We start from the raw sequence: 57671 nt of genomic DNA, 5'->3' as shown, positions 1-57671 counted from the left end.
AAAGACAACGGCGAGGTCCCCTGCCTCGAGGTTTGCAAAGATCTTCTCCTTGGCGGCTGCGTACGCCTCCATGCTGCCATGCCATTCCACATGGTCCGGGGTCACGTTCATGAGGCAGGCAACGCGCGGGTGCAGAAGGCGCGTGGTTGCCAGCTGGAAGCTCGAGAGCTCGGCCACGAACCAGGAGCCGGGCTTGCGGGCGGCAAGGCGGCTCGTGATGAGGGTGCCGATGTTGCCCACGGCCTCGGCGGAGCGGCCACCCTCGCGGAGAAGCGCGGTGGTAAGCGAGGTCGTGGTGGTCTTGCCGTTGGTTCCGGTAATGCCCACCCAGTTATCCGGGCTCTCGCGCCAGGCAAACTCGGGCTCGCCGATGATTTCCTTGGAGCACCTGGCCGCCGCCTGGAAGAAGGCGGAGCTCACCGGGATGCCCGGGGAGGCAATGGCCAGGTCGAAGGTGCCCGCAACCTCCTCGGTACCCAGGACGCAACGCACGCCCAGGGCCTCAAGTGCGTGCGTGACCTCTCCCTCGTGCGAGGAGGCGCCGCCGAAGAGCGTGACGGAGGAGACCCTCTCGCCAAGCCCCGCCAGATAGCGGCAGACGGCCTCTCCCGTGTGCCCTATGCCAAGAACGGCGACGTCGCCAAGATGCGCCGAGGAACTGCTGACCTGCATGAGATGCCCCCTAGCCAAGCTGGAAGTACAGCGCGAAACCAAGGACCGCGAAGGCGGCCGAGACGATCCAGAAGCGAATGACGACCTTCGTCTCGCTCCAGCCCTTCTTCTCGAAGTGGTGGTGAAGCGGGGCCATGAGGAAGACGCGCTTGCCCGTGCTCTTGAAGCTCACGACCTGGATGATCACCGACAGCGCCTCGACGATGAAGAGCCCACCCATGACGAGCGAGCAGACCTCGGTCTTGGTGAGGACGGCAAGCGCCGCGAAGGCGCCACCCAGGGCAAGCGAGCCCGTGTCGCCCATGAAGATCGAGGCGGGGTAGCAGTTGTACCACAGGAAGCCCACGCAGGCACCCACGATGGTGGCAGCCAGCACCGAGAGGCCAAGCTGGTCCTCGTTGAAGGCGACCATGGCCATCACGACCATGACCACGAGCACCGTGCCGCCGGCGAGGCCGTCAAGGCCGTCGGTGAGGTTGACGGCATTGGAGAGACCGGCCAGAAGCAGGAAGACAAAGACCATGTAGAGCCACGGCACCCGCACGCCTCCAAAAGTGGAGGTAAGAACGCCCAGATCGAACGTCGCGCCGCCGGGGAACTCGATGGTAGGCGCGATTCCGCAGTAGTTCACCGCGACCAGGCAGAAGACCACGCAGACGAGGGTGAGGCCCACCATCTTCTGCGAGGGCGTGAGGCCAAGCGAGCGCTTGTGCGCCACGGACTCGATGTCGTCGAGAAGGCCCAGTGCGCCGGTCGCGAGCATCGCGAAGAGCGCGAGGAAGAGCATGGGCGACCAGGGGGCCATGAGGAGCGTGGTCACCACCACGCCGAGAAGAATCACGATGCCGCCCATGGTGGGGGTACCCTGCTTCACGAGGTGGCGCTTGGGGCCGTCGGCCCTCACCTGCTGGCCCAGCCCCTCGTGGCGCATGAGCTTGATGAAGAAGGGCATCACGATTGCCGTGATGACGGCAGCGACACCTGCCGCAAGAAGCACCTGGTAGCTCGGGTACGCCGGATTTCCCACAATGAACATCAGCGAAGCACTCCCCTCGCGAACGCATCCAGACCGCAGGAACGAGACGCCTTGACCAGCACGAGGTCGCCCTGCGAGAAGACGGGGGCGAGCGTCTCCACGGCAGCGTCGACCGTGGGGAAGAGCTGCAGGCGGTCCTCAGAGGCGCCCATCGTGCGCGCCGCCTCGGCCATCTCGGCGGCAAGCTCCCCGCCAATGAAGACAAGCATATCAAGACCCTTGGCTGCGGCATAGGCGCCCACGTAGCCGTGGAGGCGCCGCTCCTCGCTGCCAAGCTCGCCCATCTCGCCCAGGACGGCAACGCGCATGCCCGTGGCATCCATCTCGGAGAGGACATCGAGGGCAGCAGCCATGGATGCGGGGCTTGCGTTGTAGGAGTCGTCGATCACGCGCACGCCGCGCGGCGACTCCGAGACGGCCAGGCGCATGCTCGCGGCCGGCATCGCGGCCATGGCATCCGCCGCGGCATCGCGGTCGAGGCCCAGGGCATCTACCACGGCCATGGCGAGAAGGAAGTCGGGCACCACCTGGCGACCGGGGACCGAGGGCGTGACCCGCCTTGACCAGCCGTCCTTGCACGAGACGGTGAACGAGGCCACCCCCGTGCCGGTGAGCTCGACGTTGGTGGCGCGAACATAGTCGCCCTCGCGCTCGCCCACGTACGCCACGTCGATGCCCGCGGGGCGCGCGAAGTTCTCGGCAATGAAGGGCGAGTAGTCGTTTGCACTCGTGAGCACCAGCAGCGGCTCGACGCCACCCGACGCCACCATGCCCGAGACGACCTCGGCCTTGGCACGGGCGATGTTCTCGCGCGAGCCAAGAAGCCCAATGTGGCTCGTGCCCACGTTGGTGATCACAGCGAGTGTTGGCGCGCAGCAGGCGGCCATGCGACGGATCTCGTTGGGATGGTTCATGCCCATCTCGCAGACGAGAACCTCGGCATCGTCGGGCGCCGAGAGCACGGTGAGCGGCAGGCCGATGAGGTTATTGAGGTTGCCCTGGGTAGCGTGGACGCGGCGCGCGCTCGCGATGCCCGCGCGCAGAAGGTCCTTGGTCGTGGTCTTGCCCACCGAGCCGGTGACGCCCACCACGAGCCAGTTGGGGTGTCGGGCCCGCCACTCGTGGGCCAGGCGGAGCAGGAACTCCTCGGCGTCGTCGTCCTGGGGGCGCACCACGGCACAGCCGCGCTCATGGGCAAGGGCGAGCAGCGCCGCGTCTGGCTCGCGCGTCACCACGACGCAGGATGCCCCCGCCTGGACGGCGGCGGGCGCAAAGTCGTTGCCATCGACCTTCTCGCCGAGAAACGCCACAAAGACGGAACCGGCGCCCACCTTGCGCGAGTCAATCTCGACAGTGCCCTCGACACGCGCGGAAGGCGTCCCCTCGAGCAGCTGCGACCCCGTGGCGAGCACGAGGTCTGCGATGTCCATGGAAAGCATTGTTCCCCCCTGACCTAGTTGGTTGTCGAAGAGGCGCTTGTTGAGGCATCCGGAGAGATGCCGAGGTCTGTGACAGCCGCTTCCATTATCTCCTTGAAGGTGGGTGCCGCCGAGGAGAGTGCAAGGTGCGGCGTGCCGTTGAGGCCAACGTACACCAGGACGTCGGGGTCATCGGCGTTGGCAAAGCCGCACAGCGACGCCACGTACTTGCCCTGCTGGTAGCCGCCGGACTCACTGGCCTGCTCGCCCGTGCCCGTCTTGCCTGCAATGGTATAGCCATCGACCTGGCCGAGCTTACCGGTGCCGTCGGTCATGACCGAAATCATCATGTCGGTGACCTCGTCCGCCGTCTCCTTGGAGATGACCTGGTCGCCCGTTGGCCACTCGACCTCCTCGCCGCCCTCGGAGATGAGGAAGTGGGGCGTGGTGGGAATGCCGTCGTTGGCGACGATGCCAAACGCGCGCACGATCTGCACCATGGGCACGGCGAGGGCCTGGCCAAAGGCCATGGCGCCAAGCGTCGCTCCCGTGTAGTCCTCGTAGCTCGTCACGATGCCCGCGGACTCGCCGGGGTAGTCGATGCCCGTGGTGTGGCCAATGCCAAAGCTGTCCACACCCTCGGCAAAACGCTGGGCTCCAATGACCTCCTGGGCGAGAAGCGACACGCCAACGTTCGAGGAGCGCACGAGCATGGTGCGCACCGTCATGTCCTCGGATCCGCTGCGCGGCTCGTCGTCGGTCACCCAGTCGTCACCGGCGAGAATCTGCACGGGAACGTTGTAGACGCTGTTGGCGTTGAAGAGGCCATCCTCGACGCCAATGGCAACGGTCAGGATCTTGAACATCGAACCCGGCTCGTACGACGCGGTCACAGGTTTGAGCGTTAGGCCGTCGGAGCTGGTGTTGGCCAGGTCGGAGAGCTTGGCCAAGGGGGTCGAGCATGCCGCGTATATCTCGCCAGTCTTTGGGTTGGTCACCATGACCGAGCCGGAGTCGGAGTCGTAGTCCTCGACTGCCTGGGAGATGACCTCCTCGGCCTTCTCCTGGATGTCGATGTCGATGGACAGGACGAGGTCCTGGCCGTTCTTCGCCTCGGTGATCTGGGAGGTGCCGCCTGCGATGGGCGTGCCCGTGAGGCCGGTCTCGACGATCATCTGGCCGTCGGTGCCCGAGAGGACGTCGTTGTAGTAGTACTCGAGGCCGGTGAGGCCGTCGCCGTCGGAGCCCACGACGCCCAGCACCTGGCTGGCCACGTCGCCGTAGGGGTAGACGCGCTTGGTGTCGTCGAGGTAGTAGACGCCCTTGAGCTTGGCATCGGAGAGCTGCTGCCTGATGGTGTCGGCAACGTCGGTGTCCACCTGGCGCTGCACGTAGGCGAAGGTCGAGTCGGTGGTGAGCGCCGAGGTGTAGTCGCTTGCAGAGCCACCCAGGTTGGCGGCAAGGATCTTAGCCACGCCGGAGGGGTCCGTGATCTCCTTGGGGTTGCAGTAGATGGTCTTGCAGTCGACGCTCATGGCAAGCACGTTGCCGTTGCGGTCGTAGATGGTGCCGCGCTTGGCGTGCAGCGTGATCACGTTGGTGCGATGCTGTGCGGCCTCTTCGGAGAGGCTCGAGGCGTCAATCACCTGGAGCCACACCAGGCGCCCCGCAACAACGACGAAGACAATCATGAGGATGAGGAAGATCATGCGTGTGCCGCTGTCGAAGCCACCAGGGCCCGACCCGCCCGGCCTTGACGCGCGGGCGCGGTAACGGGCACGAGAGGCCTCGTCGTACGAGGCCTCCGGCATTCCACGCCGCCTTTGGCGGCTCTGTCTCATGCTCTCTCTCACGAGGGAGTAGTCTACGCCTCAGGGGCGGCCGTATCGGCGTTCGTCACGGACTGCGCAGCATCCCCATTCGCCGAAGCAGCGTCGGCTGACGCAGCGTCGGCGGAGACGCTGCCGGACGAGAGGTCGATCACCTCTCGGTTGGTCGAGAGGGTCATGCCGTAGTTCTGCGTGGCGATGCGGCTGATGCGGCTGGACGAGGAGAGCACGGACTTCTCAACCTGAAGGTCCTCGTTGAGCGTCTGCGCCTCCTTGATCTGGGAGCGCAGCGCCGAGTTGGCCTGGAGCGTCGAGACGGTTGCCGTGGAGAGCGCCACGCGGCAGGCGCCGAGCGCGATGAACACAAGAGCGCACACGACGATGGTGCGGACGCGGCTCAGGAACTGGGGGCTCACGCCGGCGCGGGCACGCGCGTCGAGTCCGCCACCGGTGACGACCGAGAACGACGGGCGCTCGTCGACGCGTTCGTCGCGGCGCTCGCGGCTCCTCTCGGCTGCGTCCATCCTGACGGCCTCTGACCCTTGATACCTCATTGCTGTCCCTTGTCTCCCGGCGATGCCGGACGTTGTGCGTGCTGGTGCGTTGGTGCTTCGTTGGTGGTGCGTTTGAGCTGCGTTTTTGGTGCGTACTGCTACGTTTGTGGTGCTATGCAGACGACCTTGCGGTCGGGTGCGACTAGTGCGTGCCTTCGTGCGTGACGTCGAGCTTGACCGCCACGCGCATGAGCGCGCTTCTCGCCCGGGGGTTGGAGGAGACCTCCTCCTCGCCTGCGACGAGCGGCTTTCTCGTCTTGACGTCGACTATCGGCACGTGTCCGCACACGCACACCGGAAGGTCCGGTGGGCAGATGCAACCCTGCGAGAGCTCGGAGAAGACGTGCTTCACGATGCGGTCCTCGAGCGAGTGGTAGGAGATGACGCAGATCCTGCCACCGGTGTTCGCCCAGCGGATTGCGGCACGAAGGCCGCGGTCGAGGGCGTCAAGCTCGTGGTTCACCTCGATGCGCAGGGCCTGGAAGGTCTTGCGCGCAGGGTGACCACCGTGGCGACGGGCCGCAGCGGGTATCGCTCGCTTGATCACGTCGACGAGCTGGAAGGTCGTCTCGATGGGCGCCTTCTCGCGCGTCTCCACAATGGCGCGGGCAATGCGTGCCGCGTACTTCTCGTCACCATACACGCGGAGGATTCGGGTGAGGTCGGCTTCGTTGTAGGTGTTTATGACCTCTTGTGCGGTTGGGGTGTCTTTCCCCGAATCCATGCGCATGTCTAGGGGGGCGTCCTCGTTGTACGAGAAGCCCCGTTCCGGAATGTCGAGCTGAGGAGAAGAGACCCCCAGATCGAAGAGGAAGCAATCCACACCGGGGACCCTGGCGCCAACGAGCAGCTGGTCAAGGTCTCCGAAGTTGCCCTTGAGCGGAAGGAACTCCGCTTGGGGCGCCTCTCGCGAGAAGCGCTCGGTCGCCGCCGTGAGAGCCATGTCGTCTTGGTCGATGCCAATCGAGAGGCCGTCGGGGGCGATTCTCTGCGCAAGCGCGATGGAGTGTCCGGCCCCGCCGAGGGTGCAGTCGCAGACCACCTCTCCCGGCTTGGGGTCGAGCTCGGCGAGGACCTCGTCGAGCATCACAGGTACATGCCGATATTCGGATGTCAAGGCGCTCCCCCTCCCCTTTGCCTACTCGCTAAAGAGAAGAGACTCGAGACGGTCGACCGCGTCGTCGGAAGCGAACTTCTCGTTCCAACGATCGGCGTTCCAGATCTCAAAGTGGTCGCCCGCGCCGACGATCATGAGATCGCCGGAGAGGCCCAGGCGCTGGCGCTGACCGCGAGTCGTCTCGTCGATCTTGCCAAGGGCAACACGGCCGGCGGAGTCAATCTCCACCGTGGTGGCCATGGCGTTGAGACGAAGCAGGGTCTCTGCGTCGTTGCGGCTCCTGGGGTCGAGGTTCAGGCTGTTGACCCATGCCTCGAACGCCTCGGGGGTGTAGCCGTAGAGCGCGTCCTTGCGCGGGATGAGCTGCACGAGCTCGCCGAACTGCTTGCGCAGGATGGCGGGAAGGGTGACACGGGACTTGGAGTCGAGGCTGCGCTGGTACTGGCCAGTCAGCATGTCGCCCTCCTCTCGTTGCCGCTCGCGCCCACGTTTGAACGTGAACAAACTATAGCCCAAAACCGACACCTAGCCACACCTAAAAACACTTTACGACACACAAGGAGGAATTTCGGCCCCAGGCGGTTGGAGGGAGCTTTCAACGGAGCGAGGGAGGATGCCGCCGTGGCCCCACATGTTGTGGTTGCCGGCAGCGGGGATACAACGCCGGCGGCGAGAAAGGCGAACGCCGGGAAACGAATTGTGTCGGTGGGATGAAGGCGACGGTGGGGCAAAGTGTGGGGCGGTGGCGGCCGGGGTGCGGAAACCCGCGCTGCGGCGCCACCCGGGCGCCCGAGGGTGCGTTCCCGCAGCAACCCCCGCACGAAACCCCCGCTGCGGCGCCAATCCGGCGCCATAGGGCCGGTTCTAGTAGCGACCCCTACGAAACCCGCTCTGTTGTATCGCGTGACCTACGCTCGCGCGTGAGCGCGGGGGTGCGCCGCCAGGTACACGCCGCGCACGTGCGTGCGGTCAACGTGCGTGTAGAGCTGTGTGGTCGAGATGTCGGCGTGGCCGAGAAGCTCCTGCACAACGCGCAGGTCGGCACCGCCCTCCAAAAGGTGCGTCGCAAAGCTGTGCCTCAGCGTGTGCGGGTGCAGCCCGCGCACCCCCACCACGCGCCCCGCACGCTCCACAATCGCATGCACGGACTGCCGAGAAATGCGACCGCCCCGCTGGTTGAGAAAGACTGCCTGCGTGGGGGTGCGCCCCACCAGCCCCGGGCGCCACTCCTCGAGGTACTCCCCCATCACGCGCGCAGCCGAGCCCATGATGGGCACCACGCGCTCCTTTGACCCCTTGCCAAAGACGCGCACAACCTCCTCGTCCAGCCGCACGTCACGCAGGTCGAGCCCGCAGAGCTCGGAGACGCGCAGGCCACATCCGTAGAGCGTCTCCAGAATGGTGCGGTCGCGCTGGCCTGCGGCGGTCTTGGGGAACGGCTGGTCGAGAAGAGCCTCGGCCTGCTCCACGCTCAGCACGTCGGGCAGGCGCGCGGGCTTGGCGGGCAGCGGCAGGTCGGCCGTGGGGAAGTTCTCGCATATCTCGTCCGCAACCATGAAGCGGTGGAAGCCCTTGATGGCCGAGACCGCACGCTCGACTGAGGCCGGCGCAAGCCCCACGTCCACCAAGGCGGCGACGTGGGCCTCTATCGCCTGGCGCGTGACGTCGTCGGGGCTGGTGACGCCCTTCTCCGCAAGCGCCGACAGGTAACGAGAAAGGTCGCGGCCATAGGCCGCGACCGTATTGGGCGATGCGTTCCTCTCGATAGAGAGGTAGTTGAGGTACTCGCGCCGCGCGCGAGAGAGGTCCATCGTGGCCATGGTCGGCCGCTGCGACCCGCCGCTACCTGGGGTTCACGTCGTGACGGTCGACGCCCTCGTGGTGGGCGATGGCCGCGCGGACGAACTCGCGGAACAGCGGCGCCGGCTTGGTGGGACGGCTCTTGAACTCGGGGTGAGCCTGGGACGCCACGAACCATGGGTGCATGGACTCGGGAAGCTCGACCATCTCGACCAGGCGGTTGTCAGGCGAGAGGCCCGAGATGACCATGCCGGCGTCGGTGAGCTGCTTGCGGTAGGCGTTGTTGACCTCGTAGCGGTGACGGTGACGCTCGTAGATGAGCTCCTCGCCGTACGCCTCGGAGGCAAGCGTGCCGGGGACAACCTTGCAGGGGTAGGCGCCAAGGCGCATGGTGCCGCCCTTCTCGGTGACGTCCTCCTGATCGGGCATGAGGTCGATCACGGGGTAGGTGCACTCGGGCTCGAACTCGCTGGACATGGCACCGGGCAGGCCCGCAACGTTACGGGCAAACTCGCACACCGCCATCTGAAGGCCGAGACAAACTCCCAGATACGGCACCTTGTTCACGCGAGCGCGATTTGCCGAGAGGATCTTGCCCTCGGTGCCGCGCAGGCCAAAGCCGCCGGGAACCAGAATGCCGTCGTAGCCAGCGAGCTCCTCGTCCACGTTCTCCTCGGTGAGCTCCTCGCCGTCAACGAGCTTGATCTCGACGTGGCGGTCGTAGTAGACGCCGGAGTGGTGCAGCGCCTCGATGACCGAGAGGTAGGCGTCGGGCAGCTGGGTGTACTTGCCCACCACGGCGATACGGGTCTTCTCGGGCAGGGAGTTGGCCACGTGCATGGCATCGGTGAAGTCGTTCCAGTCGCTCATGTCGCGCTCGCGCGGCTCAAGGCCAAGCTTCTTGCAGACCTTCTCGTCGAAGCCCTGCTTGGCGAGGTGCATGGGCACGTCGTAGATGGAGGGGCAGTCGGAGTTCTCGAATACGCAATCCTCATCCACGTCGCAGAAGTGCGCGATCTTTGCACGGATTGAGGCGTCGACCTCGTGATCGGAGCGGCACACGATGAAGTCGGGCTGGATGCCCATGGAGCGCAGCTCCTTGACGGAGTGCTGCGTGGGCTTCGTCTTGACCTCGTGGGCGGCCGCGATGTACGGGACAAGGCTCACGTGGATCACGAGGGTGTTGCCGGGGCCCTTCTCCTTGCGGAACTGGCGCATGGCCTCGACGAAGGGCTGGCCCTCGATGTCGCCGATGGTGCCGCCCAGCTCGGTGATAACGACGTCGGCCTGGGTCTGCTCCTCGATGCGCAGGAAGCGGGACTTAATCTCGTTGGTGACATGGGGAATGACCTGCACGGTGCCGCCGAGGAAGTCTCCGGCGCGCTCGCGCTGGATGAGCGACTGGTAGATGAGGCCCGTGGTGAAGTTGGACTCGCGGGTGAGGTTCTCGTCGATGAAGCGCTCGTAGTGACCGAGGTCGAGGTCGGTCTCCTTGCCGTCCTCGGTCACGAAGACCTCGCCGTGCTGGAAGGGGCTCATGGTGCCCGGGTCAACGTTGAGGTACGGGTCGGCCTTCTGCATCATGACCTTGTAGCCGCGGGCCTTGAGCAGGCGTCCGAGAGATGCCGCCGTGATGCCCTTGCCGAGGGAGGATACGACGCCGCCGGTCACGAAGATGTGCTTTGTCATGTGGGTTTGCCTTCCCGTAGTGAAGCTGCTGTTTCTACGGGTCTTTATTCTAGCGCGAGAAAGTCGTGGACGTGACGCCGCTCACCGACTGCACACGGTTGTTCAAGTGGTTTTCGGAATTGCGGGCCACATGGGCGACAGACACCAGGTCGCCGCTACGGCGCGCATGACTACTGACGCCTCCCCGTGGGGTTGCGGGGTTCCTCGGGTGATCCGCGGGAGTCCCGTGCTCAAAATTTGCGGTTGACGGCCCATTTTGGGCGAATCGTTGAGTACGAAGACGCTAACTTTTTGCGAAGCCGCAGGTAGGCAAATGGCACCCACGAGGTGATACTAAGCGAAACCCCGGATTTGGGCAGTCAACCGCGAATTTTGGGCAGAGGGGTCGCCTTTCAAGAGCAAACAGCGCCCAAATACGTCCTAAACCACCGTCGGGCTCGAGATGGTCACATCCCGAGCCCGACGAAAGCCATCTATCCCGCTAGAAACCGGACGTGCTAAAGGTACTTGCGCCAGTCGTCCTCGTCCTCGGCGTCCTCCTCGGCGGCAGGCTGGGACGCGCGCTTGGCGGCAAGTTCAGCACGGCTCTGGTACGGGGCGTCGTTCTTCTCTGGGAAGGTAGCAAACACGTGCTGGAAAACCTCGAGGTTCTCGTCGGCGCGCCCGCGCGGCACAGGGAAGGTTACCCTGGAGGCCACATGCGTTCCGCCGGCAAGCTCGACACGGAAGAGCTCCGCGACCGTAGCCGCATCCCAGCCAAAGGCGCCGCAGCCAAAAGCACCCAGCACCAGCTTGTCGTAGCCAAGCTGGTCGGCAATGGCCATCACAAAAGCAATGCGCTCGCGCATGGCCGTGACCAGCACGTCATCGGAGACGCGGTAGTTCGCACGGGCAAGCACGGCATTTGGCGCGGCGCACACGATAACGTCGGAGTACGAGTGATACTTGTCGCGCTCGAAGCGCACGGCGGGCACGACAAGAGCGCGGTTGCGATAGAGCTCGCAATTGATATTGCGGCGACGGTTCTCACCGTACCAGTCACGCTTCTGCGAGAGCACGTTATACAGAAACGACTCTGAGCAGAGCGCCTCCTCCTGCGCCCAGGCGCCGCGATCGTAGCCGCCACCGGGGTTCACGAACGAGGCAAAGTCGAGCATCGCCAGGTCGCAGCGGCTCGCAATGCCACGGCCCAGACGCAGAACCGCCGAGGTGCTATCTTCCTCGACAACCTCGACCTGGGGCACCACACCCTCGCAGGTTGGTGCGGCGGGCATGCCCGTCACCTCGCGCGTGCCGGCGAGCGACGATGCGATCTCTGACGAGAAGAGCTGGTCCATCCGGGCGATGTGCCTCGCAGCCAGCTGGGCGCGGCTTGGCCCGCGCCGCGCGCCACCCTCGTTCCTGCCCTTGGGCTGACGATCTCTATCTTGTGCCATCGGAATCCCCTCCGTTGCTGTTGCCTGCGTGTTCGAGCATCTCCCGGGCATGGGCGAGCGACGCGTCGCCCGTGTCTCCCGAGAGCATGCGCGCAATCTCGGCGATGCGGTCGTCGCCGGCGACCTCGTCGATCTTCGTCTCGGGGGGCGCGCCAGCCGCACCTGACACCTTGTGAACCAGGTAGTGACGGTCGGCCATGACGGCGACCTGTGCCAGGTGCGTGACCACAATGACCTGATGCGTGCGCGCGAGGTCGCGCAGCACCTGTGCGAGCGCCACGGCCGTGGCTCCGCCCACGCCGGCGTCGACCTCGTCGAAGACGAGCGTATCGCAGCCATCGGCATCGCCCAAGGCAACCTTGCAGGCGAGCATCACGCGGCTCACCTCGCCGCCCGAGGCAATGCGTCGCAGCGGGCGCGCAGTGAGGCCGGCGGCAGGCCGGTAGAGGAACTCCACGCGGCTTGGCCCCATGCTCCCCCACTGGTCGGGCGGCAGACGCGTCTGCGAGACCGCAAGCGATGCCGAGCCCATCTCGAGACGCGACATCTGCGCGCTGACCTCGGCCGAGAGGCGCGGCGCGCCCTTTTCGCGCACGGCATCGAGCGCATCCGCCGCCTTGGCAAGCGCAACCTCCGCGGCGTCGAGCGCCTGCTGGGCGCGTTTCTCGGCCTCGTCGCCACCCTCGCTTGCGGCGACCACGGCAGCGGCCTTCTCGCGGCGCGCAAAGACATCCTCCATGCGCGGGCCAAAGCTGCGGCGCAGGCCTTCGAGGCGAGAGAGGCGCTGCTGCATCTGCTCGAGAGACTCCGGATCCCACTCGACGCCATCCGCGTAGTCGCGCAGGCTCGATGCCACGTCCTCGATGTCGATGAGCGAAGACTCGAGCGCGTCGGCCCAGCTACCGAGCTTGGTGTCATAGGAAGAGGCATCGCGAAGCGCACGCACCGCAGCCGAGAGCGAGTCCGAGGCCCCATCGTCACCCGCAACGAGGCTGTGCGCGCCGGATGCGGCGGCCACGAGCGCCTCGGCGTGCTCGGCGCGTGGCAGGGCCTCCTCGAGCTCCTCGTACTCGCCCTCGCGCGGGGCAACCTCGTCGATCTTCCTCAGCGTGAACTCGGCTTCCTCGAGCTTCTCGGCCCCCGAGCGCGAAAGCTCGCGAACGCGCTCGAGCTCGTCTGCGGCCGCGCGTGCCGCGGCAAGCGCGGACTGGTAGGCATCGAGCGCCTCGGTGGCCGGGGCGCCCAGCCACGCATCAAGTATCTCCACGTGCGAGGCAACCGAGAGGAGCCGCTGGTGCTCGTGCTGCCCGCAGAGGTCGACCGTCCGGCCTACGCCTGCCGCAAGCTCGCGCACCGAACCCATATGGCCGTCTATCTCGACACGGCCACGGCCGTCTGCCGAGACGCGCCTGCGTACCACGCACCCATCGGGGTCTCCCCCACGCTCGAAGAATCGGCCCTCGACCTCGAGGGAGTCTGCCCTCTCACGCACCGAGCCGGCATCGGCACGCTCTCCCACCAGAAGCTTAATGGCCGAGAGGAGCGCCGTCTTGCCGGCACCCGTCTCGCCGGTGAGCACCGTAAGACCGGCGGAGGGCTGGATAGTTGCGTCCCTGATAAGCGCGACGTCGCGCGCATGCAGCTCGTCGAGCATCAGCGACCAGCCCTGCCGTAGAACACGCGCGAGACCGAGTTGTAGAAGCTTTGGGCGCTGTGGTCGAGCAGGAGAATGTCACCGGGCCCGCGACGTACCGTGGCGTGAACGGGCACGCCGTCCTGGCGCTGGCGAACGTTCTGGCCGTCAGCAAAGAAGTGGCGCGCGACCGGGCGCTCGGGGCTCATCTCAATCTCGACAACGTCCGACGGTGCCGTGAGGAAAGCGCGGGCCATGATGGTATGCGGCGCGATGGGCACGCAGACCATGCCCGAGAACTCGGGCGTCACGATAGGTCCGCCGGCGGCGAGAGCATACCCCGTGGATCCGGTTGCCGTCGAGACAACAAAGCCGTCGCCGCGCAGCGTGTCGATGTGGTTGTCCGAGACCGAGACCTCAAACTGAACCATGTCGCCCTGACCGCCGCGCGAGACGGCAAAGTCGTTAAGGGCAAAGCTCTCCACCTGGTAGGAACTGCCGTCCTCGCACGCGAAGGTGCTCTCTATGGCAAGCGTTGCCCTGTGCGAGACGTGCAGCTTCCCCGCAAGGGCGCTCTCGACGGTCTGGATGAGCCGGTCCGGACCTGCCGTGGTGAGAAAGCCCAGGTGACCATAGGAGATGCCCAGCATGGGAATCTGCGAGTAGCCCACAATGCGAGCGGCGCGTAGCAGGGTACCATCGCCCCCCAGGGAAACCACGAGCTGGCAGCCGGAAGGGTCCTCGGCGTAATCGGGGAAGCGCTTCTTGTCATGCGCCCACACCGCCTCGACGCCCTGGCCGGCAAGCCAATGCTCAAGGGCATGCGCGCCTTCGACCGCATCCGGACGCGCGTAGTTTGGGACGATAAAGACCTTCACGCAAACCTCCAGCCAAACAGGTGTACGAAGCACAACCTAGAGTGTACCCCCACTTGCTAGGCCAGGGACACCGCTCCCCCGTTAACGACCGCCTTGAGGTCGAGGGTGGCAGGCACTGCACCACGGTGCCCGTAGAGGAGGTACTCGACGTTACCCTTGTGGCCGCGCACGGGACTCTCGCAGCAGCCAACGGGGCCAAGGTCCGCAGCCAAAAACGCAGCGGCAATGCACTCAAGCGCGCGCAGGCGAACGCTGGGGTCTCGCACCACGCCACCCTCGCCCACCTCATTGCGGGCTGCCTCAAACTGGGGCTTCACCAGCGTGAGGAATGCCCCGTCTGACGAGAGGAGCGAAAGCACCGCAGGGAGCACCGTTGTCACAGAGGTGAAGGAGACGTCGCAGACGGCGAGCCGGATGGTGCCCGCGCGCTCCGGGGTGGGGACGTCGACGATGTTCGTGCGCTCGAGGAGGGTCACGCGGGGATCGCTTCTGAGCGACCAGTCGAACTGCGCGTAGCCCACGTCCACCGAGAGCACCGAGGCGGCACCGTGCTTGAGAAGGCAGTCGGTGAATCCGCCGGTGGAGCATCCCACGTCCAGACAGGCTAGACCCGTTGGATCGATGTCGAAGGCCTCGAGGCCGCGCTCGAGCTTAAGGCCCCCACGACTCACAAAGGGAATGTGTCCGCGCACATGGAGGAGGATGCCCGGCTCGACCTGCTCACCCGCGCGCTCGAGGCGGCGGTCCTGCGTCGAGACCTCGCCAGCCATCACGGCGCGCATAGCGTCCTCGCGGTTGGAGAAGAAGCCCTGCTCGACCAGCTCGTCATCGAGCCTCCGGCGGCGTGTCACGAGGCGCTGCCGCCCTCGGCGGCATCCGGCACAGCGTCATTGGAAGGCGCGGCGGCGTCCGCGGACTTATCGGCGGCCTTCTCGCTGGGGGCGCCTTCGTCGGCGAGCATTGCCTTCTCCTCAGGCGAGAAGTCCGTGGCATCGACGAGCTCGACGGCCTTCGAGCCCAAGGCAATGGCCTCGTCGAAGAGGTCGAGCGAGCGCTCGAGCGAGACGTCACGGTCGCGCACGGCGCCCACGATGTCATCGAGGCGCCGCGTGATCTGGTCGAAGCTCTGGTACTGTGAGACGTCCGGCTTGGCCATGGCTACTCCATGGCGTCTTCGGTGGTAGAGGCCTCGTCGTCGGCACCGCCCGCGGGGGCCGCCTCGTCGTACGGAGCCTCGAGCGTCTCGTCTTCCTCGCCCGTCTCGTCCAGCGCAGCGTCTGTCCTTGCCTTTGCAGCCGAGTGAAGCGCCTGGCGAGCCTTCTCGTACACGTCGACACCGGCGTTAACGTCGGCAGCGACGCTGCCCAGCACGCCGTTGATGAAGCGCGGCGACTCGTCGGTGCCGAAGGCCTTTGCGAGCTCGACCGCCTCGTCGATGGCCACGGCAACCGTGATGTCGTCCTCCTCGATCATCTCGTAGAGGGCAAGCCGCAGGATGTTGCGGTCGACGATGGGCATGCGAGAGAGGCTCCAGCTCGCGGAGCTGGCGCGAATGACGGCGTCGATGGCGTAGCGGCGCGAATCCACGCCGAGCGCGAGCTGCTCGCCGTACGGATCGAGCGGGCCGTCGCTAATGGCGTAGTCTCTCGAGAGCACCTCCTCCACCGTGCGGTTGTTGACATCGGCCTGGAAGAGGAGCTGTAGGGCTTGGGCGCGAGCAAGGGTGCGCCCTCCAAAGCGACCGGACACGTTACTCCTTGGGGAAGACGAGGCTGTCAATGCACACATCCACGGCGGTCACGCCGACGCCCACCTGCTCGGTGATGGCGTTGGCAACCTCGCTGCGGACGTCAGCCGCAAGCTTGGTGAATGGATAGCCGTAGAAGACGGCGAGGTGAACGCAGACACGTAGGCCGCCGTCCTCGACGGAGGACTCGACGGCGGACTCGGGGGCAACCGAGTTGCTGGTAAAGACGCTGATGAGGCTCGAGGTGATGTCGTTGCCACCCACAGAGGCAACGCCCTCGACGCGCTTGGCGGCGAGAGACACGACGGTCGAGATGACTCGCTTGGAAATGCCGATGCCAGAAACGTAAAGCTCGCTTTCGGCCATAGGTGGCCCTCCTTGTGCTCGGTTCGTTGCCGCCACGCGACGGGCGTGCTTGTCCGCCGCAGACCCCAAACACTGCCAGTATAGACGTTGCCGGCACTTGGGAAGCAGACGCCCGCGCGGCAGTGGCCACGCGGGCGCGTGTGCGGGTTGAAGTTGGCGCCGTCAGTGCCTGCGCTCGATGCTAGACGCGAGCGACGAACTTGCCGTCGCGGGTGTCGACCTTGATCTTCTCACCCTGGTTGAGGTACATGGGGACCTGGATGGTAGCACCGGTCTCGATGACGGCAGGCTTGGTGCCGCCCTGGACGGTGTCGCCCTTGAAGCCAGGGTCGGTCTGGGTGATCTCGACCTCGATGAAGGTGGGAGGCTGAACGGCGTAGAGGACGTCGTTTGCGTACTGGAGAAGGCAGATGTCGTTCTCCTTGAGGAACTTGTCGTTGTCGCCGATGAGCGCCCTGTCGACAGGAATCTGCTCGTAGGTCTCGGTGTCCATGAACCAGAAGGAGGTGCCGTCGTCGTAGAGGTACTGCATCTCGCGGGTGCGCATGTCGACGCTCTCGAACTTGGCGGACTGCTGGAAGTTCTCCTCGTTCACGCGGCCGGTGCGGATGTCACGGTACTTGGTGCGAACGTAGGTGTTGCCCTTGCCAGGCTTAACGTGCTGGGCCTCGAGAATGACGCAGTCCTTGCCCTTGATGTTGACGCCAAGGCCAGCCTTGAGGTCGGTGATGGAAAGTGTAGCCACGAAAAGGTCTCCTTCTCCCTTGCCCGGGCACACCGGGCAGTTTCGTACGGCGGTACAGTATAGACGCCTTGGCACGATGGCGCGACCGGCTCCGGGCGTCTTCCAAAAACGTGCAAAAAGGGGCATTGGTGCGAACGTTTGGGCAAGCGGCTGACATACACCCGTTGCCTCGAAGATAATGCCGCGGATTCTCGCCGGTTAGGACTTCTCCGAACGTTTAGCGGCCCTTAACTGGCGAAATCCCGCGGCATCGCGAGAGCGCCGCCGGAACGCCGGATCTGGGCCGGCGGGGCTACCTCCCGGCGTTCACATCGACGAGACGGTCACGCCCCACATGGGCCGCAATCGCACGCAGGGCACCGAGGGAATCTGCCGCAATCATCACCAGGCGCTCCCCCGTATTGGTCTCGACCGTGAGGCTGCGCACGTGCTCGCGCACGATGTCGCAACGCACTTCGTCGACGTCCGCCCACTCCACCTGAACCCTGCCGCGCGCGGGATCCTCGGGAACAAAGTCGATGCCCTTCTCGCCCAGCTCCCAGACGCCGGGCCGAGGAAGCGGTCCCTGCAGCAAGTTGCCTCGGGTCGAAAGCTCAATCTGCGCGTTGAGCGCCCGAGAGGCGCGAGCCCCAGCCATGCTAGTGCCCCAGGCGGCCGACGGTGTTGTTCCACAGGCCCTTGGCCCCAGCACCGACGACCTGGAAGAACGAAGGAGAGCGAAGGAGACGCTCGGCGGGCACATGCTCGCGAATGGCACGCAGGCACGCCTTGTTGTCGCCTGTCGAGAAGGTGAAGTGGCGACCGTCTTTCACAAAGATGGCAAAGCGGGGAATCGTCTTCTTCGCTATGACCGACGCCGAGACGTAATCGACCTCGTCCCAGGGAATCTGGATGAAGTCCTCGACGTTCTTCTCGTTGTAATACTCGAACGCCACGTCGCCCAGCATCACGTTTCCGCCGGACGTAAGCCCGTCGAGATTCGTCGCGCGGTCCGTATAGTCGACCCTCGTGTTCTGAGACTGCGCCATGTGGTAGCACCCTTCTCGATACCATACTACTGGCTGCGGCGAGAAGAACCGCCGCGCCTTCACCCCAATCAAACGGGGCCGCACCCCATCAGCGTAGCAGGGTGCGGCCCACAGTGCGCGCCATTCTCGTTGGCGCAACGCCCGGAAATCCGGGGAGAGAAGCCTAGAGCAGCCCGATGAGGCGGCCGAGGATACCCACGCCAAAGAGGGCGAGGATGATGACAATCGGCGAGACGTTCTTCTTCAGCAGCTTGCACACGAACAGCGTGAGGGCCACGGCGGCGAGGCCGGGGATCAGCGAGTCGAGGTTCTGCTGGAGGGTGGTGACCTTCATCTGGTCAAGGCCGTTGGCACCGAGCGCAGAGTACTGCGTGAGGGCGTTCTTGATGCCCTCGGCGTCGCCGGTGATGGTCGACCAATCGATGTAGGCACCGGCCTGCTGCTGGATCGTGGAGACAACCGGCTTGAAGCTGATGGTCACCCAGCGCTCGACCAGGGCGCCGATGACGAACATACCGAGGATGGAAGCGCCCTCAGTGATCTTGCCAAGCTTGCCGCCCGAGAGGTCCTTGGAGATGTCGGCACCAGCGCGGTAGCCAGCCTCCTGGGTGTACCAGAGGAAGGCAAGGCGGATGACGTTCCAGAGCACGAAGAACAGGATGGGGCCGAGCGGGGAGCCACCCAGTGCCAGAGACGCACCGAGGGCGCCGAGCAGCGGGCGCACCGTGTACCAGAAGACGGGGTCACCGACGCCGGCGAGAGGACCCATCATACCTACCTTGACGCCCTGGATGGTGACGTCGTCGATGGGCTCGCCGTTGGCGCGGCCCTCCTCGAGGGCGAGGGTGACGCCGATGACGGGTGCGAAGACGTACGGGTGCGTGTTGTAGAACTCGAGGTGACGCTTCAGGGCCGCAATCTGGTCATCCCTGTTGGGATAGAGCTTCTTGATCGCGGGAATCATGGCGTAGCACCAGCCGCCGTTCTGCATACGCTCGTAGTTCCACGAGCCCTGCAGGTACTGGTGACGGTTGAAGACCGCGAGGCGATCCTGCTTGGTAAGGTGGACGCCCTTTTCCTGAATCTCTTCTGCCATTGCTAATCACACTCCCTTGCAAGCCTAGTAGTTGTCGATGATGTCGCCCAGCGGGTCGCCGGAGCCCACGGCACCGGAGCCGCCATTCTGCTTGGCGTACTCCTTGAGGCCGAGGTAGATGAAGGCGAGCGAGAGGCCGATGACGCCCAGGGCGATAAGGGTGAGCTGGGAGATGGCAGCGAGAACGAAGCCGAGCGCGAAGAACGGCCAGACCTCCTTGGTGGCCATCATGTTGATGACCATGGCGTAGCCCACGCAGCAGACCATGCCGCCGCCAACGGCCATGCCGCCGGAGAGCCAAGCGGGCATCGCGTTGAGCGCCGCGGTCACGGCGTCACCGGGGATGAAGCAGAGGGCCGCAGCCGGGATGGCAATACGGGCGCCCTGCATGCAGATGGCAATGACCTGCCAGCGCTCGATACCGGCCATGTCATCGTTCTCGGCGCACTTGTCCATGCCGTGGACCATAGCCGTTGCGATGGTACGGCAGACCATGGTGAGGAACAGGCCGGCGACGGACAGAGGCACGGCGACGGCGATGGAGGTGGTCATGGCCTCGTTGGGGTCGGAGCCGCCGTTGATGGCGATGACCATGAGGATGGCGGAGGCGACGGACGCGAGAGCCGCATCAGGAGCAACGGCGGCACCGATGTTGGCCCAGCCAAGGGCAATCATCTGGAGCGAGCCGCCCAGGAGGATTCCCTCCGCAGGGTGACCCGTCACAAGGCCGATAAGCGTGCATGCGACCAGAGGCTGGTGGAACTCCCACTCGTCGAGGATGCCCTCCATGCCTGCCAGGAAGGCGACGATGATAACGAGCAGAATCGAAATTGGTGACATAACCCCTCCTTAACCCTACTTGTTGGCCGACTGCGCGGCGAGCTCGCTCTCGGCCTTCTTGATGATGGCGTCGTAGGACTCTGCCTTGTCAGCTGGGACCTTGCGGATGTCAAAGTCGACGCCCTTGGCCTTGATCTTCTCGAGAGTGTCAACGTCGTTCTGATCCATGGCGAGTGCGTTGGTCACGACGACCTTGCCCACGGAGTGGGCCATGGAACCGAGGTTGAGCTTCTTGACGGGGACGCCGCCCTCGATGGCGCGAAGGGCGTCCTGCGGGGTCTCGAAGAGAAGCATGGCATGAGTGTTGCCAAAGCGGGGGTCCTTCGCGATCTCGCAGATCTTCTTGATGGGAACTACGTGTACGTGGACTCCCGGAGGGGCCGCCTGGATAATCATGGTCTTGCGGAGCTGGTCTGAGGCAACGCCGTCGGAGCAGACAATGATGCGGTCGGGGTTGGCCGCCTTGGTCCAGGTGGTTGCAACCTGGCCGTGAAGCAGACGGGTGTCAACACGTGCGAACACGATCTTGATGTGTCCGTCACCGATGACCGTTCCCTCCGGAATGGCACCCGCGGGTGCGGCAGCAGCAGCTGCGGCAGCTGCGGGAGCAGCCTCCTTGGGCTCAAGCTCCTCGGGCTTGATGCGGATGCCGTTCTTTGCCTCGGTGAAGACGTCCTTGGCAATGGCAGCCGCGGACTCCTCACTCATGCGATCACCGTAGGCCTGGATCAGCATGGGCAGGTTGAGACCCGTTACCATGACCCAGTCCTCGTGGCCCTCGCTCGCAAGCAGACCGTTGACCTGGTTGAATGGAGTGGCGCCCCAAAGGTCGACGAAGAAGAGCACGTGCTCCTGCTCATCGAACGATGCGACGGCATCCTTCAGCTTCGCCTTGAGGTCATCGGGACCCATGTCAGGCGTCAGGGTAACAGCAGCAACATCCTTCTGCGGCCCAAAGATCATCTGGCCGGACTCCATGATCCCTTCGGCGAACTTGCCGTGGCTGGCTAGAACGATACTGACCATTCTTCCTCCTTACGCATCTCTCGTACCGCCAACAGAAAACGCGTCAAATGTGAAGAGGCGTTCATGTTATCTTCTCCCATCCTTCATGCCTCGTTCACATCGGCTTCACATTATAGGACACAGATAACTATCGAATGTGGAGAAATCAACCCTAGGAAAAATCAACTTGGTCAAGCAAATTTGCATGAGACGCCAGTTATCAGCATGAATAGTAAAACCTTAACGAGATAGTTGTTCATACAAGTTGGCGAACGGTAGGCTGCAGGGTCAAATCCAGGAGGAAATGGCGAGAATGCCAAGGTCAAGGTAGGAGTTTCTCCTAACACCGTTCACCGATTATTTCGCCGGGGCTGGGGGCGGCGGCGCCACAGGATGACTCTTGGCAGCAAGTGCGTACGAGGTCGCCGCTGTGGCGCCGTTCTGGCGCCGGAGGGCTCGTTCCCGCAATAGGTGGGGCAAAAGCGCACACGAAAACGATACGGGGTTCTCGCCAGGCGCGTTTTCCCAGGAAGCTGGTAGTAACCAGTCGTTTTGGTGTGCGTTTTTTGGGCTGAGACGCCGCTGGAAACCCCGCTGCGGCGCCGTTTTGGCGCCACAAGGCGCGTTCCTGCAGCAGCCCCGTACGAAAGGGCCCCTCTGGCGTCAATCCGACACCAGAGGGGCCCAACGTACTCGAGCAAAACGCCCCCTACTAGCAGGGGATGCACACCAGGTCGTGCGGAGACTGGGTGAAGACCTCGTAGCCGTTCTCGGTCACGATGCCGAAGTCCTCGACACGCACGCCGAACTGCCCGGGCAGGTACGTGCCCGGCTCCACGGTAATCACCGAGCCCGCAGGGATTGGCTTGTCGTTCCTCATGTTGAACATGGGCTGCTCGTGAATCTCCAGGCCCACACCGTGCCCAAGACCATGCGCGAAGCAGTACTCGGGGAAGCCCGCCTCGCAGATGACCTTGTGCGCCAGCTCGTGAATCTCGCGACCAATAACACCCCCATGGATGGCGGCCTCGCAGGCCTCGTTTGCCGCACGAGTTGCTTCGTAGACCTTGCGCTGGAGGTCGCTGGGCTCGCCCACGCAGACCGTACGGGTCATGTCCGAGTGGTAGTCGTGGTATCCAGCGCCATAGTCCATCACGATCATGTCGCCACGCTGAATCACGCGCTCGCCAGGCTGTGCGTGGGGGTTGGCACCGTTGGGGCCGGAAGCGATGATCGAGTCAAAAGAGAGCGAGTCGGCGCCGTTCGAGAGCATCCAGCCCTCCAGCTCGGCACGAACCTGCTGCTCGGTGAGGCCGGGCTTGATGTAGCCGCAGATGTGCTCGAACGCCGCGTCGGTGATCGACTGCGCGTGACGCATGAGCTCGACCTCCTCCGCATCCTTCACGATGCGCAGGTTGGCAATGTCGCCATGGAGGCGCGGCATGAGAACGGCCACCGAAGCCTTGGAGCACTCCTCGCCCAGGGCGTCAAAGAACGCCAGGTCACAGGTGTCCTCGAGGGCAACGACGCGCGAGCGGGTCTCGCGGATGCGCTGCGCCGCCCACCACGCGGGGGCAACGATGTCCATGTCGAGCTTCCAGGGGGTGTCAGCGCCAAGGCGGTTCTGGAAGGTGCCAAAGTAGCGCGAGTCGGTGTGAAGCCAGAGGCCGTCGGCGGTCACGAAGGCGGAGTGGGCAACCTCGTCGTCGAAGGTGCGCTCGGCACCGGTGAGCCAGCGAAGGTCGGGGTTGTTGCGAAGGATTACCGCGTCATAGCCCCTCTCGGCCATAAGCGCGCGGAACCTCTCGACGCGTGCGGCGCAGGCGTGTGCATCAGCCATGTTTCTCTCTTCTCCCTTGTAATGCGGACAGTAGTGACTGGTAGCGCCGCCCGCTGAATGGCGGGCGGCGGAAGTGAAGCCGTGTTATCTGGCAGAGCACCACGCAACAGCGTGCTCGGCAAGTTGGTCGTCCTCGACGGCCGCAAGGCGCACCCGGCCAAGCGAGCGCGGCAGCTCCAGCATGAACTTGTTCGAACGACGGAAGCGCTCGGCCTTGAGCGCGGCCGCCATAGCCGCGGGATCGACCGAGCACTCAACGTAGCCCAGCTCAAGCCGGTCAAGCAGCTCGTCCTGCGTGAGCATGTCATCCACCGAGAGCCCACCCTGTGCCACCGAAAGGCGTGCCGAGAAGCGCATGCCCTCGGCAAGCAGGGTCGACGAGGGAACGCCTTCACCCACCAGGGGGCGAAGCGCATGCACGAACGTGGTGCCGTAGTCGATGGACTGCCGCACGGCGACCGAGGTGGACGAGATGATCTTGCCGCGGCTCTTCATGCAATCGACCAACTGGTCGCAGATGGCAGCGCGGTCAAGCGCGGCGATGTCGTTTGCGCGGTCAAAGAGACGTCCAAACGACTTGTCCGAGTCTGCCATGGCGCTGGTCACAAAGAGCGCGCGGGCGAAAAGGGCTGCCTCGTCGGTGCGCGTGCCATCCACAACGTCGAGGTCGCAGTACACGTACCGGGCACTTCCGTCCTGTGTGACCATCCGCTCCGCTCCAGGCAGGTCAAGCGCAAGCGGGGTCACGCCGGCGAGAAGCGCGGTGGTCGGGTCGAGCGGAACCTGCGCAAGCGTCAGACCGCCGCACCACGTGTGGCACGCGAACGACGCCGTGGAAAGGGCACGCACGCCTCCCACGGCAACGGCGACATCGTCGCCGTTCACGCCTGTCTCCGCAAGTCCCTCGTACACGGACTCGAGAGCCGCAGTCGAGGAGGCCTCCGGTCCGGACGGAAGGTCAAGCATATGCACGCGGAAGCCCACGTCCGTAAGACCGCGACGGATGGCCTCCACAACGTCTGCGGGCGCCTCGGGAACGGACGCCAGCGCAGCCGCACGAGGCTTGCCAACGTAGGCGCGCAGGTCATTGCCCATGGTGCCAACGAGGTCATCGCCAACTCGGGCGTCAAGGGAGTTGCCACGGAGGTTGACCCACTGGCGCTTTGCGCGGATGCGCACGGGACCATCGTCCTTCTCGGCACCGTTTGGCTGCTCGTCCTGAGTGTTGTCGCTCACAAAAGCCCCCTCTCCCAAAGTAGCTGTCCAGACTCGCTGGCCACCTGCTCGAAGGTCCTGTTTCGAATGTCGATGGTGATGTCGGCCGCCTGCTGGTAAAGCGGGCGACGGTGGCGGAAGAGCGCCTGCGCGTGCGAGACGTCACCCAAATCGGGCCGCCGCTCCGGGCAGCGCATCTGACGCAGCGAGTCGGAGAGGTCGCCATCGAGGTAGACCACCACGCCCATGCGATGCATGAGCACGCAGTTCTCGGGCCTCTCGACCACTCCCCCGCCGCAGCTCACAAGCAGCGACTTGCGAGAAGCCAGCCCCTCAAGGACCCGGGTCTCCTCGTCGCGAAAGCCCTCCTCGCCACGCGAGGCAAAGACGTCGCACACGCTCATGCCCAGAGCACGCTCGACCATCTGGTCTGTGTCCACGTAGGGCCGGCAGAAGAGCTTGCCCAGGTTGCGTGCGAGGGTAGATTTGCCTGCGCCAAGAAACCCCACGAAGAAGATGTGGTCGCAGCCCTCGTGGATGACGTAACCCTCGCCCAAAACTCGCTCTTCCTTGCTCCCGTACGTACCTGACGCGCTCGATTCTAGCACCCGCCACTGCTGCCAGACGTAGCGCTGGTCTCGCCCTCGAACTCGACACCACGCAACACGACAGCCTCCCCCAACCGGAAGAGCTGCGTGTACCAGAGGTCGCGGCGCGACTGCGGTCGCACCAGAATGGTGCGCACGCCCGCAAGGTTGCCGGCAAGGACGTCCGTGAAGACCTGGTCGCCCACGATGATAGTCTGCTCGGGCCCCACGCCCATGCGGGCCATGGCCACCCATGCCGAGAAGGGCGCCGGCTTCATGGCATGATCCACCACGGGACAGCCGAGCTCGCACGCGGAGGCAGCGACCTCGCCCGAGTGGAAGTTGTTCGAGAGCATGCACGTTGCTATGCCCGCGGAGCGCAGGCGCTCGAGCCACGCCTTGACGGCGGGAGGCGCCACATGCGTGTCCCTGGGGACGCAGGTGTTATCACGGTCGAGAAGGACAAGGCGCACGCCGGCCGCAACAAGCTCGTCCACATCGATGAGGTCGACCGAGGCAACATAGCGCGTGGCCCGGAAGGGCGAGAGAATCCCTCGGGACATGTCGCTCACGCTCCCGAGTTCTGGGCAATGACCTGCTGGTGCTGCTCGTACGTCTCAGAGAAGGCGTGCACGGAGCTCGTGATGTAGAAGTAGTAGTAGCCGGTGTCGTCGGGGTTGGCGGCAGCCGTGAGAGAGGCCAGGCCTGGGTTGCAGACGGGCGTGGGCGTGAGCCCCATGTTGGTATAGGTGTTGTAGGGGTCGTCCTGCGTCAGGTCGTCTGCAGTGACCTCACGACCAAGCGTGTAGGCAAGCGTCGCGTCGCTCTGGAGTGGCATGCTCGCCGCAATGCGGTTGTAGAAGACAGACGAGACAAGCGGGCGGTCATCGTCGGTCAGGGCTTCCTTCTCGATGATGGAAGCCATGGTGAGCACGTCGTAGTTGGTGAAGGACCTGCCGTAGCGCGCCTCGAGCGTCTGCCGGGCGGTGTCGAGGTCGAGGGTGGCAACCTCGGCCTGGTACTGGTCGAGCATCGCACGGATGATCGAGTCTGCCGTGACGGTCTGCCCGGCGAAATCGTAGGTCTTCGGGAAGAGGAAGCCCTCCAGCGAGTCGTTTGCCGCCTCGGAGAGGAAGGGGTAGTCCGCCACGTAGTTGGATGCCTTGGCCTGGGCGATGAAGTCGCTCGAGGAGATGCCGAACTTCTCCTCAACGAGTGCGGCAACCTGCGCCACGGTATAGCCCTCGGGCACCTGCAGGGTCGAGGCGGTAGAGTTGGGACCTGCCATGAGCTGGTCAATCACGTTCGAGACGGACGAGCCCGTGAGCAGCGAGTACGTGCCGCTCTTGAGCTTCTGGTCGGCGTTTTGCTTCTGGACCTCCTGCACAAAGGCCGAGGAGTCCGAGATGACGCCGGCCTGTTGGAGAATCGAGGCGATGTTCGCGGTGCTCGAACCGTCGGGGATGGTAACCTCGACCTCCTGTCCGGCTGCTACCTGCGGTTCGTTGGTGTTGGAACCCTGGCTAAGCCTGGGGAGCACGAGCACGAAGAAGAGGGCGACAAAGGCCGCAACGCCAGCGAGAACGGCCACAAGGATGGCGACGCCCTTGGGGCCGTTGCCACGCCCGCCCCCAGAGCCGCGGCGCGGCGAGCCGTTCGCACGGGCACGCCTGGTTGCTGCGGCGGTCCGCGCCGAGAGGTGGCTCGTCGTGCCACCGATAGCACCGGTAGACCCCGGCGCAGGAGTGCTCATGCGAGCCGCGGGGCGGCCCTGCATGGGGGTAGGCTGCGCCTGGGTGCGCGGAGAGGCACCCGTCCCCTGCTGAGTCGCATCGGTGCGGAAGTGCGCCGCGCGGCGATGCGGACTTTGGTTGCTTTGGTTGTTCGTGGGCATGTCGTTTGCCTCTCAGACGGTAGGTTGCGCCTGTCGAGCATCAAGCCAGGCCTGCAAGAAGAGCGACGCGGCGACCATGTCTACCTTGCCGCGCATGGACTTCTCGGAAAGCCCCTGCTCGCGCAGGATGCGCTTGGCCTCTGCGGAGGAGAGCCTCTCGTCCTCAAACTCGAGGGGCAGGCCCGTTGCGGCGGCAATGCGCTCGGCCACTGCGCGGACGCGCTGTGCCTGGGGCCCCTCCTCCCCCGCCATCGTAAGCGGGCGCCCGCAGACGAGAACCTCGGGTTCCCAGTCCTCCAGCACCCTGCGGAAGCTGCGCGCGACCGAGGAGACCTCGGCCGCCGGAAGCACGCACACCGGCGTGGCGATACGACCCTGGGAGTCGCTCACCGCCACGCCGACGCGTGTCTCGCCAATGTCGAGCGCCAGGGCTCGCACCTATGCCCCAAGGGCAGCCTTGGCTGCGTCCAGGGCAGCGGCGATGCCGGAGGCGTCGGAGCCGCCGGCCTGAGCCATGTTGGGCCTGCCGCCGCCGCGGCCGCCCACGAAGCCGGCGATCTGCTTGATGATGTTGCCAGCCGAGAAGCCCGCGGCAACCGCGGTCTCGGTGCCGGCGGCGAGGAGCGCCACCTTGCCGTCGGGCGTGGTGGAGGCCACGACGCAGGCGACGGGCTCGCCCTTGGCTCCGTCGCGGATGGAATCCCAAACGGAGCGCAGGTCCTTGCCAGAGATGCCATCGAGCTTGGCGAAAACGCAACGATAGGCACCAAGGTCGGCAGCGTTGCGCAGTGCGGCAGACACGACGTCGCCCGAGGCGGCACCCTTGGCCACGCCGATGCTGTGCTTGGCCTCGCGCAGCTCGTCGCGCATCTGGGAGACGCGCTCGGGCAGGTCGGCGGGACGGCACTTGAGGGTAGCCGCCGCCTCATCCATGAGCGCGAGCCTCTCGTCAACATACTCGATTGCGCCCATCGAGGTCACGGCCTCGATGCGGCGGGCGTTGGATCCCACGGAGCTCTCGGAGACGATCTTGAAGAGCCCCAGGTCCGCGGTGTTGCGCGCGTGGGTGCCGCCGCAGAGCTCGCGCGAGAAGGGCTTGTCGGAGCTGCCCGTCGAGACCACGCGCACGCGCTCGCCGTACTTCTCGCCAAAGAGCGCCACGGCGCCCGAGGCCTTGGCCTCGTCGATGCCCATGACCTCGGTCACGATGGGCTCGGCAGCGAAGATCTCGGCGTTGACCATGCCCTCGACGCGCTCGAGCTCGTCTTTGGTCATGGCCTCGAAGTGCGTGAAGTCGAAGCGCAGGCGGTCGGGCGCCACAAGCGAGCCGGCCTGGCTCACGTGGTCACCCAGGACCTTCTTGAGGGCGGCGTCGAGCAGGTGCGTCGCGGTGTGGTTGCGGCGGATGAGCTCGCGGCGACCGTGGTCGACCACGGCGGTCACGCGGTCGCCCACCGAGATGGCGCCGTCGGTGACCTCGGCCACGTGGCCCACGAGGCCACCCTCGTGGTGCAGCGTGTTGGTCACGCGAGCGGGGCCCACGATGCCGGTGTCGCCCACCTGGCCGCCCATCTCGCCGTAGAACGGCGTGCGGTCGAGCACGAGCTCCACCTGGTCGCCCGTGGCGGCCTCGTGAACCGACTCGCCGTCGCGGACGATGGCGACGACCTCGCAGCCGGAGAGCTCGTCGTGGTCGTAGCCATCGAACTCGGTCGCGGGGAGGTTGTCGGAAAGGGCGACCCAGACGTTGTTGGCCTTGCCCCACGCGTCACGGTTGGCCGTGGCGCGGGCACGCTCGCGCTGGGCCTCCATGGCGGCGTCGAACGCGTCCATGTCAACGGAGTGGCCAGCCGCACCCGCAATCTCGCGGGTGAGGTCGATGGGGAAGCCGTAGGTGTCGTGCAGGGTGAAGGCAACGTCACCCGAGAGGGGCTCGCCTTCGCCGAGGCGGGAGAGCTCGGCCTTGAGCTGCTCCTCGCCGTTGTCGAGGGTCGCGCCAAAGCGCTCCTCCTCGGCGTTGATGATGCCGTCGATCAGCGCCTGCTGCTCAACGAGCTCGGGATAGGTGTCGCCGAGAAGACGCGTGACCTCGTGGGCGTAGGTGTTGAGGAACTGGCCCTTGATGCCCATGAGGCGACCGTGGTAGACGGCGCGACGAAGCAGACGGCGCAGCACGTAGCCGCGGCCCTCGTTGGAAGGCAGGATGCCGTCGCCGATCATGAAGGTGACGGCGCGGGAGTGGTCGGCAACGATGCGCAGGCTCTTGTCGGTGGTCGCGGAGTCGTGGTAGCGCACGCCCGCGAGGCCCTCGCCCACGCCGATGAGGGTGCGCAGGATGTCGCCCTCGTAGTTGGAGCCCTCGTGCTGCATGATGGCAGCGATGCGCTCGAGGCCCATGCCGGTGTCGATGTTGCGGTGCGGGAGCTCCGGCATGGAGCCGTCCTCCTGGCGGTCGTACTGCGTGAAGACGAGGTTCCAGAACTCGAGGTAGCGGTCACCGTCGTCTCCGGGCTTCTCGCCCTCGAACTCGGGACCCTGGTCAAAGTAGATCTCGGAGCAGGGGCCGCAGGGGCCGGTGGGGCCGGCCGCCCAGAAATTGTCCTCCTCGCCCAGGCGCGAGATGTGGTCGTAGGGGACGCCCTGCTTGTGCCAGAGCTCGATGGCCTCCTCGTCGTCCTTGAAGACGGTCATGTAGAGGCGGTCCTTGGGGAGGCCGAGGTGCTCGGGCGAGGTGATGAACTCGTAGGCCCACTCGATGGCGTTGGCCTTGGTGTAGCCGCCAAACGAGAAGTTGCCCAGCATCTCGAAGAACGAGAGGTGGCGTGCGTCGCCGATGTTGTCGATGTCGTTGGTGCGCAGGCACTTCTGGCAGGAGCAGGCGCCAATCTCCTTCATGGTCTTGGTGCCCTGGTAGTACTCCTTGAACTGGTTCATGCCGGCGTTGGCAAGAAGCAGCGACGGATCATCTGGCACAAGCGAGGAGGATGGGTAGAGCTTGCAGCCCTTGCCCTGGAAGAAGGTGAGAAAGTCCTCGCGGATCTCTGCCGTGGTCATGGTCTTGTAGTCAGACGCGCTCATGTCTCTCCTCGTCTGTGGACGACGCCTGGGAACTGGCCGCGGAACCAGCTTTGCCATCGTCCTGCTTGTTGGTTGCAACGTTCCTATTTTTACTCATATCGGCCGCGTACACAGCGTTTTCATGGTCATTGCTTACGGTTTTTGCGGCATCGCGTGCTCGCGACCAAGCTGATGAGGTCACGAGGCGCGTGCTCTCGAAGAATTTCTCGTCGTCAAGGGCATCAAAGACGGCTACCACGTTGCCTTGGGCATCGCGGTGCGGCGTGCTCTGGAAGAGCGCCCCGTCCTCGGAGACAAGCTGACGCTTGGTGCGCGTCTCGAAGTAGTAGACAAAGACGCCGCGGATGGCGGCCGTGAGCGGGATGGCGAGGACCATGCCCACGATGCCGCCCAGGCAGTTGCCTATCACGATGCCCACGATGGAGAGGACGGGATGGATCTTGACCGCCGAGCGCATGATGAGCGGCGAGATGACGTTGTCCGTCACGTTTGCCGCAATCACCATCACCAGGAGCGACCAGAGCGCAAGCCAGGGGCTCTCGAAGAGGGCAAGCAGCGTGGCAAGCGCCGCCGAGACAAACGGGCCGATCACGGGAACAAAGTGCATGAAGAACGTGATGATGCCGATGAGGCCCGCGTAGGGGTGGCCGAGAAAAGTAAGCCCAAGCCACACGGCAACGCCGTTGATGAACGAGCAGATGAGCTGCCCGCGCATGTAGCCGCCCATGGAGCGGCTCATGACGGCAAGGAGCAACGTCATGTCATCCTTGCGAGAGGGGCCGGCGATCATGGCAAGCTCGCGCGCGATCACGGGGTAGTCCTTGGCAAACCAATACGCAAGGATAAGCGCTAGGAAGAAGTTCACAAGGTTGTCCAGGGTATCGAAGAGCCCCGTGACGGCGCCGTTCGAGAGCTGGCGCACCGTGTCGGACGCCATGGAGCTGCCAGCGGACGAGACGGTCTGGACAAGGGAGTTCACCATGTTCTGGAGCTGCTCGTTGTCCGAGCTGCCGTAGCTCTCCCAGAAGTTGGAGAGGGCATCCTGGATGCTTCGCACGTAGCTGGGGACCTGGCGAAGCACCTCGACGGACTGCTGGACAAAGGTGCCGCCGAGAACCACGATGACGGCCGCGAGCACCGCGAGCACCACAAGAAGCGAGACGAGTGCCGCGAGCGCCCTTGGGACATGACGGTCCTCAAGCGCATTGGTGATGGGGCTGCAGATGAAGCCGATGATGATGCCCATGAGCAGCAGCTCGACGGCGTCGCCGATCGTCGAGAGTCCGCGAACGGCGAGCACGAAGACGGCGATGGCGCCCACGATTGCCCAGGCGACCACCAGCCGCCTGCGCCAGGTGGCGTACTTCTCGTCAGCGTCCTTGTTTCCCACCTGCGCTCCCCTCACTGTCGAACACCACATTGTAGCAAGGTGGGGCGAGAAGGCCGTTGGCGGATGACGGGCGAGCAACGCCGACGGACAGAAAGCGGCGCCGAGGCCGCAGCCCCGGCGCCGTGTCCGTAGCCACAAGAAGTGCCACGAGACGCTACTTGCTCATGAGGCCCTCTGGGTCGATCTTGTCCTGCACGCGACGGAGCGTGCGGCGCAGGAGGCGCGAGACCTGCACCTGCGAGATACCCAGGCGCTGGGCAATCTCGACCTGCGTCATGCCTTCAAAGAAGCGCATGCGGATGACGTCCTTCTCGCGCGGCGAGAAGCCCCGGATGGCGTCCTCGAGGACGATGCGGTCGTCTGACGCGGCGAGGTCCTCGTCCTCGGTGGCGTAGTGGTCGATGACCGAGGGCGCGTCGTCGTCATCCGAGGAGCCGCCGCCCTCGAGCGGCACGGAGCTGTAGGCGCTCGAGGACTCCATGGCCTCAAGGACGTCGTCGACGCTCGCGCCCACGCGCTTGGCGATCTCCTCGACGGAGGGGCTGCGCGAGAGCTCGTTGGTGAGCTCGTCGTTGGCCTGGTTGACCTTGGCGGAGAGCTCCTGCAGGCGCCTTGGCACGCGGACCGACCAGCCCTTGTCACGGAAGTGGCGCTTTATCTCGCCCAGGATGGTTGGGGTGGCGTAGGTGGTGAACTCGAGGCCGCGCGACGGGTCGAAGCGGTCGATGGCCTTGATGAGTCCGATGGTGCCCACCTGGATGAGGTCGTCCAGGGGTTCTCCCCTGTTCTTGAACTTTGACGCGAGGAAGCGGACGAGGTTGAGGTGGCTCACGATGAGCTGGTCGCGGACATCGGGGTCTCCCGTTGCCTTGTACTGGCGGAAGAGCTCGCGCGTGCGGTCCTTATCCCAGGCGGCTTTGCCCTTTGGCGTGCGGTGGAGCGAGCGGTGGCGAGCCCTCTCGGCACGCGCCTCCGAGGCCTCGCGCGCGGAGCGCTCCTCCTCGGTCTCCGTCACGCTGCCCGTTGTGTTCGCAGCCTCCTGCGCATTCGTGGTGCTGGCGCTAGGCATGCTGCACGCCCATTCTCTTGGAGAGGTGCAGCGTGCGACCGTCCTCCGAGATGTTGAAGTCATCGCACACGGCGCCGAGAAGCACCTCGACGAGGTCGATGGGCTGGGGCTCGCCGGAAGGGTCGGTGGCCTCGTCGGGGTCCTCGTCACCAAGGGAGAAATCCGCGGTCATGCCGTCGGGCGCAAGGCCAAAGACGATGTCGCAGGTGGCAGGCCTGGTTGCGCAGGCGTAGACAAAGCCCTCCTCGGCGGCCATACGTACGTCCTCGACGTCGTCGACGCTCATGTCACAGCAGACGGCAAGGTTGGAGGCGGTCATGCGGACCGCCCGGGCGAAGCGCGCCTCAGCGGGCACGCTGAGCTTGACGATACTGGTACTAGGCATTGTTCTCCTCGCCATCTGCCGCGGTCTCCGGGGTGGAGACGGGAGCGGCGTGCTTGGGTTTGTGGGGCTGCTTCTCGGCGGACGGGGCAGGGTCTGCGGCAGGAGCGGGGTCTGCGGCAGGAGCGGGGTCTGCGACCTCAACCGGCGCGTAGGTCACGTACGCGGTGGCGCGCTGCTGGCCGCGGTCGGGGTTCTCCTCGACCTTCTCGTCACTCTTGCTCACGGCCTCCTCGAGGCGTGCCTGGGGCGCCTCGCCCTTGCCCACGAGCTTGGAGACTGCGCCGGCAACGGCACCGGCAGCTCCCGCGACGCCCTTGCTCACCGTGTCCGTCACGGCCGAGGCCGTGCCCGTAACCGTGGAGACGTCGCCCAGGATGGTGTTGAGGCTGTCGAGGCTCTGGGTGGCACCGTCGATGGTCTCCCCGGCCTTGATGAGGAGCGGGTTGACCTGCTTCATGGCAGGGTCAAGGTCGTCGACCATGCCGTCCACCTTGGCAATGATAGGCTGCACCTGCGCGATGGTCTCGTTTGCCGAGGTAGTAACCTCATCGACCGAGGCGCGCGCCTTACGGATGGTGAGCGCGAGCTCGACCACGGCCCAGATGGCAACAACGACAAGCACGACAAGGGCTATGTCCAGAGGACTCATCTTGTGTCCCTTCTCCTGCGACGCCCCCTTGTGTTGTCGGGCGCGGCGCACCACACGTACGCCGACATTCTACCCGTTTGGATGGACTTGGTCGCCTGCCAGACACCTGTCGGATGGCGAGACGCGCCGAGCATGCGCGGCATGGCGGGGCGACGCCACAACGGCGACTTTGTACGGGGTTGCTGCTATAACTGGCCCTGTGGCGCCAAGGTCTCACCGGAGCCCGCTTCTCTCTGCCCAGAACGAAGCCGGGCCTCGAAAAAACGCACACCAAAACGACCGGTTACTACCAGTTTCCTGGGAAAACGTCGCTGAGAAGAGCCCGCCATTGTTTTGGTGTGCGCTTTTGTCCGACGGGGGCCTCGCAACCCCTGGCGCCAGCCGCGCCCCCCCGGCGCCTACGCGCGCGTGCCCTCGAACTGCATGCGGTAGTACCGCGCATAAGTGCCACCGCGTGCAAGCAGCTCCTCGTGCGTCCCCCGCTCGACCACGCGCCCGGCATCGATTGTCGCGATTTCGTCGGCATCCTTAATGGTCGAGAGCCGATGCGCAATCACGATGGTCGTACGCCCGCGGGAGAGCGACGCGAGCGACTCCTGCACCGCGTGCTCGGACTCATTGTCCAGGGCCGAGGTCGCCTCATCCAAGATGAGGATCTTCGGGTTCTTGAGAAAAACGCGCGCGATGGCGATACGCTGCTTCTGTCCGCCCGAAAGTCGAGTGCCCCTCTCCCCCACCTGGGTCTCGTAGCCATCGGGCAGCGTCTTGATGAACTCCGCGATGTTGGCCTTCTCGGCAGCGCTCTCTATCTGCGCCATGGTCGCGTGCGGGTTGCCGTAGGCGATGTTCTCGGCGATGGTTCCGTCAAAGAGATAGACCTCCTGCTGCACAATGCCAATGGCCTCGCGCAGGCTCCGCTGCGTGACCGAGCGCACGTCCTGTCCGTCGATGGTGATGGAGCCGGAATCAACGTCGTAGAAGCGCGGGAGAAGCGCACAGGTGGTGGACTTGCCGCCGCCGGACGCCCCCACCAGGGCAATGGTCTCGCCGGGGCGGATGTCCAGGTTGAGGCCACGAATGACCTCGGGGTTCTCGCCAGCGCCCTTGCCTTCCCCGTCCTCATACGCAAAGTGGACATCGTGGTACGAGATGGCGCCCTCGGTTACCTTGAGCGCCGGCGCGCCGGGGGCGTCCTCGATCTCGGGCTGGGAGTCGACCATCTCCTTGAAGCGGCGGAAACCGGCGATGGCCTTCTGGAAGGTCTCGGTGAAGTTGAGGATGTTCTCGATGGGCGCGGTGAAGAGCGAAATGTAGAGGGCGTAGGTGGCGAGGTCGGTGGCCTCCATCTGGCCCTGGGAGATGAGCCAACCGCCCATCACCACGATGAGCGTGTAGAGGATGCCCATGAGCGCGGCAATCCCGGCCTGGTAGCGCCCCATGGCGCGATACATGCGAACCTTGGAGTCAAGGTAGGCCTCGTTGCTCTCGCGGAACTTCTCGCGCTCCACGTCCTCGGCGGCAAAGCTCTTGACCACGTGCACGCCGGAAAGACTGTCCTCGAGGCGCGAGTTCACGTTTGAGATGCGCACGCGGTTCTCGCGAAAGACGGCCTTCATCTGGAGGTTGGCGCGCAGGTTGTAGACCACGAGGACGGCGAGAACAACACCCAGGCAGGCGGTGAGGGGCACGTTGATAAACGAGAGTATGACGAACGAGCCCACGACCTCGATGAAGCCGATGAGCAGGAACTCCGGACCGTGGTGGGCCGCCTCGGAGATGTCGAAGAGGTCACTCACCAGACGGCTCATGAGGTCGCCGGACTTGTTTCGGTCAAAGAACGAGAGGCTCATGCGCTCGTAGGCGTCAAAGAGGTCCTCGCGCATGCGGCTCTCCATGCGCGCGCCCATGACATGGCCCCAATAGGCCACAAAGTAGCGGCACCCAAAGCGCACGGCGTACATGACGACAAAGCCAACGAGAAGGTAGAGAAGCGCAGAGGTGATAGCATCCGGACCTTCCCGGAAGAGACCTCCCGTAAGCGTGCGGAGGATCTGCGGGAAGGCGAGGTCGATGCCGGCGACGACGATGGCACAGATGATGTCGGCGATGAAGAGATGCATCTGACCGGCGTAGTAGCCGAGAAAACTGGAGAAGAGACCGCGGCGACGGTGCGCCGTGGACCTAGAAGTACCGTTGCCCATGCGTGAGGTTCCTATCTGCGATGCGAATGTTGTCCGCGCGACATCATAGCGGATGGGGCGGGATGTCGACACGCCGAGGCAGAGACGGGGGACGTGAAGGCTGCGGAAACCGCCGCTTCGGCGCCGTTCTGGCGCCAGAGGGCGCGTCTCCGCAGCCGGTTGGGGCAAAAGCGCACACGAAAACGATCTGGGCTTCTCGCCAGGCGCGTTTTCCCAGGAAGCTGGTAGTGACCAGTCGTTTTGGTGTGCGCTTTTGCGGGCCGGGGAGATCCCCAGGCCGGCATTGAACGGCCGGAGCGCCTGCTGACCGGGCGCCTGCCGACTGCATACGAAACCCGCTCTACGGCGTCATCCCGGCGCCAAAGGAACGCCCCCGCCACAAAGACACACGAACCGGGATCGGCGCGGTGCCGACCCCGGTCGCTGGGACGCGCTGGGATTTAGGAGGAAGAATGACGCGTCCCTACTAGGAACCCCTCATCCCCGAGGGGACCTGCCCGACCACAAGGGAGAGTGCGGCCGGGCAGGGAGGGTGGGGCTAGTCGTCCAGCTTGGTCAGAGGATCGACACCATACTTCTTCGTACGATCGTCCGAGATCTTTCCGGAGTAATTGAGGCCGTAGGCGAAGTCGTACGTGTTGCCATCCGCATCGGTGTAGCACTCCATGTCGCGGGAGACATCCTCAAGCTGCTTCTCGACGTCAAGCATGTCCTTGGGCATCTGCATGGGAAGCAGGCCGGAGGGCTCGTCGAGACCCGCAACAATGCGGCACGCTGCCTCAGTAGAGCCAGACATGGAGACAAGAATCGCATCAACCTCAGGCTCAAACTCGTGGACGCACATCGGCTGCGTGATGTCGAGGATCACGATGCAGGGCTTACCGGCCTCCTTAGCGAGCGCCGCCGCCTCGAGAATCTGGTCGAGCTGATACTCGTTGGTGATGTCGGAGGTGCGGCCGTAGTAGCTGCGGTTCTCGATCTCGACACCCTTGGCAGTCTCGTGCTCGGCCCACTTGGAGCCGTCGGCAGGATCGCCAGCAATCGAGGTCTGGCGCACATACTCGGAGTCGGCGGTGTAAGGACGATACTGCAGCGAGAGCGGGATGTAGTTGCCGTCCGCATCCTGAGAGGATCTGGGGTCTGCGTTGCTCGGGGCCTTGGCGCAGACGAGCACGCAGTCGACGTCCGCGATGTCAGCAGCAGTGAGGCGCGTAAGATCGTCGAGCGTAGGCGTCGCATTGCCAGTCTTCTCGTCCACCGGACCGGTCAGGGTCTCAGCAAGCGTATCGGTGACGACATCGAAGTACTTCTTGAGTGTGCCTTCCGACAGGGGGAGCTCACACGAGGCCGGAGTCTCGGCACGGCCGCCCATGAAGCCAGCGCCGACGAAGGACTTGGAGAACCTCATAGGAACGTAGACCTTGGGCTTTGTTCCCTCGGATCCAGCCTTGATGGCGTTGCCATGGTTCTTGAGCATTACGATGCCCTTGACCTGGTCAGCAAGCGCTTCTTCCTTCGTTGCGTCATCGCCCTTGTCGACCTCGGAGCGCGTGTCATCGACGTTGACGTAGGGATCCTCGAAGATTCCGGTGTTGAAGTAGCTGAGCAGCAGGCGCTTCGCGGAGTTCTTGAAGTTCTCTTTCGCCTTGTCCTCACCAAGCTCGTCCTTCATGTCGTTGTACGCCGAGACGAGAAGTGTGGGGTCATTGCAGCCGCCCATCTGGTCAACGCCGACGGAGACGGACTTGGATGCGCGCTTTGCCGGCGTCCAGACATTGGTGTCCTCGAGGCCCCAGCAGGTAGCCATACCTGCGCCAGGGTCGTTGAGGACTGCCCAGTCGGTGCACGCAGAACCGGCAAACCCAAAGCGGTTGCGGAGAAGCTCGGTAACCTTGTACTCGGAGAATCCGGAGCCGACCAGCTCGCCGTACTCGTTATCCTCGTCGAAGGCGATGGTGTAGGAGGTCATGATCGAAGACGCGCAGCCGGTCTTGCCGTCGAGCTTGAAGGCGCCGTCAACGAACGGAATCATGCAGGCTTCGAAGTTCTTGCCGGGATAAATGGCGAACTTTCCGCCGTCCTTGTGACCCTCTCGTCCACCTTCACCGGGAGCCTCGGCAGGCCAGTGCTTGACCATGGCGGCAAGGGAGTCCTTACCCCAACCCAGATCGTTGCCATTCTCGTCGGTCGTTGACTGCATGCCGTCAATGAATGCCTTGCAGGTATCACGCGAGAGCGCCGGGTCCTCGCCAAAGGTCCCCGAGAAACGCGTCCAGCGAGGATCGGAAGCGACATCGGTCTGGGGGCCAAGGAACATGGAGATGCCCATGAGACGCAGATCGTGCGCGATGCCAGCACCAGCCCTCTTTGCCACCTCCGGATCAAAGGTTGCGGCAAGAGCAAGGTTGCCCGGCCAGTCAACGCAGTTCTTACCGTTGCGGGGGTCAGACGAGAAGTTGATTGGAATCTTGTTGTCGGACGCCTCGACATATGCTTGCATGGCGTTTGCCCATGTTGCCTGCTTGAAGGCAGGGTACGCGGATGCAGCGTTGAGAACTGCGCGAACGTTGCCATCAAGGAACTGCTTCTGCTCGTCGGTCACCGAGCAGTCTTCTTCGACCTTGCTCTGGTGGCCCGAGAAGCACATGAGGCCGGCAATCTGCTCGATGGAGAGTCGGCCAGCGAGGTCCTCAGCACGCTCTTCGGCAGTAAGACGCCAGTCCTCGTAAGGAACCAGCTCGCCCGTGCCCTCGAAGTCCTTGAACGCGTAGCCGTCCTTCTCGATGAGCTTGAGGCCCGAATCGGGCGAATACGAGAGCTGCTTGCCATCGCCGTTGTCGACCACGGTGTAGCCAAAGTCCGTCGCAGTCTCGGTGTAGCCGTTGCCCTTCTTGTTCGCGGCGTCCGTGCTTGTCGCGGAGCCACCCGTCGAGCAGCCCGCAAGTCCTGCGAGCACCGCCGCGGCAGCCGAACCGGCCAGGAAGTTCCTGCGCGTCAGGTTGCTTTGCATATCTCTTCTCCTCTTGTCGTGCGGTCCCCCTCCCACAGGGGGCCGCAGCCTTCCCTCCGCACGGTCAAAAGACCGTGGCAATTCCCGCGATTAACGTCAGACCTACGAGCGAGGCGCTCCCAACGCCCGCCCACGTGGCCCATGAGACAAAGGGACTGTCCCTTTGTCTCATGTGGCTATTAGCCGTAGAAGTCGAAGTTGATGGTGTCGAAGTCGGCGATGCCGAAGTCTGCGGCGTTACCCTCAAGCGTGTTCTTGTCGACAACCTTGAGCGTGATGTCCTTGGACGAGAGGTGCAGCGTGATCTGGTCCTCGGTGCCCTCCCAGGTGCCGGTATCAGTCAGGAGGTCAGCGTGAGCCTCGAGGGGCTTGACCTCGCAGGTGCCGTCGTCGGAAAGGTTGACGTCGAGCATCTGCTCGCTGCCGCCGGCGGTGCCATAGACGGTCTGGCCGGTAATCTCGACGGAGCCACGCCACTGACCAGCGTAGGCCTTGTTGGCGTCGAACTCGGAGCTGGAGCTATCGCTCGACGAGCTGGACGTTGTGCTCGTGCTGCTCGTGGTCGTGGAGGACGACGAGCTGGCAGACGAAGTCGACGAGCCGCCACACGCCGCAAGCGGCATGCAGAGCGTTGCGGCAAGAAGACCTGCAACCAGTACCTGCTTCTTCATGCTTTGTTCCTTCCCCTCTGGCCGGACTCTGCCCAGCCATCCCGCGCACCGCAATCGGTGCGCCTTGCTCGAGAGTCATTACAAATCGATGACCTCTCAAATGAGGGGAACCGTACTAACCTGTCGTTTTTCTGGCGTGTCCTGCAAGCTGAAACGGCAGACGGAAGAGCCAGACGGTAGCGCGAGAAGCGGCGAACGGCAGCCGCCCGCGATTATTCCTCGCGCGAGGCGTCCTCGGTGCCGGCGGCATCGGCGCCGGTGGCGTCCGCGCCGTTCTCGCCCGTAGCCACGGAGCCCGTGACGTCCTGGTCACCGCCGTCTGCCGGCTGGGGCTGAAGCCCCGCCCGGTCACGCGCCGTGGCCTCGACGCGCCAGGCCTCCCAGCCACGGGGGCTGGGATGATAGAACGCGCCGCGCTCAAGACCCTCGGGCAGGTAGCGTTGCTCGACCCAACCCGCGGGATAGTCGTGAGGATAGAGGTAGGGACCGTACTCGTCCGAGCCAGGGCGGCGCCTGTCGCGCAGGTAGCTGGGCACCTCTCGGCGCGGACCCTCGCGGACCTCCTTCAGGGCGGCATCTATCCCCGCCTCCGCAGCGTTCGACTTTGGCGCCAGGGCCATGTACTCGACAGCCTGCGCAAGGTTGATCCGACACTCGGGAAGGCCAATGACCTCGGTCGCCTTGAATGCGGCCTCGGCGACGAGAAGCGCCTGCGGATCCGCATTGCCGATGTCCTCTGACGCGAGGATGAAGATGCGGCGCGCAATGAACTTGATGTCCTCGCCCGCGTCGATCATGCGCGCCAGCCAGTAGAGCGCGGCGTCGGGATCGCTTCCGCGCATGGACTTGATGAAGGCGGAGATGATGTCGTAGTGCATGTCGCCAGACTTGTCGTAAGGCAGGCCACGGCGAGGATTTGCCTCCAGAACGTGATCGCACGTGATGCGCACGGGCTCCTCCGGCGTGGCGGTACCAGCCGGAGCTGCCATCTGGCTTGCCAGTTCAAGTGAGGTGAGAGACGCACGACCGTCGCCGCCGGCAAGGGTGACTATCTCCTCGAGGGCGTCGTCGTCGAGTGTGAAGGCGCCCTTGAGGCCGTACTCCGAGGTCACCGCGCGGCGAACGATGGTCCGGATGGACTCGTCGTCGAGAGGCTCGAGCTCAACCACGCGCGAGCGCGAGAGCAGCGCCGAGTTCACCTCGAAATAGGGGTTCTCGGTGGTGGCTCCCACCAGGACCACGGTACGGTCCTCGACGGCATGCAGCAGCGCATCCTGCTGCGAGCGGTTGAAGCGGTGTATCTCGTCCACGAAGAGAATCGTGCGGCGGCCAAGGGAGAGCAGGCGGCTCTCGGCGGCGTCTATCTCGCGGCGAAGGTCCTTGACCGTCCCCGTGATAGCCGAAACCTCGACGAACTCCGCGTGCGTCGTGTTGGCGATGATGTGCGCCAGCGTGGTCTTGCCCGTGCCGGCCGGCCCGTAGAGGATCACCGACGACAGCGTGTCATGCTCGATCGCGGTGCGAAGCCAGCTGCCGGGGCCGACGGCGTCGGTCTGGCCCACGTACTCGTCAAGGGTCTGGGGGCGCATGCGCGCGGCGAGAGGGGCGTTCATCGTGCGCTTGTAGCGCTCTATGTTGGTGAAGAGGTTGTCCATGGTGTCGATTGTAGCCCAGGGCGACAGCGCGACGACTGCGGGAGCGGGGTGGCCGCGGCGACGAGGCGACGGCGGGGCTGCGGCCGGGGCGGTGGGGGCGCGACGGCAAGGCGGCCCTTCTCGGCAAAAACTGCGGGTTAATTGCAGCGCACCGAGAAGCCACAAGCCTTCTACCTGCGGTTATTCTCGGAGACCCCCTCCGAGACTGCAATTAAGTCGCAGTTTTGCCGAGAGGAGCGCCCCAGCCGATGTCCCCGCCCTTCTCGGCGTCCCTCGCCCTAACGCGTTCGTTTTTTCTGGATTGGCAACTGCGACGGGCCTAGCCCTCGCCCGTCGGCTAAGGTAGTCCCCCGGAACACTGCACAGGGGAGGAAACATGCCAGTCGCCGCCACAAGGCCGCTCATCGGAATCACGTCAAGGCCTCGGGAGGACCCCGAGAACCCAAACTGGACCATGACCGATGACCACTACGCCGCATCGGTGGCGGACGCGGGCGGTCTCCCGGTGGCCCTTCCCTTCACCATCCCCTTTGGCTTTGACGCAACGGACCTTGTCCCCGACATCGTGCGTCGTTTTGACGGCATCCTCTTCACGGGCGGCGGAGACATTGCCGACAGCTCCTTTAGCGGCCACGCCTACGCACCGGAGAGCCACTCGCAGATCTCGCTCACCTGCCCCGCACGCGACGCCTTCGAGTGGGCGCTCATGCGCGCGTGCTGGGATGCCGACGTGCCGGTGCTGGGCATCTGCCGCGGCATGCAGGTCATGAACGTGACCCTTGGCGGCACGCTCGTGCGCGACATCAAGGACTATCCCACCAAGACCATCCTCCACGCACGCAGCGACTCCCCCGACTCCCCCGTCCACCACGTGCGCATTTCCGAGACAAGCCGCCTTGCCAAGGTTCTGGGGTTCGCCTCGGGCGAGGTTAACTCGCTCCATCACGAGGCCATCTACACGCAAGCGCCCGAGGGACACATTGTGGCCTGGGCGGAGGATGGCACCCCGGAGGGTTTGGAGTTTAGCGAGAAGACCTTCTTCCTGGGAGTGCAGTGGCACCCCGAGAAGCTCCGCACCCAGCCGCAGCTCTTCGAGGCGTTCGTTGACGCCGCACGCGAGCACGGCGCTGCCGAACGCGCTGCGCAGGTGCCCTCGCTGTAGTGAAGACCATTGCCGTGCGCCCGCCTGCGGCTACGGACGCACTTCCTCGAAGTACCCGCGACGCGGGAAGAGCTCGCGTGCCTTGGGGAAGAGCTCCGAGCATGTGGCCATGAAGTAATCGTCCGTCATTGACGAGATGAAGTCCACCACTGTGAGGTCTGGGTCCGTCTCCCAATCGTAGGTACGGCCATAGGGCGCGAGGTGACGGCCAAGAGGCTCGATGTGGTGGCGGAAGATGGCGGCCGACTCGTCGCCCTCGCGGAGGGCTGAAAGCTCGTGCTCGTACAGCAGCGAGAAGAGCTCGGAGACGCCACGCGAGAAGTCCCCGTTGACCTCCGAGGCGCCATAGATTTTCTCGTAGTTCTCTCTCTTGGCACGACGCATCTCGGCAAAGCCCTCCTCGCTCATCTCGATGCGCGACTTGCCCAGGCTGTTCTCGACCACGTCGGCGACGAAGGCACCGAGTGCCCAGGCATTGTATGCCCCGCCAATGCCGTCATCGAAGCTCTTCTCGTTGCAAAGACCAGCGCGGATGGCGTCCTGGCGGTCCTTGCCCACGTAGGCGATGATGTCCGAGACGCGCACCACACAGCCCTCAAGCGTCATGGGGCGCAGGCGCGCGATAGCTGGGCCGCCCTTCTCCCAGCACTCCTCCACCCCGCGGTCAAACTCATCGAATCCAGCGAGGCCGCTTGTCTCGAAAACTTGCTGCTCGAACTCGCCGTTGTGGCAGATTACCCCGTCGAGGGTCTGGAGCGCGAGGTTCCTGCCGTAGGTGACGTCGAGCACGCGCACGCTCTGCACGTTGTGCGCAAAGAAGCGGCCGGTACGAGCATGGTAAACGTCGTTCAGGAAGCGCTCGCCAGCATGTCCAAAGGGCGTGTGGCCAATGTCATGGCCCAGGGCTACGGCCTCGATGAGGTCCAGGTTCAAGCCGAGCGCGGCACCAATGTCTTTTGCCACACGCGCGACGAGCTGCACGTGCAAGCCGCGGCGCGCAAGGTCATCGTCTGCACGGAACGAGAAGACCTGGGTCTTCCCGGCAAGCCGGTTATATGCGGACATATGCATGATCTTCTCGGCGTCACGCACAAAGGCCGGGCGCAAGACGCTCTCCTGGTCGCGCTCGGTCTCCTCGCGACGAAGCGCGGCAGTGTTGGGCGTGGCGTATGGCGAGAGAGACCCGCTTGCCCGGCGGTCTGCGACGGCCTGCTGCGCCTTGGGTGAGAGTTGCCCCGTGAGGTGAGGCGCAAGCTTGTTGATGACTTCCATGGCTGCCTCCTGCGAGTTGTTGATCGAGGCAGATTCTAGCAAGGGCGCGCGACAGTAATAGGGCGTTGAGGGCTCGCTCTTCTCGGCAGCGGGCGGTTACGCGCGGCTACGGGCTCCGGATTGACGCCACAGCGGCGACCTCGTACGCACTTGCTGCCAAAACGGGCCCTGTGGCGCCAGACTGGCGCCACAGGGCCCGTTCCCGCAGCATCTGGGACCTCGCGCGAGAGAAGCCCCTACTCCACGACGAGGCACCCCATGTTGAGACGGTGCGTCCACTCGCCTATAACGTTCTCCATACCACAGCGGGTAAAGACGCCGCCAAACTTCCCGTTGAAGAGGAAGAGCCCCTCCATGTTGCTCATCTCGGGAGCGGCGAGCGGATCCTCGCCGGGCTTGAGCATGCCTCCACGCATGGTGGGCGTGCGATACTGCGGCGCATACGCCTGCACCACGCCGCCGCTCTTCGCGCATGCAGAGAGCGCGTCGTCCCACTCCTCCTGCGTCTTGCAGTCAAGGCCGGCCACCACGCCCACGGCATTGTAGCCGCCTGCGGGCTTCACGATCCAACGGTCCTTCTCGGCATAAGGCGAGAGGTCCGAATCGGCGTCAAGCAGCACCGTCTCGGGGACGTGCGCGTCGACAAAGGCGCGCTCCTCGGGCGTGAGGATGCCGTCCACCGCATCGGAGCGCATGATCGCGAAGACGGTCTTTGTGGCGCACGGCCAGGTCCTGTAGCCACCGATGACGCAGGCAAGACCACGGCGCGCGGCCTCTGCCAGGGCATCGGCACCCGGACAGGGCTTCTCGGCAATCTCGGACGTAACGGCACGACGGTACACGCAGGACACGGGGCCACCGGGCGCCATAAGGTGATCGGTCCCGGCAAAGCGCTCGATGCGCAGGTCGCGAATATCGCAGAACTGGGCATAGAAGCCGCGGTCGGAAAGGCGCCAGAGGAAGTCCTCGAGCTCGTCGGTCGAGGCGCTCTCGGAATAGTCCACGATGCACAGGGACGGGTGGGTGACGGCGCTGTCAAAGCGGTCAGCGTTCGCCCAGCTGGTATACGTTTTCTTGATTGCGTCAATGGCCTCATTTACCAGGTCATACGTCTTGATCGCGGGGTGCTTCTCGGCAAATCTGCGGTAGGTCTGCGTGGCCTGGATGGCCCGGGTCACCTCGACGGTCGTGGTCATGCCGGCCGAACCGTCGGTGTTGAGCTCGCAGAACTGGTAGTCGCCGGTCTCCTCGTTGAAAAAGACATCCACACGAGCGATGGGGATCATCTGCTCGTAGCCGGTGGGGACAAGCGTGAGCGCCTCGAGCTCCGGGGAAAAGTGGAAAAGAGCACGAAACTCGGGGTTGCGCAGGTACTCTGCCGTGATCTTGTCCATGATGCGACCCATGGTCTCGGCCGCGTTGCGCAGGATCTCAATCTGGGCCGAGTCGAAGATCTTGGGCGTCATGGCCCAGGAGACGGGCCCACCGTGGTAGAGCGCGTGAGTGGTGAGCAGGTAACGGTCACCGGCCTCCCTGCTCTCTACGTCACCGGCAAGCTCTCGTGCCGTCGAGAGAAACTCTTCCTCGAGCTCGCGTCCATGAAGGCTAGTCATATAGATCACTTCCTGGTCGCCGCAGCCGCTGGGCGACAATTCGGCGAACGTCATTAATCTTTCTGTAAGAAGCTGCCCGATTGTAGTCGCTCCAAAACAGCATCATTGATTCTGCACACTGTGTGTCAAAACTATGCACATGTCGAACGCACGCGGATGACCCCTCCGAGAGACGCCGCCCTGCGGGGCAAGTGGCCTACGGACGGCTCATGAAGTGCATGCCCCTCTCCGGGTACACCGTAAGGCCGAGCTTCTCCTGCAGCGCAATGGACGCCTGGTTGTCGGGCCACACCTCTCCCCACGGCACCAGGCCGCGATCAAGCTGCTCGTTGATCTTCGCGGACTCGAGAGCGGTTGCCCACCCACGGCGGCGCTGCTCGGGAAAGACCTCCAGCATGCCAATGGCCCCCTCGGGATGCTCGCCGATAAACGCGCAGAGACGTCCTGCCTCAAAGCCTCCCAGCACAAGCCCACGAGCGAGAATGTCCTCCAGCTCGCCAGGAGCCAGGTACTCAGGGTGCGAGTAGTGCGAGGCGACAAGCTCGGCATACGCCGGCGTGAGCGTGCGGATGTCGAGCGATGGGTCGACGTCGAGGCGGTCCTTCTTCTCGTAGATGACCATGTTGCAGAGAGCGTCCTCGGTAAGGCCAAGGTCACGGCGCACGTCATGCACGGACGTGGAGCCAAGGACACACACCAGGTTGCGCGAGGCAAAGACGTCGAGCGCCTCGCGCATGGCCTTTCGGGAGGTCCCCCACACAAAGGTCCCGTGTCGCGGCACCTCAAGCACGCATACGCCCTTCTTTGCGACAAGGACCTCGCCAATCCCGCGGCGAGCGCACTCGAGGATGGGAAACGCCTCGCGCGGGCCGCCCGAGAGAAGCTCGATTGCCCGCGCGCGCCGGGTCTCTGCGGGCTCCGCCAGCGCCCGCATAATGTAGGCCAGGCGTTCCGCGATGATTGCAGATCCGTCGGCATTGGGATGCTCGTATCCGTCCGCCATGAGCACGGGGCTTGCCTGCAGGAGACGCGAGCCCTCTACCAGGTGCATGCCTGGGTTGGCAGCCACGGCGGTGCGGATGAGGTCCGGTACGACGGAAAAGCAGCTTCCCCGATGCGTGGGGTGCGTCTCGTCCAGATGCCAAAGGGGCGTGAGGGTCCAGACGGATGCCTCTGGCCAAGCCTCGGCGACCTCGAAGAGGCTCGTGCGGATGTCACGAGAGATGCGCATCTCTTGGCAGGGCTCGTAGCGGTAGTTCTCGCCCAGCTCCACCACCACGGCCGCAGGGGATGCCTCGTCGGCCAGGCCCACGGTCGAGCCCGGCAGAAAGACCTGCCCGCCAATGCCCTGGTTGAGCACGTCCATGTCGAGTTGCGTGGCGAGAAGCGCCGGCCAGTTGCGAGCCGGGTCGCCGGACACGAACCCCTGAGCGATGGAGTCCCCAATCACCAGCAGCTGGTCGCGGGCGTCAACGGGCTCGATTGTGTTGCCGTCGCCCACCACGTGGCGGAGGGAGCAGCTCGTGAGGCAGGGCAGCCACACGCGCACGTGATGGTGGCGGCCCATGCCGGGCAGTCGCTGCAGGTTGGTCTCGGGCGCCTCGTTAGGGTCGTCAAGCGCGAACTCCACGCGCGTGACGCCGTCGCTGCCCTCCTCGGGAAGCACGCAGGGCAGGTGCCTTCCGTCAACGTCGCACGAGAAGCCGTCAAGGGGGCCGTCTGGCGCGAAGGCGCATGCGGCAGCCTCCTCGAGGACTTCTCGCGAGCCACGCGGAAAGGGCTCGACACGGGCCTCGAGCACGATTGACGAGGAGTCTGTCTCAAACTCCACGGTAATGCCCGACGTGCACGCGGCCATGGCGCGATAGAGGCCGGGGTGCCAGGCTCGGCAGCTGCCAATGGCCTTGAGCTGGCTCTTTGCAAAGCGCCAGGGGTGGGACCAACCGTGGCCCTGCGGCTCTGCCCACACGGCACCGTGAAGCAGTCCCACCGCGGGAACGCTCACCAGCAGGTCGGCCATGTCCTTCTCGTCCATGAGTTCACTGACGCTCATCGCACGTCGCCTCTCTGCGATTCAGCCACGTTGTGTGCGCTGCGATTGTTGTTTGCGGGCATCCATTGTGGCAGAAACGAGAACCGCGTGGGAACTGGGCGGCGCGGTGCCAGAGCCGTCAGGGCAAAAACTGCGGTTTAATTGCAGTTAGCCTTGTGCGTCGCTGAGAAGAACTGCAGGTAGATTGTGTGGCTCTTCTCGACACGCTGCAATTAACCCGCAGATTTGCGCGAGACCGCCGGCCGAGGACCCCTCGCGCGCACCCGCACGTCCTACTCGCCGTCTGCCGCGCGGCGGAGCGGCTCGTAGGCAACGACAAGGTCGCCAAGGCGCATCCGGGCGTTCGCCGGGCTCGTGGAGGGAAGCCCCGTACAAGGCATGCCGCTCGCAGGCTCGATGAGCCGCCGGTAGAGCCGCGTGGCGGTGCCTCCCGTGCAGAACACATGCGTGATGGGCGCTGCCGAGAGAACCCTGGCCACGTCGTTGGGTACGGGATCGCGAATGGAGGCATCGCTCGCCCCCACGATGGTGCAGCTCGCAAGGACATCCCAGAGGGCAACGTGGTGGCGCAGGCACAGGTCGCGACGTTCATCGTTGGTCGCAGGCACGGGCTCTTGCCACAGCGACGCCATCACGCGCCAGAAGCGGTTCTGCGGGTTGCCGTAGTAGAAGCGCACCTCGCGCGACTTGGGGCTGGGCATCGTTCCCAGCACAAGCACGCGGCAGCCCCCATCAAATATGGGCTCCAGCGGGTGAATGACACGCGTGCCCGCATGGTTGGCCAACGAGCTTCCCGCGCTACTCGCCATCGCGAACGGGCTCCGCAAACTCCTCGCCATCATCCAGACGCACCACTGTGACCTGGCCAAAGCCAGCACCACCCGCCGCGCCGGAGTCAATGTCCCAGCGATCGGCCACGCCGCCCGTCGCATCGCACGCCCCCACGCGCACCATCTGGGCAATGCCGTCCTGGTTTCTCACCGGGCGATCGAACTCATCGGTCATGGACGCCAGGTACGGCGTGGGCGTGTGACCGGCAACAACGATAGGGCCCTCTCCCCTCTCGTCAAGCAGCCCGGTAGGCACCGACCAGAACTCGTCACGAATCCACAGCAGGTCGTCAGGGGTCTGCTCGGCGAGAAGCGCATCGAGCACGGCATCATTCCACGCTCCGTCTGAAGGCTTCGGGCCGCCGGGGCGAATGCCGGCATGCGCCATGATGTAGGAGCGCCCCGCCACCTCAGCGTGCGCCGAAAGCGGAAGGCCGCGCACCCATCCAATGAGCTCGCTCGCCTCGTCATCCGAGCAGCTCTCTAGCCCGGAAATCGTGGCCATGCCACCGTTGATCGCCCAGTTAGCCTGGGACACCACGTCATCACGATGGTCGAGCGCGTCGAGCATGAGGTCCTCGTGGTTGCCCTTGAGCACCTGCACGTTGGGGAGCGAGCGTGTGACGCGCATGACGCCAACGGGATCCGGGCCGCGGTCGATCATGTCTCCCAGGCAGAACACCACGTCTTCCGCGCCGGGGGACACGCGCTCGAGCACCCGCTCGAGCGTCGCGCGATGCCCGTGGACATCGGAAAAGACGTATGTCGACATGGCGGCACCCCCCGTCGTTGGCCATGGGCACTAGCTTAGACCTGCGGCTGGTTTAGAGCAAAGTATGCCGTAAGCGTAGCTTTTGGCGCTCTCGGCGAAGCATCCAGGGACGAGGAGACCCAATCTCGACCACACGTGGGACACACGGCGCGCCCCCGCTCGCCCGGTCAAGCTCGAGCAGGACCCTGCGCATGGTGGGCTCCAGACGCTCCTTCTTGAGCATGCACTCCCACACCACGATAACGGTCCAACCGTCCTGCACCAGTAACGCATTGTCACGAGAGTCGCGTGCGCGGTTCCGCTCGAACTTGGACTTCCAGAACTCGACGTTAGTCTTTGGGAGCGGCAGGGCGCAGTGGGGACAGCGATGCCAGAAGCAGCCATTCACAAAGATGGCGACGCGTCTACCAGGAAAGCAAATGTCAGGCTTGCCCGGTGCCTTCTTCCAATGCAGGCGATAGCCGGTATAGCCGGCCTCGCGCAACCTGGCCCGCACGAGCAGTTCGGGCTTGGTGTTCTTGCTCTTGTTCGCCTGCATCACATGGCGCGTGGCCTCGCTCGTCAAAACGATGCGGCACCACCTATGCGAGCGGGGCGTCCGCAGGGGCAGGCGCCCCCTCGAAGTTGAGGTTGCCCGTGAGAGCACATGCGGCGCCGTCATCAAAGTCACGAGAGAGCACAGCCTGCGTCACCGCGGGCGCTCGATCAAGGGCGCGCTCGTACAGGCCTTCGAACGAATCCCTGCTCACCACACCAGTCGCCGGATTTGCCCAGGCACGGTGCTCGCTATTGTCAAACTCCGAGGACGCAGATGCCCGCACGTGGTGCGAAAGCGCCCCATAAGTAGAGTAGGGGGAGCCAGTTATTGTGCGCTCAAGGGCAGCAACGGCATTGCGATGCGAGTCGCGCGTGGCATACAGCAGACGCATGATGGTACGGTAGCAACCCACCGAAACCGAAAAGGTGGTAGGGTCAATGGGTCGGTCGTACGTCCAGAGCGCCGCGTAGAAGTAAATCTTGTCTATGATGGCGAGCACCTCGCGCGAGGCGTGCAGTGTGTTTGCAAACGGACGGTACTCGGCAATGGTCTTTGCGGTCTTCCGATAGAGGATCGCCTCGTCCAGGTCGCGCTCGACCTCCATGTGAACCTTTCCGTCAAACTCCGGTCCCAGGCCAGGCACGCCTGCGTGCGTGAGGTCGTACGCCCAGGCATTCACAAATGGATGGACCATCGAGTCAAGCAGCCAGTGGCACGAGAAGCCCGCCAGGTACGCCGCGCCAACGTCCTTCTCGCGCTTGGGAAGGCGATCGACGGCCTCACGCATGGCCGCCAGGAGTCGCGCGGGACGCTCGTCGTGCATGAGGTTTCCGACCTTAGCCCATTTGGCCATGATGGGATAGATCGTGATGTAGAAGAGCGGGTCCGGACCCTGGCTCCCCAGAAGAAACGCGTCGCGCTCGTCCAGGGTCGCAAGGGGCAGTTGAGCCTTCGCGCAGTCTGCAACGTCGCGTGCAAAGAAGTCGTGCGTGAGAATCGCTGGCATCGTGACCCCTTTCCGATTCGGGCGGGTGGGCGCAGCGCCGCGCCGCTGGCGAAGCGCACCCGTTCCGCCATTATGCCCCATCCGAGAGACACCAGACGAGAAACGCGGCAACCGCAGGCGTGCGTGCGCGGCAGCTCGCACGCCTGCGGACCCTACGCGCCCGTGTAGCGCCACGTGCACGCCGAGTCGTCAAAGCCATTACATAATCCTGACAGAAGCCGTGGTTTTCTCCGGCATCCAAACGATAACGTTTTGAAGTGTATGAGCGCGAGACGAGAAGCCAAACAGAGAGGAACACGATGTCTTTCAAGATGACAAAGGCCGAGAGAAGCTGGGTCATGTACGACGTGGGCAACTCTGCGCTGGTACTTCTCGCCACAAGCGTCATCCCCATCTACTTCAAGACGCTGGCTGACGGTCCCGCGCTTGTTGCCTGGAGCTATGCGGAGACCGTGGCGTCGCTGGTCATCGCCCTGCTCATGCCCATATTGGGCTCCATTGCCGACCAGCAGGGCATGAAGAAGAAGTTCATCATCGGCTCGGTGGGAACAGGCGCCGTGGCCTGTGTGGCCATGGGCTTCCCCACCGGCGCGATGGCATTTCTCGTTATCTACGTGATTTCCTCGGTGGCACTCAACACGTCGTTCGTGTTCTATGACGCGCTGCTCGTAGACGCCACGACGGACGATCGCATGGACGACGTCTCGAGCCAGGGCTACGCGTGGGGCTACATTGGCAGCTGTGTGCCATTTCTCGTCTGCCTGGCATTTGTGCTGGTAAGGCCATTTGGCATGAGCCTGCAGACCGCCATGCAGATTTCCTTTGTGATCACGGCCGCCTGGTGGGTGGCGTTTACGGTGCCCATGCTCAAGAACGTCGAGCAGACCCATTACAAGCCCCGCGAGGAGCACGCCTTTACAAACGCCGTGCGCGGCATTGGGGTCACGGCGAAGCGCATCTGGCGCGACCCGTCCATCAGAAACTACATCATCGCCTACTTCTTCTACATCGATGGCGTGCACACCATCATCAAGCTCTCCACGTCATACGGCGCGGACCTTGGAATCGATGGCACGCAGCTAGTGCTGGCACTGCTCGTCACCCAGTTTGTGGCGTTCCCCTCGGCAATTGCCTACGGCCGCCTTGGCCACAAGTTTGGTACCCGCAAGATGATTCTGGTGGGCATCGCCGGATACACCTTCATCACACTCTTTGCCGCGTTCTTCCTGCGCTCCGCCATCGAGTTCTGGATCCTGGCCATCATGGTCGGCCTCTTCCAGGGCGGTCTGCAGGCGCTCTCGAGGTCCGAGTTTGGCAAGCTCTGCCCCAAGGACCACGCCAACGAGTACTTTGGGTTCTTCGACATCTTTGGCAAGTACGCAGCAATCCTGGGCACCTTTATCGTTGGCACTATGACGGCGATTACCGGTAACAGCTCGCTGGGCGTGCTCTCGATCGTAGTGCTGTTCATCATCGGGTTTGTGGTGATGCTGCGCGTTCCCGAGCGTACGGCGGCGTCCTCGGAGGAGTAGAGGGCGCGCCCGGCGGGCGATGGCGCGTTTCACGGCGGTGCACTGCCGGCGCCCGAAGGCCACTTCTCGCAGCAATTCCGTACGAAACCAGCCCTGTGGAACATTTGGCGCCACAGGGCGGACTTCGTACGTATTCCCTGCGAATAATGGCCCTCCGGCGCCACCGAAGGTCGCAAGCGGCACCACCGGAGGGCGCAAGCGGTGCAGCCGACCCCTACGCCAACAGCGCGGCGAGTTTGTCAACGACCTCGTCCACCTGCTCCTCGGAGATCACCAGCGGAGGAAGGAAGCGCAGAATTGAATCGCCAATGTGGTTAAGCACGAGACCCACCTCAAGACCCTTGTCTACCAGCTCGTTTGCCACTGGCACGTCCAGCTGCGCGCCAAGCATAAGCCCGTGCCCGCGCACCTCCGTCACGTGGGGAAGCGCCTCGAGCCGCTGGCGCAGGTGCCCGCCGCAGGCAATGACGTGCTCCCCCACCCCTTGCGAGACCAGCGCCTCAACCGTCGCACGCCCAGCGGCGGCAGCCAGCGCATTCCCGCCGAAGGTAGAACCGTGATCGCCCGGCCCCATGAGGTCGGCCGCCTCGGCCTTCGCCGCAACGGCGCCCATGGGGAAGCCGTCCGCGATGCCCTTCGCCATGCTCACCACGTCTGGCTCGATGCCAGCCAGCTGGTAGCAGAACGGCGCCCCACAGCGGAAGAACCCGGTCTGGACCTCGTCAATGATGAGAAGCACGCCGCGCTTCTTGCATTCGGCAGAAACAAACCGCAGGTAGTCATAACTCGCCGGCCACACGCCGCCCTCGCCCTGCACGCACTCGAGCATCACGGCGCACACGGGCCCACAGCTCGCCGGCGGGTTGTCCAACGCCGCCACCAGCGCGTCAGCATCGTTCAGCGGCACGGCGGCAAAGCCAGCCGGCATGGGGAGAAATGCCTTGTGGAACACGTCCTGGCCAGTCGCGGCCAGCGTTGCCAGCGTGCGGCCATGGAAGCTCTTCTGTGCCGTGAGGATTCCGGTCGCACCATCAAGCTTCTTCTCGCCCCAGCGCCTGGCCACCTTGATGGCACCCTCATTTGCCTCGGCGCCTGAGTTGGCAAAGAACGTCTTCCACGCAGATCCCGTGGAACCAACCACGTGGCCCTCCTCGTCGCACGCAGACGAGAGAAGCCCCGCAAGGTCGCGCGCAAGCTCGCCGCGGTTCTCGACGTAGAAGTAGTTGCCAACCTGCCACACCTTGTCGACCTGCTCGTGCAGGGCAGCCGCCACCGCGGGGTTGCGGTGTCCCATGCTCACGGCGCCAATGCCGCCTAGGCAGTCGATGTACGTCTTGCCCGTGGAGTCGGTTAGCGTCGCGCCCTCGCCCGAGACAAACTCGACAGGAAGGCGGCCGTAGGTGTGCATCACGTAGGCATCGTCAAGGGCCTTGGCGCTCGCATAGCTGGTGTCTGCCATGTTGTTCTCCTTGTTCTGAATGAGACAAAGGGACTGTCCCTTTGTCTCATGCGCTATTCCTGGGTGAAGAGGGTGCCCACACCTGCGTCGGTAAAGATCTCGAGCAGCAGCGAGTGGGGGGACTTGCCGTTCAAGATGACCACCTCGGACACGCCGCGGTCCATGGCCTCCACGATCGAGCGAACCTTGGGGACCATACCGCCCGCCAGCTCGCCGGACTCAAGAATGCTCTTGGTCTCGGCCTTGGTGAGCGAGCGAATGAGGCTTCCCTTGTCGTTGACGTCGGCAAAGAGGCCGTCGACGTCAGTGAGGTAGATGAGCTTGTCGGCGTGGAGCGCCTCGGCAACCGCGCTTGCCGCCTCGTCGGCGTTCACGTTGAAGAACCCGTCCGGGCCGCAGGCCACGCTCGCAATCACGGGGATGTAGTCATCGTCGAGGATTGTCTCGATAAGCTCGGGGCTTACCTCGCGAATGTGGCCCACGCGGCCAAGCTCGGGCGAGACGGGAACCGCCTTGAGCGTCTTGCCGTCAGCCCCCGAGATGCCCACCGCATTGTGGCCGTATTCGTTCAGAGACCAGACCAGCTGCTGGTTGACCTTGCCGATAAGAACTTCCTGCACGGCTTCCATGGTGTCGTCGTCGGTGACGCGCAGCCCATTCTTGAACTGCACGGGCATGTCGAGACGGGCGAGCATGGCGCTTATCGCCTTGCCGCCACCGTGCACGAGCACCACGCGCATGCCCATGAGCTTGAGGAGCTCGATGTCCCCCAGCACCTGCGCCATGAGCTTGGGGTCCTCCATGGCAGACCCGCCATACTTCACAACCACGGTCTTCCCGCGCATCTTGTTGATCCACGGGAGCGCCTCGGTGAGAACCTCTGCCTTCCTCTGAGCGAGCTCCAGCTCGCCCTCCTCGCGACCTTGCATGCGTACCTCCTGTATTGGGTTATCTGGTCGTGGGCCCGCGTTGTGTGCCGCGGTCGTGAAGACGCGTCGAGCGCGGCCGGGCATAGGGTGTCCTAGGTGCGGTACTCCCCGTTGATCTTGACGTAGTCGTGCGTGAGGTCGCAGGTCCACACGCGCGAGTGGGCCTCCCCCGCACCCAGCGAGATGGCAATGTCTATCTCGGGCTGCTCAAAGCGGCGAAGCATGTCTTCCTCGTCCATGGGGACGGGAAGCCCTGCGCGCAGAACGGGCACGCCCATGAAGTCGATGTCCACGTCCTCCTGTGAGAACGGAACCCCGCACTTGCCGGCAGCCGCGGCGACGCGGCCCCAGTTTGCGTCGTGTCCAAAGATAGCAGTCTTGACCAGAGGCGAGTTTGCGATGGCAAAGGCAACCTTGTCGGCGTCCGCCTGCGTGGCGGCTCCCAGCACGTCCACCGTTACGAGCTTGGTAGAACCCTCGCCATCTGCGGCAATCTGGCGGGCAAGGTTGGTGCAGACGCCCTTGATGGCGGCAGCAACAGCCGGGAAGGCGGGCGACGTCTCGTCGATGGTCTCGCCTCCGGCAGCCCCCGTGGCAAAGAGGATGCACGTGTCGTTGGTGGAGGTGTCGGAGTCCACGGTCACCTTGTTGAAGGTCTGGCGTACGGCCGAGAGGAGCGCGGCATGCGCGGCCTCGGGTGTGAGAGGAGCGTCGGTCGAGAGCACGCAGAGCATGGTCGCCATGTTGGGCTGAATCATGCCGGAACCCTTCACAAAGCCGCCCACGTGCACCGTGATGGAGCTGCCGTCCGCCTGGGCAGCGGGGCCCGCAAAGGCGGACTCCTTGGGATGGGTGTCGGTGGTCATGACGGCACAGGCAGCATCGTGGGCAGCCTGGGGCGTCGCGGCAAGGGCGTCCACAATCGCAGGCACACCGGTCACGTAGGGCTCAAACGGAAGCTGGACGCCAATGACGCCTGTCGAGGCAACCAGCACGTCTTGCTCGTCGCAGCCAAGTGCCTGTGCGACAAGGGCGCAGGCCTTCTCGGCACACCGCAGGCCGGGCTCACCCGTGGCGGCATTGGCGTTGCCCGAGTTGAGCACCACGGCGCGGGCGTGGCCGGAAGCGGCGCGTTCACGACTCACCTGCACCGGCGCGGCGCAAAAGCGGTTCTGCGTGAACGTTGCCGCGCAGACGCTCGTCTTGTCGGCGACGACGAGCGCCATGTCCTTGCGCTCGGGATTCTTGCGGAAGCCTGCAGAGATTCCCGCGGCACGCATGCCGGCGGCCGCGCAGACGCCGCCCTCGCAGGGGGCAAAGCCAAACGTTTGGGGTGCGTCATCCTGCACGGGAATGACTAGGGGCTTGTAGCTTGTCATGAGAGGTCCTTCTGGACGGGGACGCGCCGCATGCGCGCCCAAGGCGGACGGTGCGGGAGGTCCTTGCGCCAGTCGACGGACTCGGCTATGAGCCTAGATGAGCGGGGCGGTTGCTCCAATGCCCTGGGTCTCCGGGAGGCCAAGCACCAGGTTTGCGCATTGCATGGCCTGGGCCGCAGCCCCCTTGCCGAGGTTGTCAATCGCGCAGGACGCGATGATGACCCTACGTCGTCGGTCATCAAGGGCAACCCCAACCTGGGCGCGGGCGGTTGCCGCAACCGAGGAGGTCTGCGGCATGTGGCCAGCGGGAAGTGTGGAGACAAGCGCCTCGCCGGCATAGCGGCGCTCGTAGGCATCCTGTACGTCGTTTGCGGTGATGCCATCGGCTGCCGTCATGTACACCGTGGCGAGAAGGCCGCGGGTGAGCGGAGCCAGGTGCGGCGTAAAGACAACGTTCATCTCGCGGCCGGCAACCTGCGTGAGCGTCTGCTCTATCTCGGGCGTGTGGCGGTGGTGGGCAACGCCGTACGCCTCTACGGACTCGTTGGCGTGGCAGTAGTGCGTGCGCGCGTTGGCGGAGCGGCCCGCGCCAGAGACGCCCGAGATGGCGTCGGAAATCACGAGGTCACCCGTGGCAAGGCCGGCCTCGAGCGCCGGGATGGCAGCGAGGGCCGTTGCCGTGGGATAGCAGCCCGGCACGGCAACAAGAACCGCCTGGCCATTCTCGTGACGCTTGCCCAATGCGAGAAGCCCTTCGCGGTTGAGCTCGGGCAGCCCGTAGACCGTCTGACCGAGAAGCTCCGGGCTCGTGTGGGGCGTGCCGTACCACTGCTCGTAGACGGCGGCATCGTGCAGGCGGTAGTCCGCCGAAAGGTCGATAACGGTGACGCCCAGGGAGAGCAGCTGCGGCGTGATGGCAAGCGATGCCGTGTGGGGCACCGCAAGGAAGGCGACGTCTGCGCACTGGGCAATTGCCTCGGGCTCGGGGAGCGAAAGAACGAGGTCCGTTGCGCCCTCGAAGGCGGGATACACATCGGCGAGCCTGGTGCCTGCGGCCTTGCGGTCCGTGGCCATCACGAGCTCCATGGAGGGATGCCCCAAGACAATGCGGCACACCTCGACCCCGGCGAACCCGGTTGCCCCCACGACGCAGGCCCTTATACGCTCCATTCCCTCAATCACCCCAGAACAATGCATAATCTTACTCTTGTATGCAAGATTGCTTTTGTTTGTTGGGTGCAGGATAGCACAGGGCTAGGAATCTGTGCCACATGCGACAATCTGTTTTTCTCCCTGACACAATTAGGAACGAGAGGCCGGGCGAGGAATCACAAAAAGGACGCGGCCCCATCTACAAGAGCCGCGTCCTCTCACTACTCAACAGAACTCTAGGCTAGAGGAACGTTGCCATACCAACCCCAGCGAGGAGTATCGACCTTGCTGTAATAGGCAAGCCAGTTCGCAAGAGACATCTCCCTTATGTATCCCTCATCATCATGTACCTTACCATTGCCAATATAAACGGCAACGTGCCCGTAAATTCTTCCAAGGCGAGTAGGGGACTTCTCCACTGCAATAATCATGCCTGGCTGCAAGTCCGAGAGCTTCGTATACTTGCAGTACAAACGGCAAAGGTCATTTGCATTCTTGCCCATACCGTAGCGATAGAAGCCAGCATTGACAAATACGTTGTCAACCCACTCCGAGCAATAGCCAGCGCCAACGGAAGGAGTAGCGCAGGCCGAAGAGATGACCCTCTTCTGCGCGTTAGTCAGCAGATAAAGACTGTTTGAAGCGAACGCGCTCGTCTTTCCGTTGGGGTACTTCACGTCGAGATAGATTTCGTATGCCGCCGAATTGGAGCTCAGGGCGTCGCGAGAGAAGCTCACCGAGCTCGCGCTCGACCAGTCGCCGAGCGTGCCCGAGGCGGAGCCGTCCGCGGAGGCCCAGCGGAAGCGGTACCTGGCGCCCGAGACCTCGTGGCCCTCGAAGAGGTCGGCCCTCGCCGTCCAGCCGGAGGCGGCGGAGCCGGAGACCGAGACCCCCGTGGCGCCCCAGGCCACGACCTGCGTCGAGGCGGTGCGCCTCTCGCCGCGCGGCGAGACGGCGTCCACGTAGAGGGTGTAGCGGCCCGGCGCGCCGAGCGCGCCCGTGTGGGAGGCCTCCTTGGTGTCCGCCCCGTCGTAGAGCTCGGTCGAGCCCCAGTCGCCCTCGGCCCAGGAGCCGCCCCACTGCCACACGTAGTTGTACCTGAGGCCGGACGCGTCGCCGGTGTGTTTCGTCAAGAGAATTTGAGCAAAAAGAGCATCGGATATTGAGCAGCCTGAGCATCGGAGGCGCGCACGCTTTTTGAGCGGCTAGCTCTCCTGCATGAGGGCATGGCGGACGCGGTAGGACTCGCCGCGGAACTGGATGAGCCTCCCGTGGTGGACGATGCGGTCGATCACGGCGGCGGCCATCTGGTCGTCCCCGAACACCGACCCCCACCTGCTGAACTCCAGGTTCGTGGTGATTACCACCGACTGCCTCTCGTATGCGTCGGCGAAGACCTGGAAGAGCAGCCTCGCCCCGTCCGCGTCGAGCGGGAGAAACC

General features: G+C 64.5%; 52 protein-coding genes (1 of these 52 running past the window's edge). 2 read left to right on the top strand and 50 right to left on the bottom strand.

Going from position 1 to position 57671, the window contains the following annotated elements; translation table 11 throughout:
* The 37 genes from murD to BMX94_RS04660 form a co-directional block, all read right to left on the bottom strand.
* Positions 1–672, bottom strand: partial view of a UDP-N-acetylmuramoyl-L-alanine--D-glutamate ligase gene (gene murD, locus BMX94_RS04840; protein WP_091004369.1) — the start only. Its footprint begins 750 nt before the window's first position; 672 of the gene's 1422 nt are visible here — the first part of the coding sequence; its start codon is at positions 670–672; its stop codon lies beyond the left edge, outside the window.
* A 10-nt stretch (positions 673–682) separates the two neighbouring features.
* Positions 683–1702, bottom strand: coding sequence for a phospho-N-acetylmuramoyl-pentapeptide-transferase (gene mraY / locus BMX94_RS04835; RefSeq protein ID WP_091004639.1), 1020 nt, complete (start codon positions 1700–1702; stop codon positions 683–685).
* A gap of 5 nt (positions 1703–1707) precedes the next feature.
* Positions 1708–3147: a UDP-N-acetylmuramoyl-tripeptide--D-alanyl-D-alanine ligase gene (locus tag BMX94_RS04830; RefSeq protein ID WP_091004368.1), complete on the bottom strand. Its 1440-nt coding sequence runs from the start codon at positions 3145–3147 to the stop codon at positions 1708–1710.
* Positions 3148–3161: 14 nt separating this feature from the next.
* Complete coding sequence (locus BMX94_RS04825; RefSeq protein ID WP_286160023.1) at positions 3162–4937, bottom strand: peptidoglycan D,D-transpeptidase FtsI family protein; 1776 nt, start codon at positions 4935–4937, stop codon at positions 3162–3164.
* A gap of 53 nt (positions 4938–4990) precedes the next feature.
* Positions 4991–5479, bottom strand: a complete 489-nt coding sequence (ftsL, locus tag BMX94_RS04820) for a cell division protein FtsL (protein WP_286160022.1) — start codon at positions 5477–5479, stop codon at positions 4991–4993.
* Positions 5480–5651: 172 nt separating this feature from the next.
* Entirely contained in the window at positions 5652–6626 is a 975-nt protein-coding gene (gene rsmH, locus BMX94_RS04815; protein ID WP_091004361.1) for a 16S rRNA (cytosine(1402)-N(4))-methyltransferase RsmH, read from the bottom strand.
* Between the two features lie 21 nt (positions 6627–6647).
* Complete coding sequence (locus BMX94_RS04810; RefSeq protein ID WP_091004358.1) at positions 6648–7082, bottom strand: division/cell wall cluster transcriptional repressor MraZ; 435 nt, start codon at positions 7080–7082, stop codon at positions 6648–6650.
* A gap of 452 nt (positions 7083–7534) precedes the next feature.
* Entirely contained in the window at positions 7535–8437 is a 903-nt protein-coding gene (gene xerD, locus BMX94_RS04805) for a site-specific tyrosine recombinase XerD (protein WP_091004638.1), read from the bottom strand.
* Positions 8438–8468: 31 nt separating this feature from the next.
* Positions 8469–10115 (bottom strand): CTP synthase, encoded by a 1647-nt coding sequence (gene pyrG / locus BMX94_RS04800; protein ID WP_091004355.1) that lies wholly within the window; start codon positions 10113–10115, stop codon positions 8469–8471.
* A gap of 497 nt (positions 10116–10612) precedes the next feature.
* Positions 10613–11551, bottom strand: a complete 939-nt coding sequence (locus BMX94_RS04795) for a TIGR02452 family protein (RefSeq protein ID WP_091004352.1) — start codon at positions 11549–11551, stop codon at positions 10613–10615.
* On the bottom strand, positions 11538–13205 hold the full coding sequence (recN, locus tag BMX94_RS04790; protein ID WP_091004349.1) for a DNA repair protein RecN: 1668 nt from the start codon (positions 13203–13205) through the stop codon (positions 11538–11540). Before recN ends, BMX94_RS04795 begins: the two co-directional genes overlap by 14 nt.
* Positions 13205–14062 carry an NAD(+)/NADH kinase gene (locus tag BMX94_RS04785; protein ID WP_091004346.1) on the bottom strand — a complete coding sequence of 286 codons (858 nt, stop codon included), beginning with the start codon at positions 14060–14062 and terminating at the stop codon, positions 13205–13207. Before BMX94_RS04785 ends, recN begins: the two co-directional genes overlap by 1 nt.
* 56 nt (positions 14063–14118) lie before the next feature.
* A complete protein-coding gene (locus BMX94_RS04780) occupies positions 14119–14913 on the bottom strand; it encodes a TlyA family RNA methyltransferase (RefSeq protein WP_091004344.1) in 795 nt (264 codons plus the stop codon).
* Positions 14910–15218 (bottom strand): exodeoxyribonuclease VII small subunit, encoded by a 309-nt coding sequence (locus tag BMX94_RS04775; RefSeq protein WP_091004341.1) that lies wholly within the window; start codon positions 15216–15218, stop codon positions 14910–14912. The genes BMX94_RS04780 and BMX94_RS04775 overlap by 4 nt, the downstream gene beginning before the upstream one ends.
* Before the next feature lie 2 nt (positions 15219–15220).
* Complete coding sequence (gene nusB / locus BMX94_RS04770; RefSeq protein WP_177171329.1) at positions 15221–15811, bottom strand: transcription antitermination factor NusB; 591 nt, start codon at positions 15809–15811, stop codon at positions 15221–15223.
* 1 nt (position 15812) lies between these two features.
* A complete protein-coding gene (locus BMX94_RS04765) occupies positions 15813–16175 on the bottom strand; it encodes an Asp23/Gls24 family envelope stress response protein (protein WP_091004336.1) in 363 nt (120 codons plus the stop codon).
* 181 nt (positions 16176–16356) lie between these two features.
* On the bottom strand, positions 16357–16920 hold the full coding sequence (gene efp / locus BMX94_RS04760; RefSeq protein WP_032110903.1) for an elongation factor P: 564 nt from the start codon (positions 16918–16920) through the stop codon (positions 16357–16359).
* A 292-nt stretch (positions 16921–17212) separates the two neighbouring features.
* On the bottom strand, positions 17213–17557 hold the full coding sequence (locus BMX94_RS04755) for a DUF956 family protein (protein ID WP_091004333.1): 345 nt from the start codon (positions 17555–17557) through the stop codon (positions 17213–17215).
* A gap of 1 nt (position 17558) precedes the next feature.
* Entirely contained in the window at positions 17559–17948 is a 390-nt protein-coding gene (locus BMX94_RS04750; protein ID WP_091004330.1) for a DUF956 family protein, read from the bottom strand.
* Positions 17949–18111: 163 nt separating this feature from the next.
* The gene (locus BMX94_RS04745; RefSeq protein WP_091004327.1) at positions 18112–19044 is read right to left on the bottom strand and encodes a PTS system mannose/fructose/sorbose family transporter subunit IID; all 933 of its coding nucleotides are present in this window, start codon (positions 19042–19044) and stop codon (positions 18112–18114) included.
* A gap of 24 nt (positions 19045–19068) precedes the next feature.
* A complete protein-coding gene (locus BMX94_RS04740) occupies positions 19069–19884 on the bottom strand; it encodes a PTS mannose/fructose/sorbose transporter subunit IIC (RefSeq protein ID WP_091004324.1) in 816 nt (271 codons plus the stop codon).
* Positions 19885–19899: 15 nt separating this feature from the next.
* Positions 19900–20910, bottom strand: a complete 1011-nt coding sequence (locus BMX94_RS04735; protein WP_091004322.1) for a PTS sugar transporter subunit IIB — start codon at positions 20908–20910, stop codon at positions 19900–19902.
* A 691-nt stretch (positions 20911–21601) separates the two neighbouring features.
* Positions 21602–22729 (bottom strand): M24 family metallopeptidase, encoded by a 1128-nt coding sequence (locus BMX94_RS04730; RefSeq protein ID WP_091004319.1) that lies wholly within the window; start codon positions 22727–22729, stop codon positions 21602–21604.
* A gap of 84 nt (positions 22730–22813) precedes the next feature.
* Positions 22814–23965: a hypothetical protein gene (locus tag BMX94_RS04725; RefSeq protein ID WP_091004316.1), complete on the bottom strand. Its 1152-nt coding sequence runs from the start codon at positions 23963–23965 to the stop codon at positions 22814–22816.
* Positions 23962–24501 (bottom strand): shikimate kinase, encoded by a 540-nt coding sequence (locus tag BMX94_RS04720; protein ID WP_091004314.1) that lies wholly within the window; start codon positions 24499–24501, stop codon positions 23962–23964. The genes BMX94_RS04725 and BMX94_RS04720 overlap by 4 nt, the downstream gene beginning before the upstream one ends.
* 44 nt (positions 24502–24545) lie before the next feature.
* The gene (locus tag BMX94_RS04715; RefSeq protein WP_091004312.1) at positions 24546–25094 is read right to left on the bottom strand and encodes a YqeG family HAD IIIA-type phosphatase; all 549 of its coding nucleotides are present in this window, start codon (positions 25092–25094) and stop codon (positions 24546–24548) included.
* Between the two features lie 5 nt (positions 25095–25099).
* Entirely contained in the window at positions 25100–26425 is a 1326-nt protein-coding gene (mltG, locus tag BMX94_RS04710; RefSeq protein WP_091004308.1) for an endolytic transglycosylase MltG, read from the bottom strand.
* Positions 26426–26437: 12 nt separating this feature from the next.
* Positions 26438–26863, bottom strand: a complete 426-nt coding sequence (gene ruvX / locus BMX94_RS04705) for a Holliday junction resolvase RuvX (RefSeq protein ID WP_091004305.1) — start codon at positions 26861–26863, stop codon at positions 26438–26440.
* The gene (alaS, locus tag BMX94_RS04700) at positions 26864–29503 is read right to left on the bottom strand and encodes an alanine--tRNA ligase (protein WP_091004302.1); all 2640 of its coding nucleotides are present in this window, start codon (positions 29501–29503) and stop codon (positions 26864–26866) included. It lies immediately after the preceding gene.
* Positions 29490–30893, bottom strand: coding sequence for an AI-2E family transporter (locus BMX94_RS04695; RefSeq protein WP_177171328.1), 1404 nt, complete (start codon positions 30891–30893; stop codon positions 29490–29492). The genes alaS and BMX94_RS04695 overlap by 14 nt, the downstream gene beginning before the upstream one ends.
* A 154-nt stretch (positions 30894–31047) precedes the next feature.
* Positions 31048–31962: a SigB/SigF/SigG family RNA polymerase sigma factor gene (locus BMX94_RS04690; RefSeq protein ID WP_091004297.1), complete on the bottom strand. Its 915-nt coding sequence runs from the start codon at positions 31960–31962 to the stop codon at positions 31048–31050.
* Positions 31955–32347, bottom strand: a complete 393-nt coding sequence (locus tag BMX94_RS04685) for an ATP-binding protein (RefSeq protein ID WP_091004294.1) — start codon at positions 32345–32347, stop codon at positions 31955–31957. Before BMX94_RS04685 ends, BMX94_RS04690 begins: the two co-directional genes overlap by 8 nt.
* Positions 32340–32996 (bottom strand): DUF948 domain-containing protein, encoded by a 657-nt coding sequence (locus BMX94_RS04680; RefSeq protein WP_091004291.1) that lies wholly within the window; start codon positions 32994–32996, stop codon positions 32340–32342. The genes BMX94_RS04685 and BMX94_RS04680 overlap by 8 nt, the downstream gene beginning before the upstream one ends.
* 398 nt (positions 32997–33394) lie before the next feature.
* The gene (locus BMX94_RS04675) at positions 33395–35197 is read right to left on the bottom strand and encodes an ABC transporter ATP-binding protein (protein WP_091004288.1); all 1803 of its coding nucleotides are present in this window, start codon (positions 35195–35197) and stop codon (positions 33395–33397) included.
* Positions 35198–35735: 538 nt separating this feature from the next.
* Entirely contained in the window at positions 35736–38207 is a 2472-nt protein-coding gene (locus tag BMX94_RS04670) for a glycoside hydrolase family 3 N-terminal domain-containing protein (RefSeq protein WP_091004286.1), read from the bottom strand.
* A 179-nt stretch (positions 38208–38386) separates the two neighbouring features.
* Positions 38387–38878 carry a hypothetical protein gene (locus tag BMX94_RS10600; RefSeq protein ID WP_091004283.1) on the bottom strand — a complete coding sequence of 164 codons (492 nt, stop codon included), beginning with the start codon at positions 38876–38878 and terminating at the stop codon, positions 38387–38389.
* Positions 38879–39090: 212 nt separating this feature from the next.
* Positions 39091–40533 (bottom strand): replication-associated recombination protein A, encoded by a 1443-nt coding sequence (locus BMX94_RS04660; protein WP_091004280.1) that lies wholly within the window; start codon positions 40531–40533, stop codon positions 39091–39093.
* A 376-nt stretch (positions 40534–40909) separates the two neighbouring features.
* On the opposite strand from BMX94_RS04660, the gene BMX94_RS04655 reads away from it, so the two are divergent.
* Complete coding sequence (locus BMX94_RS04655; RefSeq protein ID WP_091004278.1) at positions 40910–41695, top strand: gamma-glutamyl-gamma-aminobutyrate hydrolase family protein; 786 nt, start codon at positions 40910–40912, stop codon at positions 41693–41695.
* Between the two features lie 30 nt (positions 41696–41725).
* Here BMX94_RS04655 and BMX94_RS04650 read toward each other — a convergent pair whose 3' ends face one another.
* From BMX94_RS04650 to BMX94_RS04620, 7 genes are all read right to left on the bottom strand, one after another.
* Positions 41726–42967, bottom strand: coding sequence for a deoxyguanosinetriphosphate triphosphohydrolase family protein (locus BMX94_RS04650; protein ID WP_091004275.1), 1242 nt, complete (start codon positions 42965–42967; stop codon positions 41726–41728).
* Between the two features lie 236 nt (positions 42968–43203).
* Positions 43204–44580: a hypothetical protein gene (locus BMX94_RS04645; protein ID WP_143052268.1), complete on the bottom strand. Its 1377-nt coding sequence runs from the start codon at positions 44578–44580 to the stop codon at positions 43204–43206.
* A 196-nt stretch (positions 44581–44776) separates the two neighbouring features.
* A complete protein-coding gene (locus BMX94_RS04640) occupies positions 44777–46633 on the bottom strand; it encodes a GNAT family N-acetyltransferase (protein WP_091004268.1) in 1857 nt (618 codons plus the stop codon).
* Between the two features lie 272 nt (positions 46634–46905).
* Complete coding sequence (locus tag BMX94_RS04635; RefSeq protein WP_286160021.1) at positions 46906–47418, bottom strand: DNA-deoxyinosine glycosylase; 513 nt, start codon at positions 47416–47418, stop codon at positions 46906–46908.
* Between the two features lie 13 nt (positions 47419–47431).
* Positions 47432–48235, bottom strand: a complete 804-nt coding sequence (locus tag BMX94_RS04630; protein WP_091004262.1) for a metallophosphoesterase family protein — start codon at positions 48233–48235, stop codon at positions 47432–47434.
* A gap of 52 nt (positions 48236–48287) precedes the next feature.
* The gene (locus tag BMX94_RS04625; RefSeq protein WP_286160020.1) at positions 48288–48800 is read right to left on the bottom strand and encodes a very short patch repair endonuclease; all 513 of its coding nucleotides are present in this window, start codon (positions 48798–48800) and stop codon (positions 48288–48290) included.
* 16 nt (positions 48801–48816) lie between these two features.
* Complete coding sequence (locus tag BMX94_RS04620; protein ID WP_091004256.1) at positions 48817–49779, bottom strand: hypothetical protein; 963 nt, start codon at positions 49777–49779, stop codon at positions 48817–48819.
* A gap of 299 nt (positions 49780–50078) precedes the next feature.
* Here BMX94_RS04620 and BMX94_RS04615 point away from each other — a divergent pair, with 299 nt between their 5' ends.
* On the top strand, positions 50079–51311 hold the full coding sequence (locus BMX94_RS04615; protein ID WP_091004254.1) for an MFS transporter: 1233 nt from the start codon (positions 50079–50081) through the stop codon (positions 51309–51311).
* Between the two features lie 214 nt (positions 51312–51525).
* On the opposite strand, the gene BMX94_RS04610 is transcribed toward BMX94_RS04615, so the two are convergent.
* The 6 genes from BMX94_RS04610 to BMX94_RS04585 form a co-directional block, all read right to left on the bottom strand.
* A complete protein-coding gene (locus BMX94_RS04610) occupies positions 51526–52770 on the bottom strand; it encodes an aminotransferase class III-fold pyridoxal phosphate-dependent enzyme (protein WP_091004251.1) in 1245 nt (414 codons plus the stop codon).
* A gap of 53 nt (positions 52771–52823) precedes the next feature.
* Complete coding sequence (gene argB / locus BMX94_RS04605) at positions 52824–53699, bottom strand: acetylglutamate kinase (protein WP_177171327.1); 876 nt, start codon at positions 53697–53699, stop codon at positions 52824–52826.
* A 92-nt stretch (positions 53700–53791) separates the two neighbouring features.
* The gene (gene argJ / locus BMX94_RS04600; RefSeq protein WP_091004245.1) at positions 53792–55078 is read right to left on the bottom strand and encodes a bifunctional glutamate N-acetyltransferase/amino-acid acetyltransferase ArgJ; all 1287 of its coding nucleotides are present in this window, start codon (positions 55076–55078) and stop codon (positions 53792–53794) included.
* A 93-nt stretch (positions 55079–55171) separates the two neighbouring features.
* Positions 55172–56248 (bottom strand): N-acetyl-gamma-glutamyl-phosphate reductase, encoded by a 1077-nt coding sequence (argC, locus tag BMX94_RS04595; protein WP_091004242.1) that lies wholly within the window; start codon positions 56246–56248, stop codon positions 55172–55174.
* Between the two features lie 218 nt (positions 56249–56466).
* Positions 56467–57363 (bottom strand): hypothetical protein, encoded by an 897-nt coding sequence (locus BMX94_RS04590; RefSeq protein WP_091004239.1) that lies wholly within the window; start codon positions 57361–57363, stop codon positions 56467–56469.
* Between the two features lie 72 nt (positions 57364–57435).
* On the bottom strand, positions 57436–57671 hold a 236-nt coding region (locus tag BMX94_RS04585), incomplete at its 5' end, for an ATP-binding protein (RefSeq protein ID WP_177171326.1).

It is taken from the genome of Olsenella sp. KH3B4, from assembly GCA_900111695.1.
Classification (GTDB): domain Bacteria; phylum Actinomycetota; class Coriobacteriia; order Coriobacteriales; family Atopobiaceae; genus Tractidigestivibacter.
This window is presented reverse-complemented; position numbering and strand designations above follow the sequence as displayed.

Bases quoted from the DNA above. Each gene is read 5' to 3' on its own strand.
- BMX94_RS04645 (WP_143052268.1), bottom strand. From the start codon at position 44,580: ATGACTAGCCTTCATGGACGCGAGCTCGAGGAAGAGTTTCTCTCGACG.
- BMX94_RS04680 (WP_091004291.1), bottom strand. From the start codon at position 32,996: ATGAGTCCTCTGGACATAGCCCTTGTCGTGCTTGTCGTTGTTGCCATC.
- BMX94_RS04810 (WP_091004358.1), bottom strand. From the start codon at position 7,082: ATGCTGACTGGCCAGTACCAGCGCAGCCTCGACTCCAAGTCCCGTGTC.
- BMX94_RS04690 (WP_091004297.1), bottom strand. From the start codon at position 31,962: ATGCCTAGCGCCAGCACCACGAATGCGCAGGAGGCTGCGAACACAACG.
- BMX94_RS04610 (WP_091004251.1), bottom strand. From the start codon at position 52,770: ATGGCAGACACCAGCTATGCGAGCGCCAAGGCCCTTGACGATGCCTAC.
- pyrG (WP_091004355.1), bottom strand. From the start codon at position 10,115: ATGACAAAGCACATCTTCGTGACCGGCGGCGTCGTATCCTCCCTCGGC.
- BMX94_RS04615 (WP_091004254.1), top strand. From the start codon at position 50,079: ATGTCTTTCAAGATGACAAAGGCCGAGAGAAGCTGGGTCATGTACGAC.
- argC (WP_091004242.1), bottom strand. From the start codon at position 56,248: ATGGAGCGTATAAGGGCCTGCGTCGTGGGGGCAACCGGGTTCGCCGGG.
- BMX94_RS04670 (WP_091004286.1), bottom strand. From the start codon at position 38,207: ATGCAAAGCAACCTGACGCGCAGGAACTTCCTGGCCGGTTCGGCTGCC.
- BMX94_RS04795 (WP_091004352.1), bottom strand. From the start codon at position 11,551: ATGGCACAAGATAGAGATCGTCAGCCCAAGGGCAGGAACGAGGGTGGC.
- BMX94_RS04620 (WP_091004256.1), bottom strand. From the start codon at position 49,779: ATGCCAGCGATTCTCACGCACGACTTCTTTGCACGCGACGTTGCAGAC.
- BMX94_RS04630 (WP_091004262.1), bottom strand. From the start codon at position 48,235: ATGTCGACATACGTCTTTTCCGATGTCCACGGGCATCGCGCGACGCTC.
- BMX94_RS04830 (WP_091004368.1), bottom strand. From the start codon at position 3,147: ATGCTTTCCATGGACATCGCAGACCTCGTGCTCGCCACGGGGTCGCAG.
- BMX94_RS04655 (WP_091004278.1), top strand. From the start codon at position 40,910: ATGCCAGTCGCCGCCACAAGGCCGCTCATCGGAATCACGTCAAGGCCT.
- BMX94_RS10600 (WP_091004283.1), bottom strand. From the start codon at position 38,878: ATGAAGAAGCAGGTACTGGTTGCAGGTCTTCTTGCCGCAACGCTCTGC.
- BMX94_RS04650 (WP_091004275.1), bottom strand. From the start codon at position 42,967: ATGGAAGTCATCAACAAGCTTGCGCCTCACCTCACGGGGCAACTCTCA.
- alaS (WP_091004302.1), bottom strand. From the start codon at position 29,503: ATGAGCGCGTCTGACTACAAGACCATGACCACGGCAGAGATCCGCGAG.
- BMX94_RS04740 (WP_091004324.1), bottom strand. From the start codon at position 19,884: ATGTCACCAATTTCGATTCTGCTCGTTATCATCGTCGCCTTCCTGGCA.
- BMX94_RS04775 (WP_091004341.1), bottom strand. From the start codon at position 15,218: ATGGCCAAGCCGGACGTCTCACAGTACCAGAGCTTCGACCAGATCACG.
- BMX94_RS04660 (WP_091004280.1), bottom strand. From the start codon at position 40,533: ATGGACAACCTCTTCACCAACATAGAGCGCTACAAGCGCACGATGAAC.
- argJ (WP_091004245.1), bottom strand. From the start codon at position 55,078: ATGACAAGCTACAAGCCCCTAGTCATTCCCGTGCAGGATGACGCACCC.
- recN (WP_091004349.1), bottom strand. From the start codon at position 13,205: ATGCTCGACGAGCTGCATGCGCGCGACGTCGCGCTTATCAGGGACGCA.
- BMX94_RS04715 (WP_091004312.1), bottom strand. From the start codon at position 25,094: ATGTCCCGAGGGATTCTCTCGCCCTTCCGGGCCACGCGCTATGTTGCC.
- BMX94_RS04735 (WP_091004322.1), bottom strand. From the start codon at position 20,910: ATGGTCAGTATCGTTCTAGCCAGCCACGGCAAGTTCGCCGAAGGGATC.
- BMX94_RS04745 (WP_091004327.1), bottom strand. From the start codon at position 19,044: ATGGCAGAAGAGATTCAGGAAAAGGGCGTCCACCTTACCAAGCAGGAT.
- BMX94_RS04685 (WP_091004294.1), bottom strand. From the start codon at position 32,347: ATGCCTAGTACCAGTATCGTCAAGCTCAGCGTGCCCGCTGAGGCGCGC.
- BMX94_RS04730 (WP_091004319.1), bottom strand. From the start codon at position 22,729: ATGGCTGATGCACACGCCTGCGCCGCACGCGTCGAGAGGTTCCGCGCG.
- BMX94_RS04640 (WP_091004268.1), bottom strand. From the start codon at position 46,633: ATGAGCGTCAGTGAACTCATGGACGAGAAGGACATGGCCGACCTGCTG.
- BMX94_RS04765 (WP_091004336.1), bottom strand. From the start codon at position 16,175: ATGGCCGAAAGCGAGCTTTACGTTTCTGGCATCGGCATTTCCAAGCGA.
- ftsL (WP_286160022.1), bottom strand. From the start codon at position 5,479: ATGGACGCAGCCGAGAGGAGCCGCGAGCGCCGCGACGAACGCGTCGAC.
- BMX94_RS04755 (WP_091004333.1), bottom strand. From the start codon at position 17,557: ATGGCTGGGGCTCGCGCCTCTCGGGCGCTCAACGCGCAGATTGAGCTT.
- BMX94_RS04750 (WP_091004330.1), bottom strand. From the start codon at position 17,948: ATGGCGCAGTCTCAGAACACGAGGGTCGACTATACGGACCGCGCGACG.
- BMX94_RS04825 (WP_286160023.1), bottom strand. From the start codon at position 4,937: ATGCCGGAGGCCTCGTACGACGAGGCCTCTCGTGCCCGTTACCGCGCC.
- xerD (WP_091004638.1), bottom strand. From the start codon at position 8,437: ATGGACCTCTCTCGCGCGCGGCGCGAGTACCTCAACTACCTCTCTATC.
- mltG (WP_091004308.1), bottom strand. From the start codon at position 26,425: ATGCCCACGAACAACCAAAGCAACCAAAGTCCGCATCGCCGCGCGGCG.
- BMX94_RS04675 (WP_091004288.1), bottom strand. From the start codon at position 35,197: ATGGGCAACGGTACTTCTAGGTCCACGGCGCACCGTCGCCGCGGTCTC.
- argB (WP_177171327.1), bottom strand. From the start codon at position 53,699: ATGCAAGGTCGCGAGGAGGGCGAGCTGGAGCTCGCTCAGAGGAAGGCA.